Origin of the sequence: Gilliamella sp. Fer1-1 (assembly GCF_001690825.1) — a bacterium.
Classification (GTDB): domain Bacteria; phylum Pseudomonadota; class Gammaproteobacteria; order Enterobacterales; family Orbaceae; genus Gilliamella; species Gilliamella apicola_C.
On record NZ_LZGX01000024.1, the window covers coordinates 1 to 57,671 of the forward strand.

The window sequence follows — 57,671 nt, forward strand, 5'->3', positions numbered from 1 at the left end:
TAATTTTTAGTGTTATCACATTAATCAAAGAAACACAAAAACAAGAAATTGTTCCACAATATGGAACTTTGGTTTTGGATATTGAAGGGATTATTGTTGATAACACACTCTATAGTGATGAAATTTACGCCTTACAAAATAAAATTTACGGCAAAAAAATAAATACCTCCCGTGAAAATAGTTTATTCGAATTGACGCAAAAAATAGCTCAAGCGGCCAATGACCCAAAGATTACTAGTATGGTCCTAAAATTAGATAATTTTGTTGGCGCAGACATGAGCGCTCTTCAATATATGGGTAAATATTTGGCTAAATTTAGCGAAGCTAATAAACCAATTTACGCTTTTGGTTCGAGCTTTAATCAAAGCCAATATTATTTAGCAAGCTATGCAGATAAAATCTATTTGACACCTATTGGCGCTGTTAATGTATATGGATTAGCAGCCAACAACCTATACTATAAAACCCTACTTGATAATTTAAAAATCAACACACACGTTTTTAGAGTGGGTACTTATAAGTCTGCTATCGAGCCATTCATTCGTAATGATATGTCTGAAGAAGCAAAAAGCAATATGACTCGTTGGCTAACACTTATGTGGAATAACTATCTTGACGATATATCAACGCAACGAAAAAAAGCTAACACACAATTGGTTCCAGCACCAGATACTATGTTAGCTAATTTAAAAGTAGCGAATGGAAACATGGCTCAATATGCTATATCTAATGGATTAGTTGATGTCATTGCATCTAACTACCAGTTTGAGTCCGAATTGACTCAGAAACATCAATTAAGCATTTATGATTATCAACTTAAATCAAAAGATAAAGAGTTAGATAATGATAACAAGCCACTTATTGCAGTTGTTTTTGTCAACGGTACTATTAGCGATGGAGAAAACAGTAGTAATATTGCTGGTAGTCAAGACATTGTAGAACAATTAAGAAATATTCGTAAAAACTTAACTAAACATAACATACAAGCAGTAGTATTGCGAGTAAATAGCCCTGGAGGCAGCGTAGATGCATCAGAAGCAATCCGTAGTGAATTGGATGCATTACGTAGCTATAAAATTCCTGTTGTCGTCTCTATGGGCGGAATGGCTGCATCAGGTGGATATTGGATATCAACCGCATCTGATTACATTATTGCAAGCCCAAATACCATTACAGGCTCTATTGGTATCTTCGGTATTATTCCAACATTTGAAAAGTCATTATCTCATATTGGTGTTTACAGTGATGGAGTAGCTACCTCACCGTTAGCGGGAAATAGCTCAACGCAAGAATTACCTACCGAAATGAATCAACTAATTCAAATGAATATCGACAATGGCTATCAAACATTTATTTCTTTAGTAGCAAAAGCAAGGAATATGACGACTGAGCAAGTTGATAAAATAGGACAAGGCCAAGTTTGGTTAGGCTCAGAGGCAAACAAAATTGGGCTTGTTGATAAATTAGGTGACTTCGATGACGCCATTGAAACGGCTGCAACATTGGCTCATATAACCGATTACGAAATTGACTGGCAAAAACCAAATGGAAATTGGTTTAATGCATTTTATTCAAATATGATAGCAATGTTGCCTCAATCAACTGCTGAAATAGTTTTTGAACAACTACCTGAAGCAAAACAACTTAAACAGCAGGTTTCTTTATGGAGTAAGTTTCACGACTCTCAAAATCGATATATTTACTGCTTGAATTGCGCCGATGTGCGTTAGTAATAATTTATCCGCCTAATGGCGGATATTTCCTCTAATTTAATCTAATTTATTGCTTAAACTATTTTTCTCTGGTTGAAAAAAATAGCGCATATGATTCATAGCCTCATAAATGTATTGATAATTCGGTGTTTCATTAATTTCACGATTATGTAAATCCATATGATGACTAATACCTAATCGATTCACAAGATAGATATTACTAGATGTCTTTACCGCATAAGAACTATAATTTGACATTAAAAGCCAGTTACGATCGACGATGGAGCTAAATAAATCATAACCTGTCGAATAATCACTTATATCATTTTTCACATATAAATAGTGTTTCATTAAGGTTGGAACAACATCTTCATGACTAGTTAGTTTTCTGCTATTACCTTTGATTTTTTCTAACTCTTTTCCTCCAATGATAATAAAAGGGACTTTTGTTTGCGCATCCGTATAATTACCATTATGCCCCCAAAATCCTAATTTATTATCATTCATCTCTTGAGAATGATCGCCAGTAATGACTACTATTGTGTCTTCTAATGAGTTTGATTTAACTAGTTCATCGTAGACATTTTGCAATAAAGAATCGTCATAATAAACACTTTGCTTATAGCGATTAAAAATTGGCAAAGGATCGGTGTCATTATTCAATGTCATATAATTTAAATCACCAATAGGTTTAAATTTTACCAATGAATCGGCAGGGAAATCATAAGCGTGAGGAGCATCATAAAATAAAAATGAAAATGTTGGTTTAGAAGCATCTCGTGTTTTATACCATGCCAGCCAATCGTCTGTGATTTGCTTATCTCGACTTGATGCCGAACCATCTTTACTACTGATTCTTAAATTTTTGATAGTGACAAATACGGTTCGATCAAACTCAGGAGCAGAAACTTTAGCTGACGTAAAGATGCCAATATTATAATTTTCTTTCTGTAATGTAGTAATAAATAGTGAAGGAATACTATTTCGTAAAAACGCATCCCAATAGGTACCAGGAATACCATAAAACAATCCAAAAATACCAGTACGTGTTGCATTACCCGTTGAATAATGGTTATCAAAAACTACACCATTATTTTGCTTAACAAAACGAAATGTATTAGGAGAAATTTCTTCACTAAATGTATCATATCGCCAAGAATCTAAAACAATAAACATAATATTTTTAGGTTTATTATTATCTGGATTAATCACCAGTGGATTTTTTGGATAATAAACACTGGCATTACTATTGTCCTTATTATACACAACTTTTCTTTGCCCTTTTTCATCAAAAAAACTCATAATTTTTTTTGATGTAAATGGGCGATAAAGTGGAATATATTCTTTTACTGCCATAATAGGCGAATAAGCATAATAAAATGCGATCATATGCACTACATGACTAATCAAAAATGAACTAAAAAGAAATATTGTTGATAGTAAGATAATTCTTGATTTTTTTTGCGATAAAACCAATTTATTATTAACAAAATAAAGAATGAAATACTCTGCACAAAATGAAATAACAATAAGCACAAGCATTAAAAGGTAAGTCAACATTGAAAAATCAACAATCTGACCAGAAAAAACCATCGATAAAACAGATTGATTTATATGAAACCGGTATTGTTCAAAAACAATCGTATCAATATATAATCCAATTTGGAAAAAACTAAATAAAATAGCAAGAATGATATTACGAATAAATTGCTTAAGTAAAAGCAGAGGAGTGCAAATAATTAAAAGTAGCAAGTAGGCAGAGAAGAAATGCCCTAATACCGCAAATATTGAAAATACCATTGCTGACCAATGAAATGAGGCTTCAGGAACAAGAAAGAATCGAATTGCTATTATTGATGAAATAAAGATATTAATTAGAACAAAAGGGTATAATTTTTTCATAGTGTTTGTTATCAAGAAGTTCACTTTATATTATATGAATATTACAGCATTTTATACTTAAAAGTGGTTCTTTCCTGAAACTTTTTAACAAACTAGCACTGCTAAATAAATTTCTCATAAAATATTAACAAAAAGGGCTCACTTTAGGAGCCCTTTTCACTTAATTGGAATAAAAAAATTATCGACGATCGGCAAAGATTCTCAATAACATAATAAATAAGTTAATGAAATCGAGATAAAGCGTTAATGCTCCTAAAATAACAAATCGTCTAAACATATTGGGGTCATCTTGTGATAATTGATCACCTAACTCTTTAAGTTTTTGTGTATCATAAGCCGTTAACCCAGCAAAAACAAATACACCTATATAAGTAATTGCCCACATTAATGGCTGACTATGCATAAAGATATTTACTATTGAAGCAATGACAATACCAATTAACCCCATAAACAAGAAACGTCCAAATCCTGATAGATCTCGTTTAGTGGTATAACCGTAAAAAGCCAAAGCAGCAAACATACCAGCTGTAATAAAAAATACGCTTGCTATCGAAGATGAAGTATAAACAATAAAGTAAATTGAGAACGTACAACCATTTAAAACGGAATAAAGCATAAATAATGTTGTCGCAACAGCCCCAGAAAGTCGATTAATTAAGCCAGAAATGACAAAAACTAATCCAATCTCAGCAATCAGTAATATCCACATGCCTCGGTATAATAAGCTCAAAAGCTCAACATTACTAGATGCATACCAAGCCACCAAAGCTGTTAATAACAATCCAACTGTCATCCAACCATAGACATGGCTCATATATGTTTGAATACGGCTACCTGTTTGTTCAATGATTGAACCATTAGGCGAATAATTTTTCATTAATAACCTCTCATTAAAAAGAATGATATAACTTTGTATCATTATAACCTAAATTATATCTAATGCCATTTTTTCAATGCCTCTTTATCTGTTTTTTTAGCTTCTACCCACTTTTGCCCGTTAGGTGTTCTTTCTTTCTTCCAAAAAGGCGCTTCGCTCTTTAATATATCTATAATAAACTCTGTGGCAGCAAATGCATCTGAGCGATGTGCACTACTCGCGCCCACAAAAACAATTTGCTCATTGGCATTAATTTCACCTACCCGATGAATTATTGCTATTCGGCTTAATTGCCAACGTTCTCTTGCTTGAGCTGCGATATTAGCTAGCACTCTTTCTGTCATACCTGCATAATGTTCTAAAAATAGGCTTATCGTTTGCTTTTCAAGACTACGAACTTTGCCCATAAAAGTGACAATAGCTCCATCTTGCGGTAATTGAGAAAGCCAATCATTAAGCTGATTAACATCAATAGGGTCGCTATTAACTTTGATAAGATCCATAATGCTATCCTCCTGTTACAGGTGGAAAGAATGCAATTTCATCGTTTTCTTGAATAATATAATCAAGATCAACCAAAGTTTGATTTACTGCACATAAAACAGCACTTTCCGTAAAAGCCAATAGCCACCGATCACCGCGTTGACTTAACTGCTCAATAAGATGAGAAACTGAAAGTTCATTAGCATCTAACATAACACACGTAGTTCCCACTAATTCTCTAATTTGTGCAAAAAAAATAACTTTATTCATCTTATCTCTACTAACTTTTTAGGCTATAAAATCACCCGACTTACCACCACTCTTGGTCAGCAAGCGCACTTGAGAAATCACTATATCTTTTTGTACAGCTTTACACATGTCATAAATAGTTAAAGCAGCGACAGAGGCGGCAACCATTGCTTCCATTTCGACACCGGTTTGCCCATTTAATCGACAAAAAGATTGAATCTTAACACAATTGTTTATTCGATCTGGTTCGATTTTAATTTCAATTTTACTCAAAAAAAGCGGGTGGCAAAGCGGGATAAGCTCCCATGTTTTTTTAGCCGCTTGAATACCAGCAATTCTTGCCGTTGCAAAAACATCTCCTTTATGATGTTTACCATCAATAATCATATTCAGTGTTTCAGTTTTCATTAAAACCAATGACTCAGCACTTGCTTCTCGCATTGTTATCTGCTTATCTGAAACATCAACCATATGAGCATCACCATGTTGATTAATATGCGAAAATGATTTGAGCATTATTTTATCCTTTACAATTTATTCTCATTAACTATAGCCAAGATAGCAAATTTTACTAATAGTTACCACTATTGCATATTAGTTTACCAACTAATATATCTCGGTGAACAAACAAATTTTTCTGTAATAATAAATTGCCTTTGATAGCTTTTGCGGGTTAAGTAAAAACTGCGTACAATATAGCTTTATATTAATCGTAACATTTGTGATTTTTGATGCTTATTGCTCATATAGCCTTGCCTGTACCACTTTACCAACTGTTTGATTACCAATTGGCGAAACCTGTTCAGATTGGAATGCGGGTAAAAGTGCCTTTTGGCAAACGTAACATAATAGGAATTATTGTTAGTATTGATGAAAAAACTGAGTTTGATATAAAAAACTTAAAATCAATTACGACAGTTATTGATACAGAGCCTGTTTTTCCCCCTTCTATCTGGCAATTATTAGAGTGGGCGGCTAGTTATTACCATTATCCTATTGGTGAAGTTTTATTCCATGCTATGCCTATTTTACTCAGGCAAGGGCACCAAGCAGTCAAAGATGAGGCAAAACGATGGCAATTAACAGTATTAGGAAAACATATAGATCTGCAATTGCTATCTCGTGCTCCAAAACAAAAGCTATTATTATCTTCATTTAGAAATAATACTATACCTGACACGAATGTAAATAGTGCCACGTATAACGAATTACAAAAGAAACAACTTATAGAACAAGTCACCTATCTGCCAAGTAATGTTCAATGGCAAACAAATTTTTCGACTAATATTAGCTCTATTCAGCTAAATAAAGAACAGACCCATGCTATAAATGCAGTGAATGAAGAAAATAACCAATTTAAGGTATTTTTGCTACAAGGAGTGACTGGATCAGGTAAGACAGAAGTGTATCTAAATGTGCTATCGACTATCTTAGCAGCAGGGAAACAAGCGTTAGTATTAGTTCCTGAAATTGGCTTAACACCACAAACAATAAAACGTTTTAAACAACGCTTTAATGCACCTATTGATATTTTACACTCAGGATTAACAGATAAGCAAAGGCTTAACGTTTGGTTAAGAAGCAAACATGGAGAAAATGCTATTGTTGTTGGTACTCGTTCATCACTTTTTACCCCATTTAAAAACCTAGGAATGATTATTATTGATGAAGAACATGATAATTCCTATAAACAGCAAGAAGGCTGGCGTTATCATGCGCGAGATTTAGCAATTATTCGAGCTAAATTTAATAATATTCCAATTATTTTAGGTTCAGCAACCCCATCTCTTGAAACACTTAATAATGCGCAAAACAAAAAATACCATTTATTGCAATTAACGGAAAGAGCAGGTAATGCAACACTAGCTAAACAATCGATTTTGGATATACGTGGGTTAGTGCTTACTTCTGGCTTATCTCAACCTTTAATTGAACAAATAAAAAAACATTTGTCTAACAATAATCAGGTAATGTTATTTTTAAATCGTCGAGGATTTTCACCACTATTGATATGCCATGATTGCGGTTGGATTGCCGAATGCCCCCGTTGTGATAGGCCTTACACATTTCATCAAAAACAAAAAAAACTAATTTGCCACTATTGCGATACGCCAAGAACAGTGCCGAAACAGTGTCCAAAATGTGGCTCTACACATTTAATGCCAATTGGGTTCGGAACGGAACAACTTGAACAACAACTTGAAGTGCTTTTTCCTTACATCAAGATCAGCCGTATTGATCGCGATACAGTTAGTAAAAAAGGTTCATTAGATACCTATCTACAAACGATCCAACAAGGTGGTGCACATATTTTAGTTGGTACACAAATTTTGGCTAAAGGGCATCATTTTCCTGATGTTACTTTAGTTGGAATTATTGATGTCGACGGTACTTTATTTTCAAGCGATTTTCGTGCAACTGAACGATTTGCTCAAATTTATACTCAAGTATCAGGAAGAGCTGGTCGCGAAGCAAAAGCGGGGGAAGTTATTTTACAAACTCATCATCCAGATCACCCCTTGTTGAACATTTTACTAACGAAAGGCTATCAACAATTTGCTAAACTAACACTGCAAGAGCGACAACAAACACAATTACCGCCATTTAGTTACCAAGCATTAATTCGTGCTGCAGATCGGAATAACCATTATGCTCCTGCATTTTTACAGCATATTCATGATTGGTTAAAAGTACATTATGGGCCTGCTTTATGGCAACTTGGACCAATGCCAGCTAGCCAACCTAAGAAAGCAGGTTACCATCGTTGGCAATTACTCCTTCAGCATACAAATAGACAACAATTACAACAAATATTAGATCAATTATTAATAACAATCGCTAAATGGAATGAAACATCAAAATTGAGATGGAGTATTGATGTAGATCCTATCGATAATTAGCGTAATATTATTTCCACCAATACCAATTGGTGGAAATAATAAATTATAATGTTATTTTACCAGCATTTTTGTCCAGTGTTGCCTGTCCGATACCTGAAACTTCTTTTAACTGCTCAACTGAAACAAAAGGCCCAAATTTTTCTCGATATTCTATAATCTTCTGAGCTTTATTCGGGCCAATTCCACTCAACACTTTTGATAGCTCTTCTGCTGTTGCAGTATTTATATTTACTTGAATAATTTGTTTTTGTTCCTGTTTTATTGGCTCTGGTGTTGTAGAAGCCGAATCGGCAAAACTTGTGTTTGAAAAAATAAAGCTTGATAACATAATACATAATAATGGAAATACTTTCATTTGATTAACCTCTTAAAATAGTTACGCAAATAAATTTGCTTTACAACTATCTCACTTAATCAAATGAAAAAATTTCATGAATAATAAAAATGAGAAAAGCCACCTAGGTGACTTTCCATTTTTGCTATTATTTCTACTATTTTGGAGGTTAAATCACAAATTTGCATCAGGCATAATTTCTATCTTAGCCTTAGAACGTATATCTGTGGCAAGATAATAATGCATATCATTAAGTAATATAGGTAATAGTTCTGAAGAAATATCTTTGTATTCTTTTGGTGTATCTACCTTAGTTAGCGCAACAATATACGCTGTTTTATCATCCAAAAGTTCCGCACCATAAACAGGTTTTCCTGATGCTAAAGGGTGTAAATTAAAAACCATATTAACAACGTTTTGATCAATTTCGGTTGAATTTCGATTCAACGTATATTTTTTTGCAAACTGTACGTTTTTAGCACTTCCTTTTTCATTTAGTTGAACCAATGCATTATCAATATTTGATTTAAATTGTTTTTTAGCCATTTCTGCAAAAAGCTTTTTATGGATTTCATCTTTAACTTCATCAAAAGGGGCAATGCCTTCAGGGCGATAATCAACTGTTTGTACAACAAAATCATACTTTCCATAATTTCTATCTGCTGTTATTAAATCAGAAATTTTATTAGTTGCTTTCTCATCAACAATCATTTCGTCACTAAAAATGACATCTCTCACTTCAGGATGAGAAGCAATCGAAAACTTATCATTGAAAGTGATCCAATCCGAAGTTCTTACTTCAAGACCAACTTTTTCAGCAAGTTCTTCAATGTTCTTAGGAGATTTTTTCAAAGCAGCATTAATCATTTTTTCTTGCTTTTCTAAAGCTTGTTGTATTTTTTGCTTAGTTAACTTTGAATCAATTTGATATTTTGCATAATCATAATCCATAAATTTTTTAGGTTGCATACCATCCAATTTTACTATCACATACCCATCATCCACAGCGATTGGCAAGGAAGTTTTACCTACTTTATTCAACTTAGCATCTTTAAGAAATTTAGGTAAAGAATCATCATCAGCAAACCAGCCCAAAAAACTGTTCTCACCATATGGAGAGGTATGATTATCTTGTTGGTTCGTTTTAACCATCTTTTCGAAATCAGCTCCAGAAGAAAGTTCTTTAGCAATTTTATTAGCTTGTTCTTTATCGGTTACAAAAATTATACTGTAAGCTTTCTTTGCTGGATATGAATAATTTTTAATGTTTTTATCATATTCATTTCTTAAATCACTTTCAGTAACAACAATTGTTTTTCTTATTAAGTCTTCAGAAGCCACGATATATTTAACTTTTACTCGTTCACTTTTAAAAAACTCTTTGGGATGTTCATCATAATATTTTTGTTCATCATCTAACGTAACATTTAATTCATCAATACCACCAATAGAAGTATCAACTAAAGTAGCGTATACATTTCTAGTTTGATTTTTGAGTGAGCCTATTTCGGAGTCATTTGGCAAAACAAAGCCACTATTTACTATAGCATTAACAGTTTGTTGTTGTTGTAATACGGTTCTTATAATTTCGGCATAACTATCTGGAGTGAAATGATTTTCAGCAAGAAGATTTAAATAAGTTTGATTATCAAATTTACCATTTTTGAAAAAGTCTCTTTGTTTCTTAATAAACTTTTTAATCTGATCATTACTAATAGCTACACCAATACTTTGCGAAAACTTATAAGCTAAATAATTATCAATTTGATGAGATAATACATTACGGCGTATCTGCTTAATAAAAGAACTATCACCGCCAGCCTTTGCTGTTACAGCTCTTGCTTGGGCTTCAAATTCAGCTCTGCTAATACCCTCACCATCAACTTTTGCTATGTACAGCTGCTGATCTCGTAGGCTATTACCACCGCTAAAGCCCAAAAATCCGACGCCTGTAAAAATAAAACATAAAATAATTATTGCAAAAATAATCTTAACAAAAATATTATTTGCTGCTGTTCGGATTGTTTCCATCATTTCTTGCGATTCTCCATATACCTAATGTTGAATTTTGAAAGTATAGCACATTTAACTAAATTGGCTATTGCCAGAATGTTAAGCCTCAAAAAAAAGATCAACATAAAGTTGATCTTTTTTTAAATTATAAGATAGATTAATTTAATCTAACAGAATTCCCAACATTATTTTTTACTTTCTTTATAGCTTTTTTCGCTGGTTGCTTCAATGTGACTTTTTTATCTATTGGCTCTATACCTAATGGATTATTTTTTAGCGCAATTGTGAGCACTTCATCAATCCATTTTACTGGGCGTATATCAATTTCAGATTTCACATTATCAGGGATTTCTTCCAAATCTTTAACATTATCCATTGGAATCAATACCGTTTTAATCCCGCCTCGGTGAGCAGCTAATAACTTCTCTTTTAGTCCCCCAATAGGTAATACCTCTCCACGTAATGTTATTTCACCCGTCATCGCAACATCCGAACAAACAGGGTTGCCTGTTAATGTTGAAATTAATGAGGTACACATAGCTATACCCGCACTTGGTCCATCTTTGGGAGTTGCACCATCTGGCACATGTACATGGATGTCTCGCTTTTCATAAAAATCACTATTAATACCCAATTTTTCTGCACGAGATCGAACAACTGTCAAGGCTGTTTGTATTGACTCTTGCATAACATCGCCTAATGAGCCTGTATAAGTTAATTTTCCCTTACCTATTACACTTACTGATTCAATAGTAAGTAAGTCACCACCTACTTCTGTCCATGCAAGACCAATAACCTGACCGATTCGGTTCTCATTATCCGTTTTACCATAATCGAAACGCTGTATCCCCAAGAAATCTTTTAAGTTATCCTGTGTCACAGTTACTTTCTTCAATTTGCTGTCTAACGCCAATTTTTTAACAACTTTACGGCAAATTTTTGCAATCTCTCTTTCTAAGCCTCGAACGCCTGCTTCGCGCGTATAATAACGAATGATTCCAATAATGGCTGAGTCATCAATACTAATTTCTCTTGATTTTAAGCCATTGTTTTCTATCTGCTTAGCGATCAAATGTTGCTTAGCAATATTCAGCTTCTCGTCCTCCGTATAACCAGAAAGGCGAATAACTTCCATTCTATCCAATAATGGCGCTGGAATATTCATAGAATTAGCAGTTGCAACAAACATTACATCGGATAAATCGTAATCAACTTCCAAATAATGGTCACTAAATGCATTATTTTGTTCTGGATCAAGCACTTCTAATAATGCTGATGCAGGATCACCACGCATATCAGTTGCCATCTTATCAATTTCATCTAGTAAAAATAATGGATTTTTAACCCCCACTTTTGCCATACGTTGAATCAATTTACCTGGCATCGAACCAATGTAAGTGCGTCTATGCCCTCGAATCTCAGCCTCATCGCGCACGCCACCTAATGCCATACGAATATACTGACGTCCTGTTGCTTTAGCTATCGATTGACCCAGTGATGTTTTACCTACTCCTGGGGGACCAACCAAACATAAAATAGGTCCTTTCACTTTATTAACGCGACTTTGAACTGCTAAATATTCTAAAATTCTATCTTTTACACGTTCAAGTCCATAATGATCTTTATCTAAAACTTTTTGTGCCCCTTCAATATCTTTTCTAACTTTACTACACTTATACCAAGGAACTTGAATCATCCAATCAATATAACCTCGAACAACCGTTGCTTCTGCGGACATTGCTGGCATCATTTTTAACTTATTAAGTTCAGCTAATGCTTTATCCTCAGCCTCTTTTGGCATTTTAGCTTTAGTGATTTTTTCTTTTAGCTCTTCGTATTCATCAGTCTTATTATCTATATCACCTAATTCTTTATGGATAGCTTTAATTTGCTCATTGAGATAATACTCTTTTTGAGCTTTTTCCATTTGCTGTTTAACTCGTTGCCGTATATTTTTTTCAACTTGTAATAATTCAATTTCTGATTCCATCAATGAAATAAGCAATTCAAAACGTTTAGCAAGGTTAACTGTTACTAAAATCTCTTGTTTTTGATTAACTTTTAAAAATAGAGTAGCAGCAATAGAATCAGCTAAATGAGATGGCTCTTTAAGTAAACGAATAGAATCAACCACTTCCTGAGCTATTTTTTTATTAAACTTTGAGTACTCATCAAAATTAGATAAAGTTAAGCGAATCATAGCCTCACTTATATCTGAAGCCATTTTTGTTTCACTTAATGGTTTAACCTCAGCAATGAAAAATTCATTGTCGTCATGCTCAACTACATCAAGCATTTTTGCTCGTTCAACACCTTCAACAAGAACCTTCACTGTTCCATCAGGTAATTCTAGTAGCTGTAAAACATTAGCTACAGTTCCAACTTCATATAAATCATCTATAGCAGGATCATCTTGAGATGGATCTTTTTGGGTTACAAGAAAGACTTGTTTATCCATTTCCATTGCCCTTTCCAAGCAACGTATTGATTTACTTCGACCAACAAAGAGAGGGATTACCATATGAGGAAATACAACAACATCACGTAATGGTAAAATAGGCATAATTATATGTTTAGTTCGTTTTATATTCATTTTATTCTCTCTAGTAGTACAAACCCATTAGATAAATATTGGGATCGTTTTTAGATATTCAAGCCTATCTTTTTTGATTAAAATTACACTAGTTATGAAACATTATTAGCAGTATTGGCAACTTTAGTACTAATTCTTAGTTTACATGTTTTGCCATCATATTTATGATGGCAAATTTATATTTTAAGCAGAAAGTTCATCACTTTCACAATGTACTAATTTCGGAGCTTGAGATCTTTCAACAGTATCTTTGTCTACAATCACTTTTTTAATAGTATTCATTGATGGTAAGTCATACATTGTATCCAATAATATATTTTCCACAATTGAACGCAAACCTCGTGCTCCTGTTTTTCGTTGCATCGCCTTTATAGCAATAGCATCTAGAGCTTCTTTAGTAAACTCAAGCTCTACACCATCTAACTCAATTAACGTTTTAAATTGCTTAGTTAGGGCATTTTTAGGTTCAGTTAGTATATTAATTAAGGCATTTTTATCCAATTCAGATAATGTACCAATAACAGGTAATCTTCCAATAAACTCTGGAATTAAGCCAAACTTAACTAAGTCTTCAGCCTCGATTTGAGCTAATAGTTCCGATTCAGAAACTTTATTTTTAGTACTTTTAACCTCAGCACCAAAACCTATTCCTGTATTAGTTGATACACGATTTTCGATGACTTTATCCAATCCACTAAATGCACCACCACAAATAAATAGAATTTTTGAAGTATCAACTTGTAGAAACTCTTGCTGAGGATGCTTACGCCCACCTTTTGGAGGAACTGAAGCAATAGTACCTTCAATAATCTTCAACAAAGCCTGTTGAACGCCTTCGCCTGATACATCTCTGGTAATAGATGGATTATCTGATTTTCGTGAAATTTTATCAATTTCATCAACATAGATAATACCCCGCTGGGCTTTTTCAACATCATAATCACAATTCTGTAATAATTTTTGAATAATATTTTCTACATCTTCACCAACATAACCAGCTTCAGTTAATGTTGTCGCATCAGCCATGGCAAAAGGCACATCTAAAAAACGAGCTAGTGTTTCAGCTAATAACGTTTTGCCACTACCAGTAGGTCCTATGAGCAAGATATTACTTTTGCCTAATTCAACATCACCGCGACTCGCATGATTACGTAATCGTTTGTAATGATTATAGACAGCGACAGATAAAACTTTTTTGGCTTTCTCTTGACCAATTACATATTCATCAAGATGCTCTCTGATTTCATGTGGTGTTGGCAGTGTCTTATTAATAAATTCTTCATAGGAAAGAGAACTTTTCGTTTCTTCTTTTAATATCTCATTGCATAAGCCTATACATTCGTTACAAATATAAATAGATTCTGGCCCAGCAATAAGTTTACGGACTTCATGCTCACTTTTACTACAAAAAGTGCAATAAAGTAATTTTTCTGAACTTTTCTTATTCACTTTTACCACCTACCTAATATTAAGATCGTTTACTAAATATGGCATCAACTAGGCCATATTCAACTGCTTTATCGGCAGACATAAAATTATCACGATCGGTATCTTTTTCAATCACACTAATATCTTGACCGGTGTGCATGGCTAAAATATTATTTAAGCGGTTTTTTACCTGTAAAATCTCTTGTGCATGTATTTGGATATCTGAAGCCTGCCCTTGGAAGCCACCTAATGGTTGGTGAATCATTACACGGGCATTAGGTAAGCAATAACGTTTACCTTTAGTGCCAGCTGTTAAAAGTAATGACCCCATTGAACATGCTTGTCCTAAACAAATTGTGCTGACATCGGGTTTTATAAATTGCATTGTGTCATAAATAGCCATGCCAGCAGTAACGACACCACCAGGTGAATTAATATATAAATAGATATCTTTATCAGGATTTTCAGCTTCTAAAAATAACATTTGAGCGATAATCAGATTTGCCATATTATCTTCAACTTGCCCAGTCAAAAATATAACTCGCTCTTTTAATAATCGTGAGTAAATATCATAAGCTCTCTCACCACGAGAACTTTGCTCAACAACCATTGGAACAACACCCATATATGATTCTAAAGGCATTTTTATCTCCTAATTAACAAAATAGCCCAAACAGACAATTCTTATTTGGGCTTTATAGTGATCTTTTTATATAAAATGAAAAGACTAGTAAGTTAAGCTGTTTGCTGATTCATTAATTCGGAAAACGAATAATTCTTTTCTGTTACTTTGGCACTAGCCAACAACAGATCGACAACTTGATCTTCTAGTGCTACCGCTCGAATATTATCCATCGCTTTTTTATCTTTACGATAATATTCTAAAACTTCTTTTGGATCTTCATATGCAGTTGCAATTTCATCAATTAATGCCTGAACACGCGATTCATCTGCTGTTAATTTATTGCTTTCAATAATTTCGCTAAACAACAAACCAGTAACAACGCGTTTTTTAGCCTCAGCTTCAAATAATTCTTTTGGTAATTCCATACCTGGTTTTACATTACCACCAAAACGAGATAAAGCTTGCTGACGTAATACATCAACCTCACGGTCAACTAATGCCTCAGGCACATCAATTTCATTATTTTTAACCAAACCATCAATAGCTTGAATTTTGACTTTATTGCGAATTGTCGCATTGAGCTCTCTTGTCATGTTCTTACGAACTTCAGATCGTAAGCTTTCAATAGTGCCATCAGCAATACCGAAGCGTTTAATGACATCTTTTGTAAGTTCTGGCAATTCTAGCTCTTCAACCTTTTTAAGTGTTGCCGCAAATACAGCTGGCTTACCTTTTAGATTTTCAGCATGATAATCGTCAGGGAAAGTCACATTAATTTCAAACTGATCACCCGCTTTATGCCCTATAATTGCATCTTCAAAACCAGGAATCATACGACCTTGCCCTAATACTAATGCAAAATCATTAGCCTTACCACCTTCAAATTCGGCATCATCAACTTTACCAACAAAATCCAAAGTAACACGATACTGCTCTTTAGCTTCTTTATCTGCTTCTTTCCAAACACCTTGCTGTTTGCGTAAGGTTTCAATCATAGTTTCAACATCCGCATCAGCTACTTCAGCAATAGGTTTTTCAACTTCAATTTTATCTAAATTTTCAACTTTGACTTCTGGATAAACTTCAAATTCAACAGTAAAGGTATAATCTTCGTCCTTTTTATATTCTTGTGGTGTATAAGTTGGAGCACCAGCCGGATTTAATTTTTCTTGAATAATTGCTTCAACAAAATTTCGTTGCATTAAGTCACTTAATGCATCTTGTAAAATAGAAGCACCATAACGTTGTTCAACAATTTTTAAAGGCACTTTTCCCTTACGGAAGCCATCAATACGTACTTTTTTTGCCGTATTAATAAGTTCTTTATCAACCGCTTTCGTAATATCTTCAGCTTTAATTATAATTGATAAACGTCGACCTAAACCTTGTGTTGTTTCTACCGAAACTTGCATCTTTATACCTCGAAATTATTGAATATTATCTGCCCATATTTATATAAAAACGATAACTGAGCTAAAAAATTTAAAAATAGGCGTGCATTATACCGACCGCAACCGCTTACGTCGAGACATTTCACTGTTTCTTCTCAAGTGCCTTCAAACGTTTATTCATTTCGTCAATATGTAAAACTAATGAAGCCGTTTTTCGCCAAACTTTATTTTCTTGCAATGGAATACCTGATGAATAAACCCCTGGTTCAGTAATTGGGCGCATAACCATACCCATACCAGTTATGGTAACTTGATCACATATTTCCATATGCCCATTAATAACACTTGCACCACCAATTAAGCAATGACGGCCAATAGTTAAGCTCCCTGCCATAATAACGCCACCAGCAACCGCTGTATGATCCCCGATAATATCGTTATGAGCAATTTGGCATTGATTATCTATAATAACGCCATTACCGATAATAGTATCATCAAGCGCTCCCCGATCGATTGTCGTTGAAGCGCCAATTTCAACGTTATTACCAATAACAACTCGACCTAGTTGAGGAATTTTAATCCACTTACCTTTATCATTAGCGTAACCAAATCCATCTGCACCAATTACAGTTCCTGATTGAATTAAGCAATTGTCGCCAATAACACAATTATGATAAACAGAAACATTAGCCCATAATTTTGTTCCTGCACCTATTGTGGTATTTTTACCTACAAAACTACCAGCACCTATAACGCAATTATCGCCTAACACTACACCGCTTTCAATAACTGCGTTAGCGCCTATTGATATATTACAACCTAATTTAGCTGTTGAATCAATCACTGCTGAGCTAGCGATATCCTTAGCTGGAGCAGGCGTAGTATCAAGATATTGTGCCAATTTTGCATATGCAAGATATGGATCTTTAACAATCAGAGCTGCACCATGCCAGAATTTAAGGCTTTCTTCTGTCATTACAACAGCAGAAGCCTTGCACTCTAACAAATTATTTTGTAATTTTTTGTCAGATAAAAAAGTAATTTGACCTGGTATTGCACTTTTCATTGATGCAATACCAGTGATAGTTAAATCAGCATCACCGTGTAATTTAGCATCAAGTTGCTTAGCTAGTTGCTCTAAACGAAAAGCAAACATTATTTTTTAACCTTTGCCAATACTTTATCTGAAATATCAACCGCATCTGAAGCTGATAATGTAGCTTCGGCTTTTAAGATAAGATCGTACTTTTCTGTCTCAACAATATCTTTAACAGCTTCTTGGATTTTAGTTAATAATTTGCCTGCTTCTTCTGTTTCACGTTTACGATAATCAGCTGAAAAAGCTTTCGCTTTATTTTCAAAATCAGAAATCACCTTATTTAGTTTAGCTTTTTCAGAAGAAGACAAAGTTAAGCCATCTTTTTTTAGGCGAGCAGCGGCATCACCAGCTTTCTTTTCTTCGACTTGTAATGATTTGGCTCTTGCTTCAAATTCATTATCCAACGCCTTACCGACCGATTCACGTTGAGGCATACGTTGTAAAACTGACATAACATCAACCACACCAATTTTAATTTCTGCATTTGCAACGCCTGCAAAAAGAAATGCTAAACTAACACCAAGAATAGATATAATTTTCTTCACTTTAATCACCTATGTGTTTTTTATTTATAACATGGAATTACCATGTAGACCCTATATTAAATTGGAACTGTTGTGCTGAATCACCCTCATATTTCTTAAGTGGTTGAGCATAAGAAAAGACCAAAGGACCTAATGGTGACATCCATTGCACTGCAATACCAGCCGACATTCTAATATCCGATGGAGAACTATAATCTGGAATATTATTTCCTTTTAGTTTCCATTCGGTATCCCATACAGTCCCTGCATCAAAAAATAACGATGTCCTAATATTATCAGCATATTTTTCACCCGCAAATGGGGTTGGAACAATCAGCTCTGTACTAGCAAAAGCTATAGCATTACCGCCTACTGCATCTTTTGATTTTGTACACCCAGAGGTATTATCTAAACTATCACACACACCACTTTTATTAAGATATACTGCTTTAGGACCAACAGTATTGGATTTAAAACCACGTAATACTGATGCTCCTCCAGCATAAAAGTTTTCGTAAAATGGTAACTCTTTACCACCAAAACCACCTCCATAGCCAATTCTTGCTCGCGTTAAGAATATCCAATTATGGTCATTGTCAATCGGATAATAGTAAGAGGCATCTGAAACCAGTTTATAGAATCGGTTATCAAATAATGGTGCAGTGAATTTAGCGCTAGCTGTCATTTTTAAGCCATCAGTTGGGAAGAATCCACGATCTAAAGAATTATATGTCCAATAAGCGCTTAGTAATAAATCATTAGTATCGAAAGAAATAGAATTTTTATTTTTCAAATTTTCGCCCATGGAGTCAAAATAACGCCACATACTATATTGCGCTTGCATATCGGACAAATTATGATTAGCGTATTCGGCACCAAAACGAACAAAATTATTTTCACTAATAGGGAAACCTAAATTAGCTGAAGCGCCCCAAGTCTTGCTCGCATATTCTGACTCATCATCTTTATCATCGTTTTTATAGGTGTTATAGTAAATGCTACCGCCTAAACTTACACCATCAACAGTAAAATAAGGATCAACAATAGAAACAGACGCTGTTTTATCTGTATCAGTAGTGTTAATATCAAATGAGACACTATTACCTGTGCCTAACCAGTTATCTTGAGAGATACCTGCATTGAAGCTAAGACCGCTATCAGAACCGACGCCAACACCAAATTTGATACTACCCGTATTACGTTCAGCAACTTTATAAATAATATCAACTTGATCATCAACACCAGACACACGCTCAGTGTTTGCTTCAACAGTATCAAAAAAACCAAGTCGATTTAAACGTTCTTTACCTAATTCGACTAACCCGTTACTTAACCAAGCTCCTTCCATTTGCCGAAGTTCACGACGGATTACGCTTTCGCTTGTTACGGTATTTCCTACTATCTTAATATTGCGAACATAAAAACGCTCACCAACATCAACAAGAACAACTAATTTAGCCGTATGTTCTGAATCATCCATTTCTGGCTGAATGGAAACTTTTGGATATGCATAACCAAAATTAGCAAGTAAACGTTTAATACTATCCTCAATTTCAGTAATTTTTTTACCATTATAAAGCTCACCAACGGTTACTTTTTCGTTAGCAATTTTAGCAATTGCTTCTTTATAATTTGCAAAATTACCCATAAACTCAAGTTTAGAGAGCTTATACTGTTCACCTTCATGGATATTAATTGTAACGTAAATACCTTTTTTATCTGGCGTTAAACTAACTTGTGTTGACTCAATATTGAAACGAGCATAACCACGATTTAAATAAAAACTTTGTAACTCATCCAAATCAGAGGCTAATTTTTGTTTTTGATATTTACGATCACCAAGCATATTCCACCAAGGTACTTCATCACGCAAGGTAAAACGTGAAATAAGTTCTTCTGATGAAAAAGCCTTAGCTCCAACAATATTGATCTGATCGATTAATGCTGATTTACCTTCAGCAACAACTAATTTTAAATCGACACGATTACGAGATAATGGAGTTACAACAGCTTTAATTTGAGCATTATATTTACCAACACTGTAATAAAAATCTTCTAAGCCTTTTTCAATACCTGAAAGCATAGTGCGATCTAAAGCTTCACCCTCACGAATGCCTGAACTATCTAGATTTTTCTTAAGCATGTCATTTTTAACTGACTTATTACCAGAAAAACTTATACTAGCAATAGTTGGGCGTTCTTGAACATGAACAATTAACCGATCACCATCACGAGAAATAGTAATATTATCAAAGTTTCCACTAGAATAAAGCGATTTAATTATACGCCCTAAATCCGCTTCATTAACATAATCACCAACTTGGATTGGCATTTCAAGCAATGCTGCCCCAACAGTAACACGCTGTAAACCTTCAAATTTGATATCTTTTACCACAAAATCATCAATACAAAATGCGTTAGAACTATATACTGCTGTAGTACTAAGCAACAAAGATGCTATAAGTAATTTATTTATTTTCATCGTAAATATTTATGCCCTCATTCCATCACAACCGTAAAATATCATTAAATAGTGCAATTCCCATTATTACCATTAATAAAAAAAAGCCAATACGAGAAAAACGCTCTTGTGCTTTATTTGATAAGGTTCGCCCTCTTATTTTTTCAAGTAATAAAAAAACAAGATGTCCCCCGTCTAATATAGGTAATGGAACAAGATTGATAACTCCCAAACTTATACTTATAAAGGCTAGAAAATATAAGTAAGAAGTAAAACCATAACTTGCTGTTTGCCCTGCGCCTTTTGCTATTGTTATTGGGCCAGATATATGTTCTAGACCAATAACACCCGTTACTAATTGATAAAGCGAACGAATAGTTAACTTTGTAGTTAACGCCGTTTGCGCTATACCTTTATTAAACCCTTCGAAAAAACCATATTGCACAACTTTTACATCAGTTGTAGGATATAATCCCGCAACACCTTTCCCGTTTTTTTGAACGGTTGGCACGAGTGTAAGATAAATATCTTTGTTTTCCCGATTGACCTTCAACATCATTGTTTGAGCTTTTTTAATCGTATTGGAAAAAACCTGCCAATTTGTATATAGCTGATCATTATAACCAATAATTTTATCGCCAACACGCAAACCTGCACGTTCTGCTGCCGAACCTGATACAATTTTACTCACAATTGGATAAATTTCCACCTCTTTAGGAACAAAACCAAATGCGGTAATAGCTGAGTCTTTTTCTATATCAAAATACCAATTGCTAATATCTACACTTTTCTTAACTTCTTTTTTTTGATCGCTATTATTGGTACCATCAATATAGGTGAAAGACATATCATTCTTTCCCATTAGAGAGATTAAAGCCAAGTTTACATCTTGCCATGTTTCAATTTTGATATTATCAATAGTTTTCAATTCAGCACCAACTGGAATTGCTATTGTGGAAGCAGGTGTGTTAGGTATCACTTCCTTTATTTTAACAGGATAAACATTTACACCTATTAAAAAAATAATCCAATAGCTTATTAAAGCTAACACAAAATTAGCAAACGGACCTGCAAAAATAATTGCAGCCCTTTGCCAAATTTTCTTTTGATCAAATGCCAAGCTATTGCTATTGCTATTGCTATTGCTTGATAATGCTGTTGATCTGGTATTTAACATTTTAACATAACCACCAAGTGGAATCATAGCAATTACCAATTCTGTTCCACTTGAAAATTTATGTGACCATAATTTTTTACCAAAACCAATTGAAAAACATTCAACTTGAACCTTACATAAGCGAGCAACATAAAAATGCCCAAACTCATGAATAGTAACTAGTATACTAATCGTAATAACAAATAATAACAGTGACCACAGCAAAATCAATCTCCATTTATAATAAATAAAAAGATAATGTAGTAAAAACAGGAACAGCAGCAGTTAAACTATCAATACGATCTAAAATTCCACCATGACCTGGAATTAAGTGACCACTATCTTTTATACCTGCTTCACGCTTAAACATGCTTTCAGTTAAATCACCTAAAACCGAAACAAAAATTGCCGATAAAGAGCTAATAAAAAATGTACTAAATGTCATATCAAATAAATTAAGCATATAAGCAATGATACTAATTATGATAGCCACACTTATACCACCAATAAAACCTTCTATGGTCTTACCTGGAGAAACTTTTGCAGCTAATTTTCGTTTACCCAATGCGCGTCCAGCAAAATAAGCACCTGTATCTGTTGCCCAGACCAACACAAAAACATAAAGTAAGCAAACTGCACCAGTATAAGAATTAGACATATAGTTAATTGCTCTTAGTTCAATCATACCAATAAAAAATGGCACTATCGTAAAAAAAGCAAATAGTAGCTTTATAAAAGTTGAATTAATAACCGTTGAATCACTCCAGTATTTGGTTGTATCTGGATAACTAACCACCAAATACAAAGCAATTAGCCACCATATAATTGATAAAGATAAAATCACAGTGTATAGCTTTATTTTTAATTCAACTGAATTTGGGATCAAATAAAGTATAGTTAATAAAATAACGATTGAAAGAGCAAATATTAATTTTGAATGTTTTTTAGTAATATGAAGAAACTGAGCCCATTCCCATGCAGCTAATCCACAGACCAAAATAATAGTTAGAGAAAATACAGATAAAGGAACAAAAAAAAGAACGACTATGACAAGTGGAATAAGCACAGCTGCAGCAAGTATACGATGAATTAACATAAATGATCCTTAATTGCGAATGCCACCAAAGCGTCTCTCTCTGGCATTAAATGCATTGATTGCTTCATCAAATAAAGTTTGGTTAAAATCAGGCCATAAAGTATCGGTAAAATAGAGTTCAGAATAAGCAATCTGCCATAACAAAAAATTACTGATTCGATATTCTCCCCCAGTACGGATAACTAAATCAACATCAGGAAATTCTCCCATACACATTATTGAAGCAAAACGATCTTCTGTTACTTCATCTAAAGTGATCTCACCCTTAGTCACTTGGGTAGCCATTTTTTTTGCCGATTGCAAAATATCCCAACGCCCACCATAGTTGGCGGCAATATTTAGTACTAAACCCGAATTGTTTTTGGTTAAATTTTGCGCTTGAATAATCATATTTTGTAAATTATCACTAAAACGAGATATATCACCAATAATATTCAAGCGAACATTATTTTTATTCAAACTTTTGATTTCTCGTTTTAATGCATAGATAAAAAGGGAAATTAGAGCGGAAACTTCATTGGGTGGGCGCCTCCAGTTTTCACTGCTAAATGCATATAAAGTAAGAACTTTAACTTTTAAAGTTGCCGCGTAAGCCACAATTTTCCGCACCGTTTTTAATCCTGCCCGATGACCAACAGCGCGTAACTGGTTACGTTGCTGAGCCCAACGACCATTACCATCCATAATTATAGCCACATGACTTGGAATACCTCTTTTTTGTGTCATGCGATATCTCGTATTGTATTAATCATTGTATTAATTATATCATCTTGGTCAATCAACGCGTACCATAAACAACAATTGTCTTGCCATGAGCTGAGATTAAATGCTGATCTTCAAGCATTTTTAAAATTCGCCCCACCGTTTCACGCGAACAACCAACAATTTGACCTATTTCTTGGCGTGTAATTTTTATTTGCATACCATCAGGGTGTGTCATAGCATCAGGTTGTTTAGCAAGGTTTAAAAGCGTTTGCGCAATACGCCCAGCAACGTCTAAAAAGGCTAAATTACTGACTTTTTCAGATGTGACTTGTAATCGACTTGCCATTTGACTGGCAAGATGCATTAAAATATCTGGATTGACTTGAACAAGCTGTTTAAATTTTTTATATGAAATTTCTGCAACCTCACAACTTGTTTTGGCTTTAACCCAAGCAGTTCGCTCAGTACCTTCTTCAAAAAGTCCCAACTCGCCCAAAAATTGATTTTGGTTTAAATAAGATAAAATCATTTCATTACCTTCATCATCCTTAATCAATACTGCTACAGAACCTTTTAAAATGTAATAGAGAGTTTCTGCTTTTTCGCCTTGATGTATAAGAGTACTCTTAGCTGGATATTTATGAATATGGCAATGAGATAAAAACCATTCTAACGTTGTATCCGATTGCTGTTTACCAATCATTATTCCCACCTCTCCATTTAATTTACAACAATAACACTATAACAAAGTTACACAATAAATTATATACAAACAATCATTTTAACCATTATTTGATTGGCTTAATATCCATTGTTTCGTGCAATTGCGACCAAAAAATTGCAACAGAGCCATTAATTAATTGCAGTTTAACTTCATCAACCTTTTCTTGTAGTGATTTTTCTTGTAAACCGTAGTCAGTACCTTCGCGTAATACAAAATATTCAATTAGATTAGTTAATGTTTGTGGATCGAGGTCTTGCCAAGGAATAATCATATATTATAACAATAAATTCAAATTATAATTATTTTATAACAAAGCTTCGATAATATAAAGCATACAAAGTAATGCTTCATCACTAACAAAAAAACCACTCAAAAGAGTGGTTTTTGATAGCAACATGGCTTAACTTACTTTGTTCTAACTGCAAGTTTATAACCTTGAATACCAGCCTTATAATCTGTTGAGTACAGGCTATTATGCTTAGCTCCAGAATCTGAACCTAATAAGATAGCATCGTTAACCCCTACTTTATTATATGCGCCAGATAGAGCAACTGCATCTGCTGCGTTTACTCCCTCATATGCACCAGTTACGTACCATTCATAAGTATATCTTGAGGTATAATCCCCATTATCTGCTGTATCCTTCACTACTACCGCAAATTTTTCACCATATTTAGGACTAACCGCTGTAGTTGCATAATCAACGGCTTCTTCTAGATTACCAGCTGCATCTAACTTGTAAATATAGACTTGATACGAATCAGATTCAATTGGTCCACGACCAGGGTGATTAGGATCAATCTTACCAGGACCTGTTGGATCTGTTGGGTTACCTGGGTTGTCTGGACCTGGACCCGGGTTAGTCGGATCAGTTGGCGTTACATCTGGAGGATTACTAGCAAAAATATCACTTACAGTTATCCATTGGTTTGATAGAGGGTAACCAAAATCTGTTCTTTCTAAAATTTTAAAACCAATTTCAGTTTTACCAGCAAAATCGTTAGTAATAGCGAATGAAATTTCACCTACTCCGTCATTATTATACGTTGCACTGGCTGTTACAGGTACAGTAACCCATTGATTATTTGTATCTCTAACAAAAACTTTTAAGGAGTCTTTTATTCCTGAAGTATCTGTATCACCATCTGCATCGATCAATTTATATTGAATGTGAATTGTATCGTTAACTTTAAGCGTGTCGTTGCTAGTAAGAAGACGGCCATCACGTTTGAAAGAGACCGCCATTGTATGCTCTGCTGATGAGTCGTCAGCTTTCATTACAGGTGCATTACCGGCGATAACTGCTTGGGTTGTCCCACCTATTGCAAATGCGCTACTTGCTGCATAGCCAGCCAAAAGCAAGCCTAACGCAACTTTTTTTACTGTAAAATTTTTCATGTTTAACTTCCTATTTTTCTATCAATTAACATGTTGTATTTATATAAATACACCACTTTTACTGGTGTTTCCTTTTGATTAACGATATGGCTCGGTAATCAAAATTCTTGTTCTATTACAAGACAGTTACTTGTAATTTAAATCCTTGATCGCCTGCACACGCAGAAGATGGTGCCGAAATTGGGCTGAAATCTAATAAACTGGTTGGCGCATCTGCTACAGCTTGAATACTAGTGCCTGATGTTGCATAACTGTCATTTATCCCCCTTATTTTGTAAGGTGCATCTTTACCCATAGCAACGTTAAACCATGGTCCTTTAGGATGACTAATAACATCATGTTCCAATAAAGTCGCATGAGTACCAGGACAAGCTTTATCATTTGAACCAACTAATGACCAAATAACAAACGGATCAGCAATTGGTGTATTGTTTGTGGTAAACGCTTTAACATAGTATTCATGACCAACTAACCATTCTTTTGGTCCTGCTGGGGTAAACTGAAGTATAGCCCCTTCACTTTTAGCAACTAATGTTCCATCTGCCTTCCAAACTTCAATGTAACCTGATTTACCGCCAGAAAAATTAACAGCAGCTTTATTAAATGATGAACCAAAACCGTATTGATCTAACGAAATTGAAAAATCAACTATTCCCTCAATATTTGAAGCCACATCTAAAGTATAACTGTCACCAATCACTTCTATACCCGCAGCTGTTGATGCATCAGATGACACTTTTTGACCTTTTGCAACTTTTTCAAATGATTTAACAATCACGCAAGGTTTTTGTTCTGGACACTCGTTCACATCGCCCGATGTACCATTAATTAAAGCTATTTTTTCACCGTTACTCGTTGCAGTCCATAACGCTGAAAATTCATTAAATGTTCCCGGTATACGATCCATTATTTCATTATCACTAAAGCCATCTACATCATCAAATGAGTTGACTGAACCGTTATCTACCTTTGGCTTAACAAGCGTTGCCAATACTGTCAAACTACTTAAACCATCAGCTCTTTGAGTCGCCAAGGTTGTTTTATTCCCTGAACTATCAACTGCCCAGACGCCAACTTTACGCATTGCTGGATCGGGCAATACCTCAAAGCTGACTGCATTAGATGTTGCGGATTTACCACGACTATCTGTAACTGATACCGATAAAGAATATTTACCATTTGTGCTCACTGGACGACGTTGACCATTTTGATCAACATAACTTGGTGCAACAATTTGCCAGTTATTGGTATCAGTAGGAGGATTAAGCCATGAAGAAGCAGAACATGCCCCTGCTGCTGCACATAAAAAACCACCTCCAGCATCAATTTCTAGCATATCACCAGACCATACTAGGCTTGATAAATCCTTAGCATTATGAACACTAATACTTAATGGATAAGTTTGTCCTTCGATCAATTGCGTTTGTTCAAGCCCTAGATCGACAGACATTTTCTTTTCTTTATATTCAAGAACAATATAGTTATTACGGTCAACTAAATCATAACGGCTACCCTTTAAAGAACGAGCTGATTGAACCATATCTGGATCCAATTGATCTTTTAATGGCGTGCCTATACGATAGTTCATCGTTAATTCTGCTTTAGTTGCCTTTTTATTATCTTGACCACGTTTATGTTCAGCTTTAATCGTGAAAAGAGGAACTGGCGTATAATCAAGACCAACAGTAATAGCTCTTGGATCTTTTTGTAGATTATCTTTACCAAATAAAGCTACTTTATCACCATAGTATTGCTCATACATCAGTGATCCGCCTAAATGCGGATATTGTGGTAAATACCCTTGGAAGCGAACATCAAATCCCCTTGCTGCACGTTCTAAGTAATCATCGAAATCCTTAGAATCTTTCCAATCAGATAATGGATGATAATAGTTAACCGCAAATTTCATGTAATCACTCCACGCTTCAGCACCAATACCTAAGCGGTTGTGATCACGCTGGAAATCATGATCAAAAAATACGTTATAACCAAGTAACCATGTTTTATCAGCAACATCCCAACGTTGACCAATACCAAAGTTACCTATACGGCGCTTATGCTCATATTCTTGAAATGATATTTGGCTAAATATTAATGTATCTTCAGAATCATATAATGGGCTAAATAATTTTAGGTTAACGTTATTAAATTCCCCTTTATCACTCAGATCAAATTGCAACTGAGCGGTACCAAAACGCCCTAAAAAATCCTGTACAGCATTACGAACTGGATCAACAACTTGGCTTTTAACTCCATTGCGTACATAACTTTCGGCGTAATCTCTACCTTTATTTTTTAAATGCCCTGATAAACCACCGTTGTCTGGCGAAGTGATTTGCTTCCAATCCTGACTAGCTAAAGTTTGCAAAGTTGAAGCAATTTGCGTTGAAAGTGCATCTTTGTCTTTTTTTACATCATAGTTATCATCTGAACCAAGCTGAGGCAAATTAACATGTTTGTCATCTTTGTCATCTTTTATTTTAATTGCCGGCAATAAAGGAGAGTTTTCAGGCAAAACAATGCGCTCACCGACATTAACAACATCTTTTTTATCAAAACGCCCGGCGTTCATTGCACGTAATTCTGAAATAGAGATACTACTTAAAAGCGCAATCTGATAAAGACTACGTTGCTGATTATTAATCATTTCACGAGCTTTTGAGCCATCTTTTAATTCAATTATCGCATTGCTATCTACAGGACCTTGCGATACCTGAGCATCAGTAGCATAAGCAGATTGCCAACTTAATGTGGCAATTACAAATGCAGAGATAATTGTTAAATTAAGATTCTTTCTCATCTTAATAGTCCTTATATTCCACCGACAATGCCCATAACATAAAATTTATAGCCAATATCAATTTATCTTTATTAAATATCAATGTTATTATTTATTAATATATTTTAGAGCACGGTTTCTTCTTTTGTGCTTTACATTTCTTTACAAAGCTTACTTAAGTTTTGCAATTCTATTACAAAAAAGTCATTTATCAAAATATTTTATTACTTTTTTTGATCTTTTTTTATTAGTTTAGAATTTCTTTATATAATTCAATTTATTAATTTGTATTTTTTTGCTAATTTCATTACATTTGATTATATCTTTATGAAAAACAATGATTAAATAACGCCCATATTTTACGTAGGATGACATAAAAAATGTTAAAAATAATAAGCTAAAAATACTATTTCAATAAAAACTTAAATTTTGGGATTAGGTCTTTATGTAATATTTCTGCTCTTTTACAACAGCTATTGTTGTTTTATTGTCCTTCATTATAAATCTCTAAGTTTTCAGGCTCTTTAGATTCTGAAGATTTTTTACTTTCAGTTCTTTTTTGTTCTAATAATGACAAATAGTTATCATCAATCCCTTCAGTAATATATTTTCCATCAAAAACAGAACACTCTAAATGATGAATATTAGGATTTTGCTGTGTAATTGAATCAATTAAATCAGATAAATCTTGAAAAATAAGTTTATCAGCACCAATATCTTTTGCTATTTCATCAACCGTTCGATTATAGGCAATAAGTTCACTGGCAACAGGCATATCGATCCCATAAACATTGGGGTGTCTAATTTCTGGTGCAGCAGATGCTAAATAAACTTTTTTGGCACCAACTGAACGCACCATTTCAAGAATTTCCTTTGAGGTTGTGCCACGAACAACAGAATCGTCAACTAATAGTACATTTTTGCCTTCAAATTCAATACGATTCGCATTGAGTTTTCTTCTTACTGATAATTTACGTGTGCTTTGTCCTGGCATGATAAAAGTGCGACCAATATAGCGATTTTTAACAAATCCTTGGCGATAAGGTTTGTTTAAAATACGTGCTATTTCAAATGCCGCATCGCATGATGTTTCGGGGATAGGGATGACAACATCAATATCAATATCTTTCCACTCTCTCGCTATTTTTTGCCCAAGCTTTTGCCCCATCAAAATACGCGATTGATAAACCGATACACCATTCATTAATGAATCTGGTCTTGCAAAATAAACATATTCGAAAATACATGGGTAATATTGAGGATTGTTAGAACATTGTTGAGAATATAATTGGCCATCTTGAGTAATATAGATGGCTTCGCCTGGTTCGACATCGCGCATAAATTCAAAATCAAGAATATCTAATGCGACGCTTTCAGATGCAACCATGTATTCGACTTTTTGATTTTCAAGAGTACGTTTGCCTATCACTAAAGGGCGAATCCCATAAGGATCACGAAAAGCAACAAGACCATGACCAATAATCATCGCAACACAAGCATATGCGCCTTTAATAATATTATGTACATTATGTATTGCGGTAAAAATATTATCTGCGGTTAGAGGATAAGTTGGGAATTTGTCGAGTTCGTGAGCAAAAATATTGAGTAAAACTTCAGAATCAGAATTCGTGTTGATATGCCTTCTTGCTAGCTCAAATACTTTATTGCGTATTTTTTCAGTATTGGTTAAATTTCCATTGTGGGCAAGAGCAATACCATAAGGTGAATTAACATAAAATGGTTGCGCTTCGGATGGATTGGAACTACCTGCTGTTGGATAACGAATATGCCCTATGCCCAAATTACCTTGCAACCGTTGCATATGATGTTCTTGAAACACATCTCTAACTAAGCCATTTGCTTTGCGTAAACGAAAGCGATTTTGATTATCAATAGTCACAATCCCTGCGGCATCTTGCCCTCGATGCTGCAAAACAGTCAATGCATCATAGATCGATTGATTAACAGTACTACACCCTACAATACCAACGACACCACACATGCTATAGTTACCTCGATTTATTGTACTAAAAAAGAAGAAGACTGCTGTATAAAATCAAAAAACCAACGAATAATAAAATGAAAATGTGGAATTAGCTGCGATTGCACCCAGTAAGGTGATTGCGATAACGGTGTAAAAGTATCAACTAAAAAGAGTATTGCAGCAACAACTAAAACTCCTCGTAGCACACCAAAACAGATACCTAATATGCGATCAGTGCCAGATAATCCGGTTTTTTGAACTAATTGACCAATAACATAAGACACTATCGCACAAACCAATAGTGTAGTAATAAAAAGGAGAACAATAGCTACTGCAATACGTATTATATCGCTATCAAAATAAGTTAAATAATCGGTAATATAGATATAAAATCGGCTGGAAATAAAAAAAGCTAAGATCCAACTAATTAATGATAATGCTTCTCGTATAAATCCTCGCACAATGCTAATCAATGCCGAGAATGCAATCACTCCGATAATCGTAAAATCAATCCAATTCAACATAATAATTCACAATTTTATATTAATAATATTTTATTTTAATTACTGTTTACAACATAAAAAAACGATAGCAACCAATAAAACAGAACTTAATTAGCAACGATCATACCTTTTAATTTTGTTAGATTACTTAAGTTAATAATGACTTGTTCTGCTTGCTTTTTATTAGCATATGGGCCAACCTGTAACTTAATTAACTGATCAGGTTCAGGCTTTTGTGGTATTGTTCTAACGTTATAATTATTTAACCTTAATAATGCAACTAATTCTTCTATTTTTTGCCTATTTTTCAAAGCAGTAAGCTGGATCATATAAGGTTTAGGTTCTTGTTGCGAAGTTGAAGAATTAGCTATCGTTGTTGAAGTGTCGATATCAACAATATCTGGCGAAACAAATGAACTTGGATTTTGCTCTGAGTCTGATATATAAGAATCTTTTGACCTATCACTGGTTAAATTGTCATCAAAATCATCTGGGGATTCTACTTCACGGTTTTGCTGAGTAATCACTTCTGGTTGCAAAATAGGTGTTGTCGAAGTTCGTAAGTTGGATTTATCCGTTATAATGGAAGGGATAATTGCTGCGATAATAAGCAATAATGTAGCAAAACCTACAAGGCGATTCCTTACTTTATTTTGGTTTTTGGGGCTAATTTTTTGATTGTTCACCATGTTCAATTTCACTTAATGCTCTGTTTCAGCTAAAACCTCTGATACCGTATGAAATGAGCCACATACCACAATAATATCATCCTCTTTAGCATCTTGAATTGCTGTTTGATAAGCAGTAGAAACTGTATCAAATGTTGATATATTAAGCTCACCTTTACTTAATAAGTGCTGTTTTAATACTGCTGCGCTACAACCTCGCTCACCATAAAGTGAAGCGCAATACCATTTATCACCTTTTAAAATGGACAACGTACTTTTAATATCTTTATCTTTAAGCATACCAACAACAAATCTAACTTCACTAATACTTGGATATTCCATTTTTAGTTTTTCCAATTGTTGTGTTAAATAGCCTGCGGCATGTGGGTTATGTGCGACATCAAGGATCACAAGAGGCTTTTTTTGAATAATTTGAAAACGCCCAATCAATTTAGATTTTGCCAAACCTTTAGTTATTTGTTCTTTGGTTATTTTAAGTGATGAGTAACTTAAGGCAGCAATTGCGGTTGCGGCATTAGCTAAAGGAACATCGGCAATAGGTAGATTGTCATATTGCTTTATTGGTGATTTAAATGTCCAAGCATCTTCGCTAACTTGTTGATAGTGCCAATCGCCATTGACCTCATGGATAGGACAACTGGCTAATTTAGCTGCATTTAAGATGGATTCAGGTATTTCTGGCTCGCCTACAATAGCAATACTTTTAGGCTTGAAAATACCTGCTTTTTCTCGTCCTATGCTTTCACGGGTTTCCCCTAAATAATCAACATGATCAATGCCAATTGTGGTAACTACGGCTACATCAGCATCAACAATATTAGTTGCATCAAGCCTCCCACCAAGCCCAACTTCTAATATAACAACATCTAATTTTGCTTGTTTAAATTGATAAAGCGCAGCCAATGTTGCATATTCAAAATAAGTAAGCGATATATCGCCTCTGGCTTTTTCTATTTCTACAAAGGCTTTTATGGTGTTTTGTTCACTTGACTCTTGATTATTAATACGTACACGTTCTGTAAACCGTAATAAATGAGGTGAACTATAAACGCCAACTTGTAAGTTAGCCTCAAGCAATATCATTTCAAGAGTTCGGCATGTTGTGCCTTTGCCATTAGTGCCTGCAACGGTAAAAACATAAGGTGCAGGTTGTAATAAATTTAGGCGTTTAGCTACCGTTTTGACTCGTTCTAAACCCAAATCAATAGTTGTAGGATGTAATTGCTCTAAATAACAAAGCCATGTACTTAAATCGGACATGGCGTTGGGTTGTTTGTTTTGCATACTCAATTAAACTGTCTCGTTTAGAGTAACATCATTAAAAGGATCCGGCTGTTTCATCAGTTTTGTTATTAAACTGGCAATCTTAGGTCGCATATCTTTACGATGAATAATCATATCAATGGCGCCTTTTTCAAGTAAAAACTCACTGCGTTGAAATCCTTCAGGCAATACTTCACGTACAGTTTGTTGGATCACTCGTGGCCCAGCAAAACCGATTAACGCTTTAGGTTCAGCTATATTAATATCGCCTAACATTGCCAAACTTGCCGATACCCCTCCCATTGTGGGGTCGGTCATGACTGAAATATAAGGTAAGCCTTCATCTTGCATTTTGGCAAGAATAGCACTGGTTTTTGCCATTTGCATTAATGAAAATAATGCCTCTTGCATTCGAGCTCCACCGCTTGTTGAAAAACAAATTAACGGGCATTTATCGGCAATAGCTTGTTCCGCTGCACGAGTAAATAATGCACCAACAACAGAGGACATCGATCCACCAATGAAAGAAAACTCAAAACAAGCGACAACGACAGGTGTACCAAACAATGTCCCCTTCATTACCACCATCGCTTCTTTTTCGTGAGTTTCTTTTTGTGCAGCAGTTAAGCGATCCTTATATTTTTTAGTATCTTTGAATTTTAAGATATCTTTAGGCATAAGATCTGTGCCAATTTCGACATCTGAACCATCGTCTAAAAAGCGGTATAAGCGCACACGGGCGGGAATATGCATGTGGTGATCGCATTTTGGACAGACTTCTAAATTAAGATCCAGTTCAGCCTGATAAATAACTTGCTCACAGTTACTGCATTTTGTCCAAACCCCACCAGGAATATTCGCCTTTTTATGATCTGACGATATATTATTTTTACTAAGAATTTTTTCAATCCAGCTCATTATGATTCTCTCATTCTGGCACTCTTTACAAATTTCGGAGTATTGTACAATACTTTGTACTAATTCTTAATAGTTGTTTTTATTTTTATCTTATTTTGTAAATAAATCTTGCTAGAAGATGCAACCTTTAAATAAAAATGTGAAGATAAATCTGCAATTAAAGCCAAATTAAATGCAATTGATGTGCAAGTAGGCAGTTATAGTTAATGTAAAAAATATCATTTATTGCTTAATAAATATAATAAATATGACCAAAAAAAAATATTAGTATATAATTAGTAGAAGTTTATTTTCCATTTTTCAGATAAGGGGTTATAGATGGACAAGGAAAAAGCAAGCGCATCGTCATTTCAAGATGTATTAGAATACATTCGTCTATCACGTCGTTTAAATAAATTAAAGCGTGAAATATCAGACAATGAAAAGAAAATTCGTGATAACCAAAAACGTGTACTCTTACTTGAAAACTTAAGTGAATATATTAAACCTGATATGACTTACGAAGAGCTTCAAGCAATTATTGCGAATATGAAAAGCGATTATGATGATCGTGTTGATGATTATATTATTAAAAATGCCGAAATATCTAAAGAACGCCGTGAAATAAGTAAAAAAATGCGTACTTATCGATCAAATTAATATCTATGTTTTTATAAGTAGCGTCCTTTTTAGTTATGGACGCTATTTTTATAGCATGAAATCAGCCTCCAGCTAATTTTACTTTGAATCCTTTTTCTTCTAACAATGATTTTAGTAAATCTCGTTTATCACCTTGAATTTCAATAGCACTATCTTTAACTGAACCACCACAACCACAGCGCTTTTTTAATTCAGCAGCTAACTGTAATAATTGTGCATCGTCTATCTCAAATCCGGTAATTACACAAACACCTTTACCTTTACGGCCTGAAGTTTGTCGCTGAATTCGAATAATGCCATCTCCCTTTGGACGTGAAATAGCTGGCTTTGTCGGTTTAATTCGACCTTGATCGGTTGAATAAATAATCGGGTTATCAGACATAATTTAATTAACTCTTACTTGTATCAAGTGTGGCCAAAATTGTTTTTAACGCTTTAGCTGGATCTTCTGCTTGAGTAATTGGCCGTCCAATGACTAAGTAATCAGAGCCAGCAGCTTGAGCACGTTGAGGTGTCATAATACGGCGTTGGTCATCAGGGTTACTACCCGCTGGTCTAATACCTGGTGTCACTAATTTAAAGTCACTACCTAAACGCGTTCTAAAACTTTGTACTTCTTTTGCTGAACAAACTACCCCATCAAGTCCACAATTTTTAGCTAGCATAGCTAATTTAGTTGCTTGCTCTAAAGGCGATGCATTAATACCTATTTCTTGTAAATCGGTCGATTCCATGCTGGTTAATACTGTCACAGCGATTAATATTGGCGCATCTTTACCATATGAATAAAGAGCATCTTTAGCTGCTGTCATCATGCGCGCCCCACCACTCGCATGTACATTGGTCATCCATATACCTAAATCAGCCGCAGCAGTTACGGCTTTAGCAACCGTATTTGGGATATCATGAAATTTAAGATCTAAAAAAACGTCAAAACCTTTTTGCATAATTTGCTTAATAAATTCGGGACCTGCGTGTGTAAAAAGCTCTTTACCTATTTTAAGACGACAATCTTTTGGTTCAACACGATCAATAAAATTCCACGCTGATTTTACATCTGCAAAATCAACAGCAATAATAATAGGTGATGGCATAACTTATTTGTTCCTTTTAATCAAAATTTTTAGCTATTTTTTCTAACAAATTCATTCAAATCAGCATAAAAGATACGAGCACTTTCTTTATATCCTTTTAATGTTTGGTGAACTAAATCTGCACGCGCAAGTCCACGTTTTCGCCACTGCTTAATAGAAAACTGACCACCCATTGCCACCTGCCAATCCCAAAATAACGTTTTTTCAGATTTAGCAACTTGCTTTTGAATAGTCATTATCTTTGCAAAAGATTTAGGCATATTTTTTTCATTTGCCATAGTGTCTGGGGGTGTCATTATTAAAATAGCAGCATTAGGCAATGTTTCGCGAATCATTCTGATATTATTCACTAAATTTTTTCGATATTGATTACTGTCTAATGTTTCATCAAAACTTTCATTGGTACCATATGCTAGGATCACTAAATCACTTTGCGATACAGCAAGTTCTTTAAACCAGTTTTTTCCCCACTTTTGCCAAATGGTTTGTTTAGCGCCATTAGTCGCAATGGGTGAAACAACAACACCAGATTGTTGATTACAAGTTAACCAAATACCACCCAGTTCCATCTCTTTTTGGCCTTTGATAACTAAAGGCATTTTAGATAAAACCGATGCAGTTTGCCAAACCTTTGGGGTTGGTGTATAGCTGAAGTTAATTTTATTGTTATTAGCATCATAAAGCGATAGTAGGTTTGAGTTGTTTTTTAGTGTTTTAAAGGTCAATTTAACTTGCCAATTTTTATTGCAAGATCCTCTTGCTGTAATTTGGACAGTAGCAGAATCTTTAATGGGTTTAGCAATAAAACCCCCCATAGGAAAATCAAGATTACTTAAAGTTCGGCTACTTAGCATATCCCAATCTCTAGCTCGCCATGTAACCGCTGCATGGCTTTGCCCTTTTATCGCTATAGGCGTTATCCAACCAATACCTGCGTTGCCATACTTTTTTTGCATTAATGTTCTAAATTCACCAGTAAAAAAGTCGGCTGCCACATGTGAATCGCCAAATTGAGTAATATTGATTACTCGGTTAGTTTTTTTATGATCCGCTAACGAGTTCAAACGCGCTGCAAATTGTTTAGCGTTAGGATCCCCAAAATCAACAACAGTAGATGTTTTACTTTCAGCTACACTACAACCAGTAATCGTTATTGCAATGAGGGCTATAATATATTTTAAAAATTTAATCACTATGGGTGTCCTCTAATTCTTTATAAATTATTTTTTCCATAATGGCCTTTGCTAGAATTTTTTGGCCTGTTGGCGTAAAGTGAACACCATCATCAACCCTTACCTTAACTTTTGCTTTATTGCTTTCTACGAAATTACTAAATTTTTGATACGTACATCCCAATAAATCATTTGTCATTAAGAAATGTTGTTGGACTTTTTCTAATTCGGACTGATATAAATTATTTAGATAAACCATCGCATTATTTAATTTTGGTTTGCGCATACAAGGCGCTGCCAGCCAAAGTATTTGAACATCATGCTCTATGGCACTATTTAAAATAGATTCAATACGCAAACGGTAGTGTTCTTCCCACAAGTCGGATTGGAATTTAGCATATTTGACATAGCCTTTAACTGGAAAATCCCAAGGATCATTTGCGCCAAGAAAAACAACAAGCAATTTAATTGAAGGATCTGCAATTAGATTATCACTAATTGTTTTTGGCCAATCAAAAGCACTCGGATAAGCAAGCCCAGTGCTCTGTTTGCTCAAATCAAGGCTTTCTATTTTATACTGCTTGAATAGCATTTTTTTAACATATGGTGCAACACCTTGCATTAAAGAATCACCAGCAAAAAACACCTTATCATTGCTTGTTAATATAATGGGTTGTGGCTCAACTGGTACCGTGTCTTTTTGTGCTTTTTGATTTTCATCTTGCTGTGCTAGGTCTGTTTCGGACACGTTGTCAGTATTGACTCTTTGTCCACTTTCAAGTTTTGCATTCTTTAAAGCATCAATTGTCTTATTTTTAGCATCTTTCACCGCAACATCAAGCAACTGAGAAAACGGAGGAAGTATTTTTATTGATATATATTTTTGAAAATCCTGTTCGTCATCCTTGCTTGTTTCAAGCTCTTGTATCAAACTTTCTTGGTTTGCAAGCGTATTATTATTCAACAAATCGGTATGATACACTTGCTCGCAATAAATCAATATTGATTTGTAGTAAATGGCTATTAACGCAATAGCGGTAACAAACATTATCAAAAATACATAGCGAGTAGACAAAAGATTGCTAGTAACAACAAGAGATGAATTTGTTTTCTTATTTTTTTTACAATCTTTTTTAAGCGTATTTTTATGCTGTGATTTATTACGTTGCCGTTTCAAATTCGGTTTGGATTTTTTATTATTTTTTGAAAACGATTGTGTATATATTTTCATAATTAAGCATCATTAAAAATTAGCGTAAATAAAGTTTGGCATTCCTGATGGTGCAATATAAATCGTCAGCCATAAAATCAAAATAAAAACTAAAGGTAAATAGTAATACGGCATTTTAGTCAACTGTAAAATAAACCACTCAGTCAAATTTTTACACATTGGGTAGGCAAGGTAGATGACACAAATAACCAAAAACGCCCCAGCATGATGCGGTTCTATCAAGAAGTTATGCGTTAATGCTGTCAAATAATCTACAGCATCAGATAAACTTTCACTATTAAAAAACAGCCATGTAAAACAAATATAGTGCCATGTTAATAACCGTGCCATCAGTGGCGAACGCGCAGCTATCCAACCTTGCCCCAAATAACGGTCGCCAATATTAAGTACCACAATACCAATACCATGACATGCCCCCCAAATAATAAAATTAATGCCAGCACCATGCCACAATCCCGATAATAACATGGCTAACATGACATTAATTTGAGTGCGTATAAATCCTCGACGACTTCCGCCTAAAGGAATATAAATATAGTCACGAATCCAACGTGATAAACTAATATGCCAACGTACCCAAAACTCTCTCAAATTCAATGACAAATAAGGAAGATTAAAGTTGATTGGCAAGCGAAAACCTAATAATAGAGCAATGCCAGTAACTAAATCAGTATATCCAGAAAAGTTTAAATAAATCTGTATTGCATACGCATAAAGGCCAACTAATAAATCAACCACACTAAATTCTAGTGGGTTAGCAAATATAGGTGTAACCCAATGCTCATTAACTAAACCACCTAAACAGTAAACCTTTATCACAGCTAAGATAAGTAGCGTAAATGCGCGAAATGGCTCTAAAATTTCACGCGGTTGATTAACATTAATTTGAGGTAGAAAGTCTTTTGCTCGGTTAATAGGGCCTGCAATAATACTTGGGAAAAAGGACAGAAATAAGGCAAAATCCCAAAAATTAGCAACAGGTAACTCCTGATTTTTTACTGAAACTAAATAACTTATTGAATGAAAGGTGTAAAATGAGATCCCAATAGGGATTAATACCGTGATAGCGGGAAGCAAAATCGGTAAATCTAATAAATTAAACAGATCTTGTAACTCGTAACGGAAAAAATCAAAATATTTAAATAATGCTAGATTAATTACAGATACGCATAATCCTAAAATTAACCATCGCTTGGCATGACGTTCTGATGCTGCGATCATCACAGAAAAAAAATAGATTACACAGGTATAAATAAAAAGGATGAGTGAAAATCGCCAGCTGTAACTACCAACAATCAGGTAACTTACAACTAAAAGCAGAGTATTTTGTGTTTTGGGTGATAAGCGACAACCCCAATACAAGGCAAAAAAAGCGATAAAAAGTAAACAAAATTCAATAGATAAATAACTCACTACGATCCTTTTAGCTTAAATGTGTGCTTTTTTGAAGCATTAATAAAATTTTTATAAACAGCTTAGCTTTTTGCCTCGCTAATTAATTCGGATTGAGCAAGTACATTATAAATAATCAGCTCCTTATTCAATCCTGTAATAGTCAATAACTGATTTCTTGCTTGTAACCATAAATGATAAAGAGCAGAAAGCTTTTCATTATTTTGAGTCGCAAGTAATCGAACTAACGGGACTTGATCACGATTAACAATAAAGCGCCCCGCTTTTTGCTTTGCTTTAAGCGCATCGCTTAATAAAGCGCAAAACCAAATAATTCGTTCAATAAAATCTTCATTATCAAAGGTCTTTGCTAATTGCCAATAATTATTTTGAGGAATAACCTCTAATAATTGGCTACAAAACACGTTTCTTTGTTGCCACTTTTCTGGTGCTAATAGTGCGATAGCTCTTAGTGGCGCATTTTCGCTCAATAATAACGCCGAAGCAAGCTCATTATCACTGTTTTGTTGATCATGTTTGTTTTTTAACCACTCAATAGATTGTTCCAACTTTGGAGTTGATAAAAAATAAGAAAAACAACGGCTATGAATCGTAGGTAATAATTGGCTATTATGCTCATCACTTAAAATAAAATATGTACTGTCTGGCGGTTCTTCTAACGTTTTTAGTAGTGCATTAGCCGCTGCTTCAGTCATTAAAGCGGCATGTTTTATCCAAATAACTTTGTTACCGCCTTGCTGGGATTTTTCGTAAATCTTGCTAGATATATTACGTATTTGATCAATACCTATTGATTGCTTACCTTGTTCATTAGTTATCGCATAATAATCAGGGTGATGATGAGACAAAAACAATTGGCAACTGTGGCATTTAAAGCACGGCTCCAATTGCTGTGAATTTTGGCATAACAAACGGTTGACAAGATTTTCAATAAATTCATTTTCACCGCTACCTTGGACATAACTAATTAATAGCGCATGATGAGCACGCTTATGCATAATACCAGAAGCCAATTGCTGATAAGGTAGCAAAAGCCAAGGATAATCACTTAACATCATTAAATATTAACCTGTTTTGTTAACCAATCTATTAAAATTTGTTCAATTTGCTCAGCTACATTGTCAATTGATTTTGTAGCATCAACCACCCTAATCGTTTCATCTTGTTTGGCTAGTTCTAAATAGCGTTGATGAACTCGCTTAAAAAAAGGTAGCGACTGTTGTTCAATACGATCGAGATCTCCTCGAGATCTTGCTCGCCGCAAACCACTTTCAGGATCAATATCCAAATACAAAGTCAGATCAGGTTTAAAATCACCTAATACTTGTTCCTTTAGTGTCATCATAAAAACTTTATCTAACTGACGCCCTCCACCTTGATAAGCTTGCGTGGATAAATCATGACGATCGCCAATAACCCATTTACCCGCATGCAGTGCTGGTTTAATCACATTGTCAATCAACTGAATACGTGCGGCATATAGCATAAGTAATTCAGCTTTATCAGTCAAAGGCTCATTATCTAAACCATTTTTAATAATATTACGTAAAGCTTCAGCAATCGGCGTACCGCCTGGCTCACGAGTGAATTGTACATCATCAATATGATGTTGATTCAAAATGCGAGCAACGATATTAATCGCCGTCGTTTTACCTGCGCCTTCAAGCCCTTCAATGGCAATAAATTTGCCTGTCATACTAAATTCCTAAATTATTTATAATAAATCTGCATTTATATGCCATTATATTGTACGCCATTTTTGCTAATTATTTTAGACAGCATTATTAATAATTTCTTTTAGTTTTACAGTAAATATTATAATAACAACTATATTGTTAAACTTTCCGTTAATTGTAAACTATTTATAATAAAGAGAATATTAAACTTATAATTAATACAATAACAACCAACCAATAGATATTTAATGTAGCAATAAAAATCATTCAGAAAACCCATTGATTTTATTAAAGTTTTTATTTTAATTAAATTTCTATAAAATAAATGAAACATATAACAAATACAGCTTTACCTCTGTGGGTACAAGGAACACAGCTTCAGAGGCTTTCTGAGTTAATTTCTCAGCGGTTTATCCCTGTACCTACAGGGAACACTACGGTTGCCAACGCGGTAATAGTACGTTGCGCGGTTTATCCCTGTACCTACAGGGAACACACATTTTATAACGCAAACACCAACGGTTTTTATGATTCTAATATTAGTGAACCGCCGATAGATTCTATAGAAATCACTCAAGAATATCATTCTGAATTACTACAACAACAATATGCCGGTTTAGTTATACAACCTGATGTTTCTGGATATCCCGTGGCTGTAAAACGAGTATTAACAGCAACAGAGGTTACAGCAATAAATAAATCAAAAAAACAGCAATTAATTAATGACGCTAATGCTCACATAATATTGTTACAACGAGCTGTTAAATATAATAAAGCTACAGAGCCTGAAAAACAGTTATTAGAAAATTTAGAATTGTTTACGATTGATGTTGTACGCATTGATACAACAGATATTAACGTTATTTTCCCAGATTTGCCAAAAAGTAGTGCTGATGCACTACTTTAAATTTATAATGTAGATAAATTCATATCTATTTTTGCATTACACGCGTTTAAATATTTTAAAATCGTTTTTATGTTTGTGTTCAACGGAGCCCGTTCAATTCTGTTTATGTTAGACGGTGCAATATCTAAACGTTTTGCTAGCTCAGTTTGAGATAGTTTTGCTGTTTCTCTCGCTGTCAACAATAATTCACGTAATTTCCACTCGTCCTCTGCATCATCATATGCCGCACGCGCTACAGGATCTGCTAGCGCGATATCTTTGATTTCATTAAATGTTGTGCTGTGTTTTTTATTCATTTTCAATCATCTCCTTCAGTCGGATTCTCGCTATTTGCATTGCGCCAACTGGTGTTTTTTGTGTTTTTTTAACAAACGCATGTAAAATAAAAATCGTTTGCTCTTTTTGATAAACATAAATAGTTCTAGCTATATTATTACGCTCTAACGCTCTCAATTCAAACAACCCACCCCCCAACGATTTACTATGTGGCATTTGCATTTGTCCAAATTGTTCTAGTTTTTCAATCAATTTAATTGTTCGACCTCTTAATTCTGCGGGTAAATCTAGAATTTCAGATTTAGCATCATCATGCGTTTTTATCGTAAACATTTAATCAATCTGTTTTGTTATTTTTAATAATTATATCAAATTTGATAAAAATATCAATAAAATTTCTATTGGTTTATCCCTGTACCTACAGGGAACACTTTCTAAGTTTTGCTGTTTGCTCGGCTGTAACCGGTTTATCCCTGTACCTACAGGGAACACTCTATTTACCATTCCACCTAGAATTGATATCGCGGTTTATCCCTGTACCTACAGGGAACACAAAGAGGAAGAAGACTCAATGAAAGAAAAAATCGGTTTATCCCTGTACCTACAGGGAACACATGATGAGCCAGCTCATCATTTAAAATAAAAACGGTTTATCCCTGTACCTACAGGGAACACTCTAAATATAGATATTTGTTTTATTTAAACTTATATCTGCTATTAAATTCTACCAAATTTTTCTAATTTTTAAAGAACATTAACTTATTGATTTTTAATAGGTAAAAATGATACTAAGCGTAGCCCATCAAGATCTACCGGAACTCTTCTATTGGTACCATAGGTTTGAAAATCAAATCCTGATTCAGTATTAGTTGCCCAGGCAAGGACAACATTACCGTCTTCTGCGAGTTTAACAATTTGTTGCCATATCATTTCTCTTATCGGTCTTGATATATCACCAATATAAACCCCTGCCCTAATTTCAAGTAACCAAATGGCTAAACGGCCTCGTAATCGAGCTGGAACATTTTCAGTTACAACAACACACATACTCATTATTAGCGACTCCTAAAACCGCTATCGGCAAGAGATTGAGGTTCGGGAATAGCGGGAGGTTGAACATTGTCTGGAGGTGGTGGTGGTTCAATGCCGCCGGCTGACAAAACTTCTTCAATAAGAGGAATTAATGTTGCTAATGTTTTCTGGCTTCTAAAAATTTCGCGACACGCAATTCTAACTTCGCGATCAGGATCGCTTTTGTTCTTTGCGGCGATTTCGAAAGCTTTGGGAACAACAGTATCAAATTTAATAATATCAGCAATATCATAAACAAATGATAGTGGCTTGCCACTATGCACAAAGCCAATTGCTGGAGCATAGCCTGCTGCCAAGACAGCGGCTTCCGTAATGCCATATAAGCAAGAGGTGGCTGCACTTATACATTGATTAATGGTATCGCCTTTTTGCCAATCTTTAGGATCATACTTTCGCCCATGCCATTTTACGTTATAACGTTTAGCCAATAAAGAATAGGTTTCTCGCACTCGTGCGCCTTCAATTCCTCGTAATTGTTCAATCGAACGACGACTAGGTGCAAGTTCACCAAATCGCAATTCAAACATCTTTTTAACCACTTTTAAACGTAAATTATCATCTAAAGCCAATTTAGCTTGATAAAGCAGTTTGTCAGATCTTGCTCCACCGGGTTGACCTGATGAATACATTCTTACGCCAGCTTCACCAACCCAAACTAGCAAGGTTCCGACCGTTGCTGCTAACTTGACTGCGGCATGTGAAACGCGAGTTCCAGGCTCAAGCATTATGCATGCTATAGATCCTACTGGAATATGTGTTCTAATACCTGTTTGATCGATTAATACAAATGCCCCATCTAAAACATCAATTTGTCCATATTGTAAAAAAATCATTGAGGTTCTATTTTTTAAAGGAATAGGATTAAGAGGAACATAAACCATAGCACCCCATCCTATTGATAATGTTTTATCAAGAACAAGCCACAACCAAATCCTTTACTTTTACCAATACCTCGATAAATTGTGTTTAAAAACAATTCTGCATCCGTCACCGTTAACACCCCTTGATAATCAACAGTACTATAAGTAATCGGTTTGAGATCACGTCTTTTACTAAATTGCTGTTGGTTATAACTGGTGACCGTGCAATGTACTTGTTGATCATCTGTTGTTAATAATGAAAATCCTCTGGTTTCACTCTGTTTTATTAACCAGTTGATTGCGGCATCATGTTGTCGGATTTTTATCTCTTTTGAGCTTAAACCTTGTTGTTTTGCTAGATATTTAGCATTCATCATTACATCACTACGTTTACCATTTTTAAATACCACAGGATTAGCTCGTAAGGAAAAAATCAATCTCATTCCAACAATTAATTTGGGTTGATATGGTTTAGTTTCTATTGAAAATAGATCATGATTTGAGAGTGGCTCGGTTTCCGATAATAAATAGTATTGATAACCTTTACCTATTTGTTCCTCATGGAATAAAAAGGCGCGTTTATCTTGATTAGGGAAGAGTTGCCATAACCATTGATGAATTGCATAAGGTCCCGAATTTTGCATTTTCTGATGTAAAACATCATGAAGCCGATTCAGTTTTAAAGTAACTCGAGAAAAATACATCTATTCACTCCCTTTTAAATTGCCTGAAAACTGCTGACGGTTAATAAATTGCCATCGATGACGATTTATTGGTTGATCTTGTCGGCACTGAATTTTAATGACATCAAATCGATCTTCTTGATTATTCTGTTCCCAATAATATTCATCCGCAGTGCCTTGTAATAATTTATTGATAACAGGATCTTGACGATGGCAATCTTGGTAATGTTTATCGGCAAAAATAAAAGCATCGCTCAATGTTCCTTGGCACAAGATAGGCGATAATGGCAGTGATAATGGTGAGTTTTTTCTGCCTGCATATAATGGAAAAACGGGCTTAAGTAATGCTTGTTGTATTTGCTCTAAACGATAGGGCGCCTTGTCGGTTTCAGACATGACAATTTGATAATAAACGTCATTATAATATTCACGCTGTGATAATAAAGTTTCTAGCTCAAGAGGGCTTTTTCGTATTTCGTCAAAACGGGTATGCCATACTTGCTTTTTGTTCGCTTTAGGTGCTTGTACCGTTTGAAAATCTCTAAACCAACTATTACTAGCAATAAAAGGACGAATAGCAAAATGATAATGCAAATTAAAGTTATCAATTTGTTTATCATCACGCCTTATACCAAGTGCGGCAGCCACTATTCCTAATAAAGCCGAACGAGAAGGGATGATATTGCTGTGGCGAACTTCACCAACAGCTGGTTCGCCCCATGAGGCAAAAGGGGCATAAACCTGAAAAATAAGATGGTTTATCATCTTGTCCGCTCTCCTATTTTTGCGCAACAAAATCTAATGCAGCACTCAGTGTTCCTTCTCCTGTTTCACTGTTGAGAATATAGCGGCTATCGGCACATTGCCCATAAACTTTATCAAATTTATCACGTTGCTCTTCTAAACGGGTAATCGCATCATTCACCATATCTTGGCCACGAATTGGGTTAAAATAGGCCACAGCTAAAGAGCGCGGTTGTTGGGAGCCTTTTTCTATTAATAGATAAGAGGTATATGCTCTTGAGGCAAAACTGTTTTGCATACCAGTTGGAGCCACTTTTGTTGCCGATTCGGTTAAAGCTTTTAAGGTTTTTTCTACTAATGCTTCATCACCATTTAAATTTTCTAATAGTAAATCACGACTGATACAAACATAGGTGTAAAATAGTGCTGAAGCAAATTCTCGCTGATTCAGATGTGCAGAACCTGCGTTAACATCGTTATTATTTAAATCATCAACAGCAGTAAAGAAATCATTTTCTATGGTAACCGTACTTACACCTAATGCATGAGAAACTTGGCACGCTGCTTCAATATTAAATGCTGGGCTCTCTGCTAACATTCGTCCAAATAATGCTACATCAACACTACTATTTTCTTTACGCAGTAATTTCACTTCATCATCGCTAGGTTCACGTTTTTCACTAATCAATAATTCCACTAATTGCTCGATTGCTTGTTGCTCGTTATTGCTAATATGTACCAATTGTTCAATATCTAGGCTAGCTAATGGATCTTTAGATGATTTTTCATTTTTTACTTTACCAAACTGGCTCGCTATTTTGATGGCACTTCCTTTAGCAATCTTTTCAGGAATACCACTCTCAATCATTGGCGTATATACCCAATCTCGCGCCAAACGACGTGAGCGAACACCAATATGATCGCTTAATGATTGATAAAAAAAGTCCGAGGTTCGCCAAGCTCGCTTTAAACTTTGTGATGAGATACGTAAACGATCGGTGTTGCCCATTTTGGCTGTTTTTGGTCGCCCTAAATCATCACGGTTTAAATTTGAAGGCGCATAAGCAGTTAATAAGTGTAATTGAATAAATGTAGTCATGATGATTATTCCTTAGAATTATTTTTTGTTGAAAAATAGTCCATTGCCCAACGAAAAGAAAGGCGTTCAAACGGATTAGTTTTAGCTGATGAATTATGCTTATACTCTCGCTCATACCACTCTTGCATCCATAAAAAGATGCCGTCGGCAAGTGAAATAAGGTTAACACCTTTTTCGCCACGTATTTTTACCGCACGAATTAAGCGACGACAAAATTCTTCAGGATTTTGGCTTGCTAAAAGTTGTTGAAACCGTAGAGAAGATAAGTAGTTACGTTCACTGCCTTTTACTTTTTCACTTAATTGTGCGGCAAATGGGGCTTTGTCATTATTAGCTTGAGCAAAAGCAGCGGCATTGACAAATATCTGTAGTGCTTGATACTGAACATCCGTTTGCGCCAATTTACTATCGTTATGAATAAGCGCCTTGGCTAAAATCATATAGCCTTCTTGTAAGATTATAAATTCAGATAGTGCATTCCGACGTAATTCTGCTCGCAATTTACGTCCATTGTAGCTAATACCATTAAATGTACATTGCCTTAGCTGCAACATAGAAAACCACTCATCGATGATCTTTTTATGGTTATCATTTAAGATCATCAGCTTTTTTTGGATAGTGCCTGACATGTTGTTCTCCCCTACATGCAAACAAGACGATTTGTTATTTTTAATCTTTTTGATATTTCTAAGCTTATTAAAATCTTTAATTAATTTGTCTCTTGCGGTGATTTTTTCAGAACTAATCATTAGTTGATCTGGGTCAGCAAAAGCAGTTTTATCATAAACTTGTGTGATATATTTCAATAAGGTATTGGTCCAATCGAATAACAAAGGAAAGCGACCATTTGGGTTGTCTTTCTCTTCAATCAATTTTTTAATATATTGATAAAAAGGCGTTTCAGTTTCCTTCCAATAAGCGATATCAACGGTGCTTGATTGCTTGTTAATACTACTCATCGCTTTACGGAGTATTGGCAAGGTATCTTTGCTGAAATCTAGCGCAAGTGTTATTAGTTCTTTAATATCGCTATCCAAATCATTAAATATTGCATAAACAGGGAAAGTATGTTCATACCAACAACGAGCCTTCATATTGTCAAAATCATAGCCAAAACACCAAAGATGATATTTTTCTGAAGCTTTCAATCCACGCGAATAATGAACTGCAACTAATCGTGCTGACTGAGTTTCGTCATTGGTACTGACCATACCTAACCAATCACGATAAATTAATCCTCCCGGTTGGCCTTTAATCGCAATCGGTTCCCCCGTTTTACTGTCGGTTCGATAAGGTGATAACGGATGTCGCCAATTTTTATATTGAACGCCGTAATTTTTTGTTTGATACTGACTAATAAGCTCGGACGATTTTTCACCACAAAGGTCACAATGACCTTGAGTGGTATTTTCAAAATCAAGCTCAATGCGACGAGGCATCCCCCAATATGCTTGGCAGCAATTAGCTTGCTCAGGGAATACACTTAAATTTTTGGGCGGTTCGCTAGTTACTGTTTTGTTTAACCACGGGAAGACAGTTTCATCATAATGTTGAGGTTTTTCGTCATCATCAAGAGGCATCACATTTAGCCATAACTTTTTCCATAATGGCGTCGATGTATCGAGTGCTGGCATCATTAAAGTGGTAATCGGCCCACCACCTCGCAAACTAACGCGATGCCCTTGTCCTCCCGATGGCGCATTAGTTTGTAAAGTAAACAGCGCCATAACGGCACAATGCGGGCAGATCGCTTTGACAAAATCACGTTTAATAAAATGGTCAGTATTTTTCTTTAATGCGTTTTCACCCGGTGCTTCAACCAATAAACCCGATATCGGTACTTTATTGCCATCTAATGGCGTAAAATCTTGCATAAATGCCGGTTTATGTTCACCAAATTGCATGGCCTGTTTAGCAGGTTTAAATGCTTCATCCAATTGTGATTGAGTAATACCTTCATGCCAATATTCTAACCATTCACCATTATCTTCGGGAGAAAAAGTGGTTTGTAGCAAACCGATAAGAAATTGGTATGCGGCACCTTGGAAGTCAGGTCTAAAATAGGCCAAATCGGAGATGGTTTCGTCAGCAATTTGGCTAGGCTTAATTTTACTTATTTGACCATTAAAATGTCTCACGGGGATCCATTCTTCGTCTAGAAGAGATAAACAGAACAAAACTCACTCCTTCTTATTGACAATAAGCGATACACTATTATACCGCTTATCTTTTTTATATTAAATTCAAACTTTAATGATTTGTTTTTCTATGGTTAAGCTATAGGACTGAATTTCATGTTTACCTATTTTTTGTTTAACTTCAAATCTCCACATTTTTTTAAAAATATTATTTTGTTGTGCTTTATGTTTAGAACAAAATAAATTTTTTATTAAATTCATTATTCACCTTCAATTTTTTTATTGTTTATATTATTAATTTAACATACAAAAACTCTTAAAACAACAAAAAACAAGGTAGCTAGCAATAATCAAAATTTCATTATCAATATAAAACATCTTTTGGTTGTATGTTATAATTAAATTTCTAAATAATCGTTCCTTATATTAATAGGGATGAACCAGTAGCTAGCAATAATTACTACCCGTTCCCCACTTTTGTGGGGATTTTTATTTTATCTCCAGTGAGTTAAGCGAGTGTTATTAGTCTAACGAAAATTAACCAAAAAAAATGTGATCTTAGCTTCTTTTTTAAAAAACTTATTTGTTTGAACTTGGTTGGATATTGACCATAAAAATAATATATTGATTAAACCAACGCACTTTCTGCCTAGGCTATTACATGAAAAACCGATATCATGCATGACTTTAATTTGACTGCTTCAATAGCTTAGTGTTTATAATATTGCATAAAATACTAACCACTCGAAACATCAATTACATAATAATGTTACACACATTGAGAAATGTTATGATTAAAAAAAATAATGATCTAGATAACAGCAACAGTCCATCTGAGCGCCTTGATTCACCTAAAGAACAGTCTTCAATTCTGTCAATCCTTAATAAATTAGTTCCCTTTTCAATGATTTGGGTCAGTTTAGTTTTAATGTTTGGTGTTATTTGTATGTACACCAATGCCATGGGGCAAGACGAGTTTTATCGTTTTATCTTTTTTTTACGTAGTCCTTTTATTATTGTGCTCAATAGCATTGCATTGTTGGTCGCTATTTTTCATTCAATCTGTTGGTTTAATTCCATTCCTAAAACGATATTTTTATATCGTACTGCCAAAAAATCACAAGTTTATTTAATTATTATAGGGTTGTGGATAGCAACAATTTTTGTGTCAGCCTATTTGCTGTTATTTATCTTAAGATAAGTGGTATTTAATCAATGAAAAATCAAGAAATCCAAGCTAGAAGCACCAATGGAAAAGTTGTAAAAGGGCTATTTGCGCTAGGGGGTACATGGGCGGCTGTTTTTTATCCCATTGTGCTAATAATTATGATATTTATCATCCCTTTTGGTGATGCAGCAACACGTTCTTATATTCTTAAAATAGCCAATACGGAATTTGGCAAAATCTTTTTATTTTTGATGATTTCACTACCTATCTGGTGTGGATTACAACAAATTTTAACCATTTTGCACAAATATAACATTCACCCAAAACGCGAAAAACTACTTACTTTTGGTTTAGCATTGGCATGGACAGTCCATGCCATTTATGTCTTGTTTATTCGGATATAGCAAGCATTTGAAAATTGTGACAAAATAAAAAGCGTTATTAATCAATTAACGCTTTTTTTATTTTTGGAAACTAATAATAAGTAATTTCGCGAATAATATTAGTTTGTTTGTTATTTTTAGATTTTTTGGCTGTAAGCCAATCGTTTTTTTCATTAAATGTTAAAAATTGAGTGACATAATGTGCTAATTCTTTACCAGCAGATAGATAAGATGTTTCTATAGTTGTTAAACGATGAAGGTTGTTATCATACTGATACAAAAAATCACTCTCGTTTTGCATATTATTACTAAATTGATAGCGCACTTTCGCTAATTGGTGTGTTTGGTATTCAAATGTGTAGGTTGAAGCTCCTTTTTGCTCTTTCCCTGTATATTTGCCATTCTCATCAACTTCTTTGAGTTGCCATTGGACATTTTTATTGATAAGGCAATTATTACTATCGTAAACATAGTTATCGGTTTCAAAAAAAATGAAATCAACCGCTTTTTTAGTCTGTTGTGATACAATAATTTTACCTTGTTCATCAGTATTAAATTGGATAATGCTATTAGTTTTATCTTCGACATCTTCAATAATATTTTCCCAACCCGATTTATTTTTTTGTAGGTGTTCAGAATAGATTCGAACGTTTTTATCTAAATAAAGATCATAATGGCTTTTTATTATTTCTCCGTTAGTATCATATTCTAATGCATGTTTAGCGTTCGTACTGTTAGTTTCAGTAGTCAATTTAGTGGTTAATGTTCTCACCTCGTGTTTAATGCCTTGTACAGGGGAATCAATATAATCAAGGATCTGAAAAATATAGTTATTGGCATTCGCTGTATTTTGAGTAGGATTATCACTACAAGTTAGCGCCATGGCGTCTATTGATGTGAGTGATAAACAGAGTGTTAATAAAAAAAATCGTATTTGTTTTTGCATCGTGTTCCTGCTGAATAATTTATTGTATGCTTTTACCTTTTGCCCATTAATAATGCATCATCCCAATTCACTTTTTTACCTTGTTTTTTACTTGATTGGCTGTCATCTTGATGAGTAAATTTTTCTTCTTTGTTTTCATCTATCAACGTGTTACTCGCTCTACGAGGTGGTTTATCTAAAAAAGAAAGTAACTCTTTGGTGTATTCTTCTTCAGGAGAATAGAAAATCTTTTCTCGTGAGCCTTGCTCTATAATTCTACCCTCTTTCATAACAACAACTTGATGACACATTGAGTAAACTAGCGCTAAGTCATGGCTAATAAACAGGTAACTGAGCTGATGTTTTTCTTGCAATGATTTCAGTAAATTAATAATTTGTTTTTGAATTGTATGATCTAAAGATGAAGTTGGCTCATCTAAAATTAACAATTCTGGCTTTAAAATTAAAGCTCTAGCAATAGCTATTCGTTGGCGCTGCCCACCAGAAAACTCTGTTGGATAGCGATAACGCATATCGGGATCTAGACCCACTTCTTGCATAATATCAATAACGGCCTGCTCACGTTGTTTTTTACTTTGTTTTTTGTGCGTCATTAATCCTTCACTAATAATCTGTTCAATATTAAAACGAGGATTAAGTGACGAAAACGGATCTTGGAATACCACTTGGATACGACTTCGGAATGGCAATAATTTTTTGCCAGTTAGATTTTGTATCGGATAGCTATCAAATACAATATTACCTTGTGATTTAATCAACCGCAAAATAGCTAGTGCCGTTGTGCTTTTACCGGAGCCCGATTCACCCACAATACCGACCGTCTCGCCTTGATGTACAGCAAAACCAACATTATTGACAATTTTCTTTTTAGTTTTTTGAAAAAATCCCTTTCTAGCGATTACCTCAACATCCAAATGGTTAACATTAAGCAGTATTCCTGGCGTATTAGGCAATGGCGCAGGATCGCCACTCGGTGCTGAATTTAATAAGGTACGAGTATATTCATGTTCAGGACGTAAAAAAATGCGTTGCCTATTATTATACTCAACGATTTTCCCTTGTTGCATAACAGCAACTTTATCCGCCAGTTTTTTGACAATGCCAAGATTGTGTGAAATAAATAATAGACTCATATTTAATTCATTTTTTAGCTCTTTAAGCAGGCGAATAATTTGTGCTTGTACCGATACATCTAGGGCTGTAGTTGGCTCATCGGCAATTAACAATTTGGGATGAGTTAGAATGGCCATGGCAATCATAACTCGTTGCCGTTCTCCGCCCGACAGTTGATGAGGGTAAGAAGATAATTTACTTTTTGGATCTTTAATGCCCACCCGATCAAGATATTGCAAAATTTCATTACGTGCGACATTTCGGCGCATGCCTCGATGTAATGACAGCACTTCATAAAGCTGTTTTTCAACCGTGTGTAGTGGATTAAGTGACACCATCGGTTCTTGGAAGATCATGCTAATTTGATTACCACGCACATTTTGCAGTGTTTTGTCTGTCGCATGTAATAACGATTTTTCTTCAAACAAAATATCCCCTGTGGGATAAGTCACTTGATCTTTACACAGTAAACGTAAAATAGACAACGCTGTTACACTTTTTCCCGAACCAGATTCACCAACTAAGGCTAATGTTTCTTGTTCATGGATATCAAAACTAACATTGCTTACTACTTGGGATTCAGCTTGAATGTTACGTTTAAAAGCGATACTTAAATCCTGAACGGATAATAAAGGAGAACTCATCGATACACTCCTTTGTTTGGATCAAATGCATCCCTGACTGCCTCACCAATAAAAATAAGCAGCGAAAGCAAAGTTGCAATGATTAAAAATGAACTAATACCAAGCCAAGGTGCTTGCAAATTATTTTTACCTTGTAGCAATAAACGACCAAGAGACGGCGAATCAATAGGCAAACCAAAACCCAAAAAATCTAGCGACGTTAAGGTGGTAATTGATCCACAAAGAATAAATGGTAAAAAGGTTAATGTTGCCACCATCGCATTAGGTAATATGTGGCGGAACATAATTTTAATGTCACTAACCCCCATAGCTTTAGCTGCACGAATATAATCAAAATTGCGGGTACGTAAAAATTCAGTACGTACAATTCCCGCTAACCCCATCCAACCAAATAAAACGGTAATACCAAGCAACCACCAAAAATTAAGCGGTAAAATACTAGCTAATAGAATAATCACAAATAATCCAGGTAAACCACACCAAATTTCAATAAATCGCTGACCTATCAGATCAACGATACCACCATAATAACCTTGAATCGCACCAATAATAACACCAATGACAGAAGTAAATACTGTCAAAAAAATGGCAAAAAACATTGAGAGACGAAAACCATATAAGATATTGGCAAACACATCAAAACCCGCATCAGTAGTGCCTAACCAATGTGATGATGAGGGCGGCGTTGGAAAGGTGCTTGCCGTATCATAAATTAATGTACTATAGCTGTAGCGAAACGGTGCCCATAAAATCCAACCATTATCTTCTATTTTCTTTTGTACAACAGGATCAAGATAATTGGCTTGTGTTTCTAATTGACCACCAAATTGTGTTTCTGGATAAAAATGAAAAATTGGTGAATAGTAATTATCCTGATATTTAATAAAAATAGGTCTATCGTTAGTAATAAAATCAGCAAATAAACTAACCACAAATAAAATTGAAAATAACCAGAGTGAATAATAACCACGACGATTATGTTTAAACCGTTGCCAACGTTGCTGATTAATAGAATAATTTTTGGTCATTATTTGTGTGCCTCAAAGTCAATGCGTGGATCAATCATCATATAAGATAAATCCGATAAGAGTTGAGTGATGAGCCCTATTAACGTAAAAATATACAAAGAACCAAAAATGACTGGATAGTCACGTTGAATAATAGCTTCATAACCCAATAAACCAAGCCCATTGAGCGAAAAGATAATTTCAATGAGTAACGACCCAGTAAATAAAATACCAACAAAAGCAGCAGGAAAGCCTGATACAATCAGTAACGTTGCATTACGAAAAACATGTTTATATATAATTTTTCGTTCACTTAAACCTTTAGCTCGTGCAGTAATGACATATTGTTTACGAATTTCATCTAAAAATGAGTTTTTAGTCAGCATGGTGAGCGAAGCAAAACCACCAATGACCATTGCAATGGTGGGCAAGCAAATATGCCATGCGTAGTCTTTCACTTTGCCCAAAAAATCAAGTTGTTCAAAATGATTTGAAATAAGCCCTCGTAGAGGGAAAATATCCCAATAACTACCGCCCGCAAACACCACAATTAGCAATACAGCTAATAAGAAAGGAGGTATAGCATAACCAATAATAATTAGTGTGCTTGTCCAAAAGTCAAATATAGAACCCTCTTTCACCGCTTTACGAATGCCTAAAGGGATTGAAATTAGGTAAACAATTAGTGTGCTCCACAGCCCCAACGAAATCGAAACAGGTAAGCTTTTAACAATTAACCCTAATACCGATTCACTTTTAAAAAAACTATTGCCAAAATCGAATGAAATATACTTTTTGATCGTGTCAACATAACGTTCAAATATTGGTTTATCAAAACCATACTGTTTTTCAATCATTGCGACAACTTGTGGATCGAGCCCTCTTGATCCTCGATAGCTAGACTCATTCTTATACTGCTCAATTGATGTCGATGAACTAATGCTTCCAGGTAATAATCCTTGTCCTGCTTGCGATCCATTTTCAATCATAGCAAGCGCCTGATCGACAGGCCCACCAGGGGCTACTTGCACAATAAAAAAATTGATAGTTAAAATCACAAATAATGTTGGGATAATCAATAGAAGTCGACGAATAAGATAATTGAGCATATTAATGTTTCCGATTTTTAGGCAGGCTAGCTGCTTTGTTAGCATCATACCACCAGCTATCAACACCTATTGCATAAGTCGGTTGTATGGCTGGTTGCCCAAATTTGTTCCAGTATGCATAATACGTTTTGCTGTTATACCACATTGGAATCATGGGGTACTCTTGCGTTAGAATTCGGTCAAGTGCTCGCCCTAGAGGGATTAATGCTTCTTGATTATCTACATTTTTGGTAATTTCAGCAATAATGCCATCAATCGCCTTGTTATGCAAACCCGATGCGTTCCACGATGAATTAAGATACTCGCTCCCCCAAAGTATCTGCAAATTAGAGTTTGGGTAATTGACGGCATAATAATCACGAGCAACCATATCATAATCACGCTCACGAACACGGCGTAATTGTTGTGCTGAATCTAATAAGGTAATTTTCATGGTGATCCCTAAGCGCGCTAAATTTTGTTGGAAGGGAATTGCATACTTAATATCACTACCAAGATAACTAATCAGTTCAAATTCAAAAGGTTGCTGTGTTTTAGTGTTAATCAGTTTACCTTTTTTAATTACCCATCCAGCTTGTTTTAGTAATTCAGCAGCTATTAATAAATTATCACGATTAAAACCCAATCCATCACTTTTAGGTACATAATAAGCATTACCAAAAGCACTCTTTGGAATAATATCTTTATAAGCATTTAACCATTTTAGCTCTTGTTCGCTAGGCTTGCCGATTGCTGCATAGATTGTGTTTTCAAAAAAACTATAAGGCCTTTTGTAACTGTCATAATAAAATGCATGATTTAACCATTCAAAATCAAATGCCAGTGTGATTGCTTCACGCACTTTAACATCGTGAAACAGATCTTTTTGCAAATTAAACGCTAACCACTTAGTATCAGTTGCCGTTTGAACGGGTTTTTCTTGTTTAACAATGTGGTTAGCATCAAAATATTTTCCTTGATATTGAGTAAACCAGTTTTTAGGTTGATCTTCAGCTCGTAAATCATATTCACCTGCTTTAAAGGCCTCTAACGAGATATTATCATCCATATAATAGTCAATTCGTTTTTCGTCAAAATTATCTAACCCTTTATTAATCGGCAAATTACGTGCCCAATAATTGGGATTACGTCGATAAACAACATATTGCCCTAATTTATATTCGCTAATATAGTAAGGACCACTACCAATTGGTGGGGTGTTTAAAGGTTCAGCAAGATCATGATTCTGCCAAAAATGTTTTGGCATAACTCGCATGCTACCGACAAATGAAAATAATTTTTCACGATCAGAATTAGGGATATCAACACGCAAACGATAATTATCTATCACTTTAACGGTAATGCCTTTATTATAAACACGATATTGAGGCACACCTTCGGTCATAAATTTGTGAAAAGTAAACGCAACATCCTGTGCAGTAATTGGCTGATCATCTTGAAAACGAGCATTTGGGTTAATTGAAACTTCAGCCCAGCGATAACTATCAGAATAAGTTATTGAAGTAGCAATAAGTGGATAAAAACTGGTAATATCATCGGCAGTATTGGTAAAAAGTGTGTCATATAACGATCCCGAACTCCGCTCAGGAGCTCCTCGGCTAGCAAAACGATTAAAATTATCAAAAGAGCCAACTTCAGCTAGCTTAATCGCACCACCTTTGGGTGCATTTGGATTGACATAATCAAGATGTTGAAAATTAGCTGAATATTTAGGTTGACCTGAAAGTGAAAAAATCGTTTTATGATAAATTTTTTCAGTTATTTGGCTAGGACCAACAATATCAATTGGTTTATCCCCAGATAATTGAACTGGGACATTAACATCCTTGTTTAGCTCAGTTTGAGGCTCTCGTTGTTCTTCATCGGCAAAAGCAGGCGCAGAACAAATAACTAGACTAGTTAGGCAACTCAAGATGAATAATGTTTTTATAGGTTGTTTAATTCGAATAATCATCCCAATTCCATTAGTAATTTATTTAACAATAGCGTATTTATGCTACTTTTTTTATTTTTAACATATCTAAACCATTTAAGGTGATAACACTCCCCCTCAACTTAGGCTGTCTATTTTGCCAAACTTCAACTAAATGAGCAAAACCTAATTAATAAAGTTGATATAAAATGATAATGTTAGGTAAAAAGATACCTTTATTTTTACATAAAACAAGTTATATTAAATCAATTATTAAAGAATAAACATCATAAAAAAAGACAAACGTTATTAAACATATCTATTGCCAAACGTAATGAAGGGATAAAATCAATGACTGAATCGTTTTATCAATATTGGGGAAAATGTCGACAAAGGGACAATAGCGATGATAGCGATGATTATCACCTACTGGCTTATCACAATTTAGATGTCGCTGCTTGTGGATACCATATTGTTAAAAAGAATTATTTTTATTCTGCTGAATTATTTGAGCAACTTGGCTTCTCATCAGATGAGATGGAAAACGCAGCCCTCTGGT

Annotated in this window: 53 protein-coding genes and 1 CRISPR repeat array (1 of these 54 running past the window's edge); of the genes, 7 read left to right on the forward strand and 46 right to left on the reverse strand. The window is 34.7% G+C overall.

From position 1 onward, the window contains the following. A partial coding sequence (sppA, locus tag A9G28_RS02465) for a signal peptide peptidase SppA (protein ID WP_065579664.1) occupies window positions 1-1,730 on the forward strand: 1,730 nt, incomplete at its 5' end. A gap of 39 nt (window positions 1,731-1,769) precedes the next feature. On the opposite strand, the gene A9G28_RS02470 is transcribed toward sppA, so the two are convergent. The 5 genes from A9G28_RS02470 to moaC form a co-directional block, all read right to left on the reverse strand. Beyond that, the gene (locus tag A9G28_RS02470; protein ID WP_065579665.1) at window positions 1,770-3,614 is read right to left on the reverse strand and encodes a sulfatase-like hydrolase/transferase; all 1,845 of its coding nucleotides are present in this window, start codon (window positions 3,612-3,614) and stop codon (window positions 1,770-1,772) included. A 178-nt stretch (window positions 3,615-3,792) separates the two neighbouring features. After that, the gene (locus A9G28_RS02475; RefSeq protein ID WP_065579666.1) at window positions 3,793-4,491 is read right to left on the reverse strand and encodes a Bax inhibitor-1/YccA family protein; all 699 of its coding nucleotides are present in this window, start codon (window positions 4,489-4,491) and stop codon (window positions 3,793-3,795) included. 59 nt (window positions 4,492-4,550) lie between these two features. Next, window positions 4,551-4,994 carry a molybdopterin synthase catalytic subunit MoaE gene (gene moaE / locus A9G28_RS02480; RefSeq protein WP_141674672.1) on the reverse strand — a complete coding sequence of 148 codons (444 nt, stop codon included), beginning with the start codon at window positions 4,992-4,994 and terminating at the stop codon, window positions 4,551-4,553. Between the two features lie 4 nt (window positions 4,995-4,998). Continuing rightward, complete coding sequence (gene moaD, locus A9G28_RS02485) at window positions 4,999-5,244, reverse strand: molybdopterin synthase sulfur carrier subunit (protein ID WP_065566859.1); 246 nt, start codon at window positions 5,242-5,244, stop codon at window positions 4,999-5,001. 18 nt (window positions 5,245-5,262) lie between these two features. Continuing rightward, complete coding sequence (gene moaC, locus A9G28_RS02490; RefSeq protein ID WP_065566860.1) at window positions 5,263-5,739, reverse strand: cyclic pyranopterin monophosphate synthase MoaC; 477 nt, start codon at window positions 5,737-5,739, stop codon at window positions 5,263-5,265. 215 nt (window positions 5,740-5,954) lie between these two features. Between moaC and priA the strand changes: the two genes are divergently transcribed. Next, window positions 5,955-8,123 (forward strand): primosomal protein N', encoded by a 2,169-nt coding sequence (priA, locus tag A9G28_RS02495; protein WP_065579668.1) that lies wholly within the window; start codon window positions 5,955-5,957, stop codon window positions 8,121-8,123. A 43-nt stretch (window positions 8,124-8,166) separates the two neighbouring features. On the opposite strand, the gene A9G28_RS02500 is transcribed toward priA, so the two are convergent. The 21 genes from A9G28_RS02500 to accD form a co-directional block, all read right to left on the reverse strand. Next, window positions 8,167-8,478 carry a ComEA family DNA-binding protein gene (locus tag A9G28_RS02500; RefSeq protein WP_065579669.1) on the reverse strand — a complete coding sequence of 104 codons (312 nt, stop codon included), beginning with the start codon at window positions 8,476-8,478 and terminating at the stop codon, window positions 8,167-8,169. A gap of 153 nt (window positions 8,479-8,631) precedes the next feature. Further along, on the reverse strand, window positions 8,632-10,491 hold the full coding sequence (locus A9G28_RS02505) for a SurA N-terminal domain-containing protein (RefSeq protein ID WP_065579670.1): 1,860 nt from the start codon (window positions 10,489-10,491) through the stop codon (window positions 8,632-8,634). Window positions 10,492-10,627: 136 nt separating this feature from the next. Beyond that, window positions 10,628-13,063 (reverse strand): endopeptidase La, encoded by a 2,436-nt coding sequence (gene lon / locus A9G28_RS02510; RefSeq protein WP_081301485.1) that lies wholly within the window; start codon window positions 13,061-13,063, stop codon window positions 10,628-10,630. Window positions 13,064-13,246: 183 nt separating this feature from the next. Continuing rightward, complete coding sequence (gene clpX, locus A9G28_RS02515) at window positions 13,247-14,512, reverse strand: ATP-dependent protease ATP-binding subunit ClpX (RefSeq protein ID WP_218057311.1); 1,266 nt, start codon at window positions 14,510-14,512, stop codon at window positions 13,247-13,249. Window positions 14,513-14,531: 19 nt separating this feature from the next. Next, the gene (gene clpP / locus A9G28_RS02520; RefSeq protein WP_065566865.1) at window positions 14,532-15,134 is read right to left on the reverse strand and encodes an ATP-dependent Clp endopeptidase proteolytic subunit ClpP; all 603 of its coding nucleotides are present in this window, start codon (window positions 15,132-15,134) and stop codon (window positions 14,532-14,534) included. 92 nt (window positions 15,135-15,226) lie between these two features. Next, window positions 15,227-16,528, reverse strand: a complete 1,302-nt coding sequence (gene tig, locus A9G28_RS02525; RefSeq protein WP_065579672.1) for a trigger factor — start codon at window positions 16,526-16,528, stop codon at window positions 15,227-15,229. 121 nt (window positions 16,529-16,649) lie between these two features. Beyond that, window positions 16,650-17,663 carry a UDP-3-O-(3-hydroxymyristoyl)glucosamine N-acyltransferase gene (lpxD, locus tag A9G28_RS02530; protein WP_065579673.1) on the reverse strand — a complete coding sequence of 338 codons (1,014 nt, stop codon included), beginning with the start codon at window positions 17,661-17,663 and terminating at the stop codon, window positions 16,650-16,652. Then, window positions 17,663-18,151 carry an OmpH family outer membrane protein gene (locus A9G28_RS02535; RefSeq protein ID WP_065566868.1) on the reverse strand — a complete coding sequence of 163 codons (489 nt, stop codon included), beginning with the start codon at window positions 18,149-18,151 and terminating at the stop codon, window positions 17,663-17,665. Before A9G28_RS02535 ends, lpxD begins: the two co-directional genes overlap by 1 nt. Before the next feature lie 37 nt (window positions 18,152-18,188). Further along, window positions 18,189-20,612 carry an outer membrane protein assembly factor BamA gene (bamA, locus tag A9G28_RS02540; protein ID WP_065579674.1) on the reverse strand — a complete coding sequence of 808 codons (2,424 nt, stop codon included), beginning with the start codon at window positions 20,610-20,612 and terminating at the stop codon, window positions 18,189-18,191. A gap of 25 nt (window positions 20,613-20,637) precedes the next feature. Continuing rightward, window positions 20,638-21,972, reverse strand: a complete 1,335-nt coding sequence (gene rseP, locus A9G28_RS02545) for an RIP metalloprotease RseP (RefSeq protein ID WP_176702105.1) — start codon at window positions 21,970-21,972, stop codon at window positions 20,638-20,640. A gap of 13 nt (window positions 21,973-21,985) precedes the next feature. Then, a complete protein-coding gene (locus tag A9G28_RS02550; RefSeq protein WP_065579676.1) occupies window positions 21,986-22,843 on the reverse strand; it encodes a phosphatidate cytidylyltransferase in 858 nt (285 codons plus the stop codon). A gap of 9 nt (window positions 22,844-22,852) precedes the next feature. Next, window positions 22,853-23,569: an isoprenyl transferase gene (locus A9G28_RS02555; RefSeq protein WP_065579677.1), complete on the reverse strand. Its 717-nt coding sequence runs from the start codon at window positions 23,567-23,569 to the stop codon at window positions 22,853-22,855. 52 nt (window positions 23,570-23,621) lie between these two features. Further along, on the reverse strand, window positions 23,622-24,254 hold the full coding sequence (gene crp, locus A9G28_RS02560) for a cAMP-activated global transcriptional regulator CRP (RefSeq protein ID WP_065566905.1): 633 nt from the start codon (window positions 24,252-24,254) through the stop codon (window positions 23,622-23,624). Between the two features lie 82 nt (window positions 24,255-24,336). Then, on the reverse strand, window positions 24,337-24,543 hold the full coding sequence (locus A9G28_RS02565; RefSeq protein ID WP_065566873.1) for a YheU family protein: 207 nt from the start codon (window positions 24,541-24,543) through the stop codon (window positions 24,337-24,339). Between the two features lie 134 nt (window positions 24,544-24,677). After that, complete coding sequence (locus tag A9G28_RS02570) at window positions 24,678-25,628, reverse strand: hypothetical protein (RefSeq protein WP_141673702.1); 951 nt, start codon at window positions 25,626-25,628, stop codon at window positions 24,678-24,680. 157 nt (window positions 25,629-25,785) lie between these two features. Then, window positions 25,786-28,470: an inverse autotransporter beta domain-containing protein gene (locus A9G28_RS02575; RefSeq protein ID WP_065579678.1), complete on the reverse strand. Its 2,685-nt coding sequence runs from the start codon at window positions 28,468-28,470 to the stop codon at window positions 25,786-25,788. Window positions 28,471-28,933: 463 nt separating this feature from the next. Continuing rightward, window positions 28,934-30,451 (reverse strand): amidophosphoribosyltransferase, encoded by a 1,518-nt coding sequence (purF, locus tag A9G28_RS02580; protein WP_065579679.1) that lies wholly within the window; start codon window positions 30,449-30,451, stop codon window positions 28,934-28,936. A gap of 17 nt (window positions 30,452-30,468) precedes the next feature. Further along, the gene (locus tag A9G28_RS02585) at window positions 30,469-30,954 is read right to left on the reverse strand and encodes a CvpA family protein (RefSeq protein WP_065566906.1); all 486 of its coding nucleotides are present in this window, start codon (window positions 30,952-30,954) and stop codon (window positions 30,469-30,471) included. Between the two features lie 89 nt (window positions 30,955-31,043). Next, window positions 31,044-31,625: an SPOR domain-containing protein gene (locus A9G28_RS02590; protein WP_065566877.1), complete on the reverse strand. Its 582-nt coding sequence runs from the start codon at window positions 31,623-31,625 to the stop codon at window positions 31,044-31,046. Window positions 31,626-31,637: 12 nt separating this feature from the next. Continuing rightward, window positions 31,638-32,909: a bifunctional tetrahydrofolate synthase/dihydrofolate synthase gene (gene folC, locus A9G28_RS02595; protein ID WP_065579699.1), complete on the reverse strand. Its 1,272-nt coding sequence runs from the start codon at window positions 32,907-32,909 to the stop codon at window positions 31,638-31,640. Window positions 32,910-32,915: 6 nt separating this feature from the next. Further along, a complete protein-coding gene (accD, locus tag A9G28_RS02600; RefSeq protein WP_065566878.1) occupies window positions 32,916-33,806 on the reverse strand; it encodes an acetyl-CoA carboxylase, carboxyltransferase subunit beta in 891 nt (296 codons plus the stop codon). Between the two features lie 318 nt (window positions 33,807-34,124). Here accD and tmaR point away from each other — a divergent pair, with 318 nt between their 5' ends. Then, window positions 34,125-34,445, forward strand: coding sequence for a PTS system regulator TmaR (gene tmaR / locus A9G28_RS02605; protein ID WP_065566879.1), 321 nt, complete (start codon window positions 34,125-34,127; stop codon window positions 34,443-34,445). Between the two features lie 61 nt (window positions 34,446-34,506). Here the strand turns inward: tmaR and yciH are convergent, their stop codons facing one another. The 7 genes from yciH to tmk all read right to left on the reverse strand — a co-directional run bounded on the left by yciH (window position 34,507) and on the right by tmk (window position 41,051). Then, window positions 34,507-34,827: a stress response translation initiation inhibitor YciH gene (gene yciH, locus A9G28_RS02610; protein ID WP_065579680.1), complete on the reverse strand. Its 321-nt coding sequence runs from the start codon at window positions 34,825-34,827 to the stop codon at window positions 34,507-34,509. A gap of 7 nt (window positions 34,828-34,834) precedes the next feature. Then, window positions 34,835-35,539, reverse strand: coding sequence for an orotidine-5'-phosphate decarboxylase (pyrF, locus tag A9G28_RS02615; protein ID WP_065579681.1), 705 nt, complete (start codon window positions 35,537-35,539; stop codon window positions 34,835-34,837). 29 nt (window positions 35,540-35,568) lie between these two features. Then, window positions 35,569-36,732: a GDSL-type esterase/lipase family protein gene (locus A9G28_RS02620; protein WP_065566882.1), complete on the reverse strand. Its 1,164-nt coding sequence runs from the start codon at window positions 36,730-36,732 to the stop codon at window positions 35,569-35,571. Continuing rightward, window positions 36,725-37,942, reverse strand: a complete 1,218-nt coding sequence (locus A9G28_RS02625) for an SGNH/GDSL hydrolase family protein (protein ID WP_065579682.1) — start codon at window positions 37,940-37,942, stop codon at window positions 36,725-36,727. The genes A9G28_RS02620 and A9G28_RS02625 overlap by 8 nt, the downstream gene beginning before the upstream one ends. A 12-nt stretch (window positions 37,943-37,954) precedes the next feature. Next, complete coding sequence (locus A9G28_RS02630) at window positions 37,955-39,355, reverse strand: MBOAT family O-acyltransferase (RefSeq protein ID WP_065579683.1); 1,401 nt, start codon at window positions 39,353-39,355, stop codon at window positions 37,955-37,957. A 62-nt stretch (window positions 39,356-39,417) separates the two neighbouring features. Beyond that, window positions 39,418-40,413: a DNA polymerase III subunit delta' gene (holB, locus tag A9G28_RS02635; RefSeq protein WP_081301487.1), complete on the reverse strand. Its 996-nt coding sequence runs from the start codon at window positions 40,411-40,413 to the stop codon at window positions 39,418-39,420. After that, window positions 40,413-41,051 (reverse strand): dTMP kinase, encoded by a 639-nt coding sequence (gene tmk / locus A9G28_RS02640; RefSeq protein WP_065579684.1) that lies wholly within the window; start codon window positions 41,049-41,051, stop codon window positions 40,413-40,415. Before tmk ends, holB begins: the two co-directional genes overlap by 1 nt. Window positions 41,052-41,356: 305 nt before the next feature. On the opposite strand from tmk, the gene A9G28_RS02645 reads away from it, so the two are divergent. Then, window positions 41,357-41,938 carry a tail fiber assembly protein gene (locus tag A9G28_RS02645; RefSeq protein WP_065579685.1) on the forward strand — a complete coding sequence of 194 codons (582 nt, stop codon included), beginning with the start codon at window positions 41,357-41,359 and terminating at the stop codon, window positions 41,936-41,938. 2 nt (window positions 41,939-41,940) lie between these two features. On the opposite strand, the gene A9G28_RS02650 is transcribed toward A9G28_RS02645, so the two are convergent. The 8 genes from A9G28_RS02650 to casA all read right to left on the reverse strand — a co-directional run bounded on the left by A9G28_RS02650 (window position 41,941) and on the right by casA (window position 48,869). Further along, entirely contained in the window at window positions 41,941-42,234 is a 294-nt protein-coding gene (locus A9G28_RS02650) for a helix-turn-helix domain-containing protein (protein WP_081297932.1), read from the reverse strand. Beyond that, window positions 42,227-42,547 (reverse strand): type II toxin-antitoxin system RelE/ParE family toxin, encoded by a 321-nt coding sequence (locus tag A9G28_RS02655; protein ID WP_065566887.1) that lies wholly within the window; start codon window positions 42,545-42,547, stop codon window positions 42,227-42,229. Before A9G28_RS02655 ends, A9G28_RS02650 begins: the two co-directional genes overlap by 8 nt. 69 nt (window positions 42,548-42,616) lie before the next feature. Then, a CRISPR array of direct repeats spans window positions 42,617-42,889; the repeat unit is 29 nt; unit sequence CGGTTTATCCCTGTACCTACAGGGAACAC. An 84-nt stretch (window positions 42,890-42,973) separates the two neighbouring features. Next, window positions 42,974-43,267: a type I-E CRISPR-associated endoribonuclease Cas2e gene (gene cas2e / locus A9G28_RS02660; protein ID WP_065566888.1), complete on the reverse strand. Its 294-nt coding sequence runs from the start codon at window positions 43,265-43,267 to the stop codon at window positions 42,974-42,976. Window positions 43,268-43,269: 2 nt separating this feature from the next. Next, entirely contained in the window at window positions 43,270-44,187 is a 918-nt protein-coding gene (gene cas1e, locus A9G28_RS02665; RefSeq protein WP_065566910.1) for a type I-E CRISPR-associated endonuclease Cas1e, read from the reverse strand. Between the two features lie 11 nt (window positions 44,188-44,198). Next, entirely contained in the window at window positions 44,199-44,870 is a 672-nt protein-coding gene (gene cas6e, locus A9G28_RS02670) for a type I-E CRISPR-associated protein Cas6/Cse3/CasE (RefSeq protein ID WP_065579686.1), read from the reverse strand. Continuing rightward, on the reverse strand, window positions 44,871-45,614 hold the full coding sequence (cas5e, locus tag A9G28_RS02675) for a type I-E CRISPR-associated protein Cas5/CasD (RefSeq protein ID WP_065579687.1): 744 nt from the start codon (window positions 45,612-45,614) through the stop codon (window positions 44,871-44,873). Window positions 45,615-45,627: 13 nt separating this feature from the next. Next, on the reverse strand, window positions 45,628-46,692 hold the full coding sequence (cas7e, locus tag A9G28_RS02680) for a type I-E CRISPR-associated protein Cas7/Cse4/CasC (protein ID WP_065579688.1): 1,065 nt from the start codon (window positions 46,690-46,692) through the stop codon (window positions 45,628-45,630). Between the two features lie 5 nt (window positions 46,693-46,697). Continuing rightward, the gene (gene casA, locus A9G28_RS02685; protein WP_081301488.1) at window positions 46,698-48,869 is read right to left on the reverse strand and encodes a type I-E CRISPR-associated protein Cse1/CasA; all 2,172 of its coding nucleotides are present in this window, start codon (window positions 48,867-48,869) and stop codon (window positions 46,698-46,700) included. 751 nt (window positions 48,870-49,620) lie between these two features. On the opposite strand from casA, the gene A9G28_RS02690 reads away from it, so the two are divergent. Beyond that, the gene (locus A9G28_RS02690) at window positions 49,621-50,031 is read left to right on the forward strand and encodes a hypothetical protein (RefSeq protein ID WP_065579690.1); all 411 of its coding nucleotides are present in this window, start codon (window positions 49,621-49,623) and stop codon (window positions 50,029-50,031) included. A gap of 14 nt (window positions 50,032-50,045) precedes the next feature. Next, window positions 50,046-50,402 carry a fumarate reductase subunit FrdD gene (gene frdD, locus A9G28_RS02695; RefSeq protein WP_065579691.1) on the forward strand — a complete coding sequence of 119 codons (357 nt, stop codon included), beginning with the start codon at window positions 50,046-50,048 and terminating at the stop codon, window positions 50,400-50,402. Window positions 50,403-50,472: 70 nt separating this feature from the next. Here the strand turns inward: frdD and A9G28_RS02700 are convergent, their stop codons facing one another. The 5 genes from A9G28_RS02700 to A9G28_RS02720 are packed head-to-tail and all read right to left on the reverse strand — an operon-like array spanning window position 50,473 to window position 57,154. Beyond that, window positions 50,473-51,327 carry a hypothetical protein gene (locus A9G28_RS02700; RefSeq protein ID WP_065579692.1) on the reverse strand — a complete coding sequence of 285 codons (855 nt, stop codon included), beginning with the start codon at window positions 51,325-51,327 and terminating at the stop codon, window positions 50,473-50,475. Between the two features lie 32 nt (window positions 51,328-51,359). After that, complete coding sequence (gene yejF, locus A9G28_RS02705; protein WP_065579693.1) at window positions 51,360-53,084, reverse strand: microcin C ABC transporter ATP-binding protein YejF; 1,725 nt, start codon at window positions 53,082-53,084, stop codon at window positions 51,360-51,362. Then, the gene (locus A9G28_RS02710) at window positions 53,081-54,112 is read right to left on the reverse strand and encodes an ABC transporter permease (protein ID WP_065579694.1); all 1,032 of its coding nucleotides are present in this window, start codon (window positions 54,110-54,112) and stop codon (window positions 53,081-53,083) included. Before A9G28_RS02710 ends, yejF begins: the two co-directional genes overlap by 4 nt. Further along, the gene (locus A9G28_RS02715) at window positions 54,112-55,200 is read right to left on the reverse strand and encodes a microcin C ABC transporter permease YejB (protein WP_065579695.1); all 1,089 of its coding nucleotides are present in this window, start codon (window positions 55,198-55,200) and stop codon (window positions 54,112-54,114) included. The genes A9G28_RS02710 and A9G28_RS02715 overlap by 1 nt, the downstream gene beginning before the upstream one ends. Before the next feature lies 1 nt (window position 55,201). Next, window positions 55,202-57,154 (reverse strand): extracellular solute-binding protein, encoded by a 1,953-nt coding sequence (locus tag A9G28_RS02720; protein WP_081301490.1) that lies wholly within the window; start codon window positions 57,152-57,154, stop codon window positions 55,202-55,204. A gap of 309 nt (window positions 57,155-57,463) precedes the next feature. Here A9G28_RS02720 and A9G28_RS02725 point away from each other — a divergent pair, with 309 nt between their 5' ends. Then, window positions 57,464-57,671, forward strand: the 5' portion of a protein-coding gene (locus tag A9G28_RS02725; RefSeq protein WP_065579696.1) for a CRISPR-associated helicase/endonuclease Cas3. It continues 2,513 nt past the right edge of the window; the window shows 208 of its 2,721 coding nt (coding positions 1-208); it begins with the start codon at window positions 57,464-57,466; its stop codon lies beyond the right edge, outside the window.

Excerpts from the sequence above, each read along its gene's own strand:
- tmk (WP_065579684.1), bottom strand. The coding sequence starts at position 41,051 with ATGACAGGCAAATTTATTGCCATTGAAGGGCTTGAAGGCGCAGGTAAA.
- A9G28_RS02720 (WP_081301490.1), bottom strand. The coding sequence starts at position 57,154 with ATGATTATTCGAATTAAACAACCTATAAAAACATTATTCATCTTGAGT.
- moaD (WP_065566859.1), bottom strand. The coding sequence starts at position 5,244 with ATGAATAAAGTTATTTTTTTTGCACAAATTAGAGAATTAGTGGGAACT.
- A9G28_RS02500 (WP_065579669.1), bottom strand. The coding sequence starts at position 8,478 with ATGAAAGTATTTCCATTATTATGTATTATGTTATCAAGCTTTATTTTT.
- cas7e (WP_065579688.1), bottom strand. The coding sequence starts at position 46,692 with ATGACTACATTTATTCAATTACACTTATTAACTGCTTATGCGCCTTCA.
- A9G28_RS02505 (WP_065579670.1), bottom strand. The coding sequence starts at position 10,491 with ATGATGGAAACAATCCGAACAGCAGCAAATAATATTTTTGTTAAGATT.
- cas1e (WP_065566910.1), bottom strand. The coding sequence starts at position 44,187 with ATGGTTTATGTTCCTCTTAATCCTATTCCTTTAAAAAATAGAACCTCA.
- yejF (WP_065579693.1), bottom strand. The coding sequence starts at position 53,084 with ATGAGTTCTCCTTTATTATCCGTTCAGGATTTAAGTATCGCTTTTAAA.
- A9G28_RS02555 (WP_065579677.1), bottom strand. The coding sequence starts at position 23,569 with ATGACACAAAAAAGAGGTATTCCAAGTCATGTGGCTATAATTATGGAT.
- tmaR (WP_065566879.1), top strand. The coding sequence starts at position 34,125 with ATGGACAAGGAAAAAGCAAGCGCATCGTCATTTCAAGATGTATTAGAA.
- lon (WP_081301485.1), bottom strand. The coding sequence starts at position 13,063 with ATGAATATAAAACGAACTAAACATATAATTATGCCTATTTTACCATTA.
- A9G28_RS02690 (WP_065579690.1), top strand. The coding sequence starts at position 49,621 with ATGATTAAAAAAAATAATGATCTAGATAACAGCAACAGTCCATCTGAG.
- moaC (WP_065566860.1), bottom strand. The coding sequence starts at position 5,739 with ATGCTCAAATCATTTTCGCATATTAATCAACATGGTGATGCTCATATG.
- holB (WP_081301487.1), bottom strand. The coding sequence starts at position 40,413 with ATGATGTTAAGTGATTATCCTTGGCTTTTGCTACCTTATCAGCAATTG.
- A9G28_RS02550 (WP_065579676.1), bottom strand. The coding sequence starts at position 22,843 with ATGTTAATTCATCGTATACTTGCTGCAGCTGTGCTTATTCCACTTGTC.
- A9G28_RS02475 (WP_065579666.1), bottom strand. The coding sequence starts at position 4,491 with ATGAAAAATTATTCGCCTAATGGTTCAATCATTGAACAAACAGGTAGC.
- A9G28_RS02715 (WP_065579695.1), bottom strand. The coding sequence starts at position 55,200 with ATGCTCAATTATCTTATTCGTCGACTTCTATTGATTATCCCAACATTA.
- pyrF (WP_065579681.1), bottom strand. The coding sequence starts at position 35,539 with ATGCCATCACCTATTATTATTGCTGTTGATTTTGCAGATGTAAAATCA.
- A9G28_RS02710 (WP_065579694.1), bottom strand. The coding sequence starts at position 54,112 with ATGACCAAAAATTATTCTATTAATCAGCAACGTTGGCAACGGTTTAAA.
- A9G28_RS02590 (WP_065566877.1), bottom strand. The coding sequence starts at position 31,625 with ATGGTGAACAATCAAAAAATTAGCCCCAAAAACCAAAATAAAGTAAGG.
- A9G28_RS02565 (WP_065566873.1), bottom strand. The coding sequence starts at position 24,543 with ATGATTATTCCTTGGCAAGACCTCGATCCACAAACATTAACTAATCTA.
- A9G28_RS02655 (WP_065566887.1), bottom strand. The coding sequence starts at position 42,547 with ATGTTTACGATAAAAACGCATGATGATGCTAAATCTGAAATTCTAGAT.
- A9G28_RS02575 (WP_065579678.1), bottom strand. The coding sequence starts at position 28,470 with ATGAGAAAGAATCTTAATTTAACAATTATCTCTGCATTTGTAATTGCC.
- cas6e (WP_065579686.1), bottom strand. The coding sequence starts at position 44,870 with ATGTATTTTTCTCGAGTTACTTTAAAACTGAATCGGCTTCATGATGTT.
- purF (WP_065579679.1), bottom strand. The coding sequence starts at position 30,451 with ATGTGTGGTGTCGTTGGTATTGTAGGGTGTAGTACTGTTAATCAATCG.
- folC (WP_065579699.1), bottom strand. The coding sequence starts at position 32,909 with ATGCAAAACAAACAACCCAACGCCATGTCCGATTTAAGTACATGGCTT.
- bamA (WP_065579674.1), bottom strand. The coding sequence starts at position 20,612 with ATGAAAATAAATAAATTACTTATAGCATCTTTGTTGCTTAGTACTACA.
- A9G28_RS02645 (WP_065579685.1), top strand. The coding sequence starts at position 41,357 with ATGAAACATATAACAAATACAGCTTTACCTCTGTGGGTACAAGGAACA.
- clpP (WP_065566865.1), bottom strand. The coding sequence starts at position 15,134 with ATGCCTTTAGAATCATATATGGGTGTTGTTCCAATGGTTGTTGAGCAA.
- cas5e (WP_065579687.1), bottom strand. The coding sequence starts at position 45,614 with ATGATAAACCATCTTATTTTTCAGGTTTATGCCCCTTTTGCCTCATGG.
- moaE (WP_141674672.1), bottom strand. The coding sequence starts at position 4,994 with ATGGATCTTATCAAAGTTAATAGCGACCCTATTGATGTTAATCAGCTT.
- A9G28_RS02650 (WP_081297932.1), bottom strand. The coding sequence starts at position 42,234 with ATGAATAAAAAACACAGCACAACATTTAATGAAATCAAAGATATCGCG.
- cas2e (WP_065566888.1), bottom strand. The coding sequence starts at position 43,267 with ATGAGTATGTGTGTTGTTGTAACTGAAAATGTTCCAGCTCGATTACGA.
- priA (WP_065579668.1), top strand. The coding sequence starts at position 5,955 with ATGCTTATTGCTCATATAGCCTTGCCTGTACCACTTTACCAACTGTTT.
- yciH (WP_065579680.1), bottom strand. The coding sequence starts at position 34,827 with ATGTCTGATAACCCGATTATTTATTCAACCGATCAAGGTCGAATTAAA.
- A9G28_RS02625 (WP_065579682.1), bottom strand. The coding sequence starts at position 37,942 with ATGAAAATATATACACAATCGTTTTCAAAAAATAATAAAAAATCCAAA.
- lpxD (WP_065579673.1), bottom strand. The coding sequence starts at position 17,663 with ATGTTTGCTTTTCGTTTAGAGCAACTAGCTAAGCAACTTGATGCTAAA.
- A9G28_RS02470 (WP_065579665.1), bottom strand. The coding sequence starts at position 3,614 with ATGAAAAAATTATACCCTTTTGTTCTAATTAATATCTTTATTTCATCA.
- frdD (WP_065579691.1), top strand. The coding sequence starts at position 50,046 with ATGAAAAATCAAGAAATCCAAGCTAGAAGCACCAATGGAAAAGTTGTA.
- accD (WP_065566878.1), bottom strand. The coding sequence starts at position 33,806 with ATGAGCTGGATTGAAAAAATTCTTAGTAAAAATAATATATCGTCAGAT.
- A9G28_RS02700 (WP_065579692.1), bottom strand. The coding sequence starts at position 51,327 with ATGCAAAAACAAATACGATTTTTTTTATTAACACTCTGTTTATCACTC.
- tig (WP_065579672.1), bottom strand. The coding sequence starts at position 16,528 with ATGCAAGTTTCGGTAGAAACAACACAAGGTTTAGGTCGACGTTTATCA.